Genomic DNA, 57,671 nt, shown 5'->3' on the forward strand with positions numbered 1-57,671 from the left:
CACAGTGAACACGGTGGACGAGCATCTGGACATGCTGATGGTCTGTCACCATCTGGATCCCAATATCGCCGAGGATGTCGCCTTTGCAGAGTCACGAATCCGCCGCGAGACCATTGCCGCCGAAGATATCCTTCATGACCTCGGCGCCTTCTCCATGATCGCCTCGGACTCCCAGGCCATGGGGCGCGTCGGCGAGGTCATCACCCGAACCTGGCAAACTGCACATAAGATGAAGGTTCAGCGAGGCAGCCTGGAGGGAGACCCAAAACAGCACGACAATCTGCGCGCGAGAAGATATATCGCAAAATACACCATCAACCCGGCCCTGGCTCATGGCATTGCCCATGAAGTGGGCTCAGTGGCGGTGGGGAAACTGGCCGATCTGGTGCTCTGGAAACCTGCGTTCTTTGGTGTTAAACCGAGCCTGATTATTAAGGGCGGTATGATATCTGCGGCGCCTATGGGAGACCCCAATGCCTCGATACCCACCCCGCAACCGGTCCACTACCGAAACATGTTCGGTGCCTTGGGCCCTGCCTGCCAGGCAACTCGCATGACCTTCATTTCACAGGCGGCAAAAGAGGCAGGCGTAGATCAGCAGTTGCAACTGAAATCGATGATCGGCACAGTCAGCCAGTGCCGCTCAGTCAACAAATCAGAGATGATTCTGAATGACTATCAACCGGAGATCGAGGTCGACCCGCAAACCTACCAGGTCAAAGCTGACGGCACTCTGTTGACCTGCGAACCGGCGGAATCACTACCATTGGCACAAAAATATTTTCTGTTCTGAATATCAGGGTGCGGCCCTGTCGCACCATGCAGATCTGAAATATTCAACCACTAGAGTGATATGCAGCTATCCTGACCAAACCAACAGCCAATGATCAAACTGACCAAAAAAATAGCCCATGGGGAGAAGATTGAAACCACCCTTACCCTGCCCCTACACAACCGAATCAAAAGCAGACTCAGGGTAAAACTCGATGACGGTCGGGATGCCGGTCTCTTCCTGCCCCGGGGCACAACCCTCAAGGAGGGGGAGTTGCTGACCTCTGAATCTGGCGTTGTGATCCGTATCAAAGCGGCGCAGGAGACCCTCTCCATAGTAGAGTGCACTGACCCCCATCTATTGTCGCGTGCCTGTTACCACCTGGGAAACCGTCATGTCTCCATGCAGATCGAGCCGGGGCGTATCAGCTATCCACATGACCATGTTCTGGATGAGATGCTGGCGGGTTTGGGACTTGAGGTTGTAGTCGCAGAAGCCCCCTTCGAACCGGAACCCGGCGCCTACGGTGGAAGCGCCGAACAGGGGCGTCACCACCACGGCCATAGCCATGACCACAGTCACTGATAACAGACTTGCCAAATTGCGCCTGTTACACCTGGTCAGCCCCACACTGCCCCTGGGAAGCTTCGCCTACTCCCAAGGTCTGGAGTGGGCAGTAGAGGATGGCTGGGTAACGAATGAAGAGACGCTGCGTCAATGGATCGAAAACCTGCTACTGACCAGCCAGACCCATCTCGATATACCGCTACTGAGCAGACTCTACCAGGCTTGCGCCACACCAGATCAGGATAGTTTCGCCTACTGGAGTCGCTATCTGATTGCCAGCCGTGAGACCCGTGAGCTGCGTGAAGAGGAGCGCAACCGGGCCAGAGCATTAACGGCTCTGCTACCGGAATGGGGCATCCCCCTCGCGGATGCGTGGCTACCACACTTAAAGAGCAACCAGATTTCTGGCTATGCCTATGTGGCCAATGCCTGGGGAATCGAATTGACTGAGGCTGCTGAAGGATATCTTTGGAGCTGGCTGGAGAATATGACGCTGTCCGGGGTAAAGATCATCCCCCTTGGACAGATGGCAGGACAGAGAATTCTACATCAACTGATTAAACTGATCCCATCACAGGTGCAGATTGGACTCTCAGTGAATGATGAAGATATCGGTCTCTCTGCTCCGGCTCAGACAATTGCCAGCTGTCTGCATGAAACCCAATACACCCGAATTTACAGATCTTGAGAGAACAACAGATGAGCCAAACCTCCCCCCTGAGAGTCGGCGTCGGCGGCCCCGTCGGTTCAGGTAAAACAGCCCTGCTTGATGCCTTGTGTAAAGCGATGCGTGATAACTATCAACTGGCAGTGGTGACCAATGATATCTACACCCAGGAAGATGCAAAATTTCTAATGCGTAGCCAGGCCCTGGATGAGAGTCGCATCATTGGCGTTGAGACGGGGGGTTGCCCCCACACTGCGATCCGGGAGGACGCCTCGATGAACCTCGCAGCTGTGGAGGATCTATGTGAGCGTCATACTGACCTCGACCTGGTGTTTATCGAAAGCGGCGGAGACAATCTCAGTGCCACCTTCAGCCCAGAACTTGCGGATCTGACAATCTATGTACTCGATGTGGCCGAAGGTGAAAAGATGCCACGCAAAGGCGGTCCGGGCATTACCCGCTCAGACCTTCTTATTATCAATAAAATTGATCTTGCACCTTATGTCGGTGCATCCCTGGAAGTGATGAAAGAGGACACCTTACGCATGCGTAAAGAACGTCCATTCGTCTTTACCAACATGAAAACAGGGGAAGGGCTGCAAGATATTATCGACTTCATAGAACATCAAGGCATGCTCAATACTTAGTTGGCAATCATTTTCCTGCAAGCACATAACGAATCCCTTCCAGAATTACAATTGAGGATGTTTGATGGGGAAATATAAACCGCAACTCACCCTTCGGTGTAATCAGATAGGTTGTTGCGGAGTGGTTGACCGCATAACCAAATGCAGACCCCTCAAGTTTAACTTCTGAGTATTGCACGCCATAGCGCTTAGCCACCTTTGCAATCTCAGTCTCACTGCCGGTTACACCCAGCAGATTGGGGTGGAAGTAGCTGACATAGTCGTCAAGAACCTGAAAACTGTCCCGCTTGGGATCGACACTGACAAACACCCCCTGGACAGATTTCAACTCATCTACACTGAGTTCATTCAATGCCTGGGATAATATCGAGAGAGAGGTCGGACAGACATCAGGACATTTGGTATAGCCAAAGTAGATCAATACCACCTTGCCTCTCAATTGCTTCAATGAGAATTCACCCTGACTCGATTGCAGGGTGAAATCACCGCCCAATTGATCGCCACTAAGTTCAAGCACCTCATCTTGTTGAGTTATTTCACTTGATAGGGTTGAAGAAACAGAGATGTACAGAGCGAATAAGATCAGGAAGTTTCGGAACATATTGCCTCATTGGCTATGTTTTTGTTGAATATCAATTACTTAATAACACTTCTATCAAAACACCAATGCAAAAAAACCTTAATTAAATTTGCTTTAATATTTTCTGCATCAAGTCATAGTACGATATTACCCATCGCGCAAGAGAGCCCATTACTATCATTCCTGATGCAGATCATTTTGAGGTGGCGTTCAAATTCATAATATTAATATTATTAAAATAGGGGTTTAATTCCTTATACAACATACAACCCCAAAAAATTAGCTACTATATATCCTACCAAAGTACATAGTCATTGCAGGGATGCCCATGACATCACTTGAAAATAATGAAGAGGCCTGCTTTGCGTAAGCTACACTCAGTCCAACTATTGATACTCGCCCTGCTTCCCTTCGCCAGCCAAGCACTGGAGCTCTCCTGGGTAGGTTGCGGCATAACCCGCAACGCCTTTATGTCTGATCTTGCCGCTGCTTATCAGCAGGAATCCGGTGTCAATATCACTATCGCCGGGGGGGGTGCCACCAAAGGAATCCGCGCCATAACGAGCAAGCAGGCGGATATCGGCGGGGCATGCCGTTTTACCTTGAATAAGAGCCGTGAGGAGGCTGGCGCCACTATGGTTCCTGTTGCCTGGGACGCACTGGTGGTTGTGGTGCATAAATCCAATCCCATCGAATCGATCAGCCTGCCGCAACTACGCAGTCTCTATCAGGGCAAGATCAAAAACTGGTCGCAACTGGGAGGTAAAAATCAGCCATTGGAACTGCTGATCCGTGAAGGAAACATCTCAGGAGTAGGTTACACCCTGCGCAAACACCTGTTCGAAAACCCCAAAGCCGTGTTCAAGAGTAAGCATCTCTTCCCCTCTTCAGGCCCTCTGGAGAAGACCGTGGAAGTGAATCCCAATGCCATTGCAGTCACCGGTATCGCAAGTGCCCACAAACGGGATCTCAAGATTATCAAGCTGGAGGGTAGGAATCCAAGCTTTGAGAATATCCGTACCGGTAACTATCTGCTCTATCGACCACTCTATCTCGTACTCAGCAAGAATGCCCCCAACAGCAAGGAGTCTGACCGCTTCATTCAGTTTGCCCTGGGCCCTCAGGGCCGGGAGATTATCCGTAATAATCAGGTAGTACCTTACTTCGATGGCATGCTGCTGCTGCAAAAGAGATTTGATGATTGGAAGCGCTTTATCCGAGAATCCCTGGCGAAAAAGTAAGCCAACGACAGGCTACTATCCTCAATACCGTTAAACAGAAGTGCGATGGTGTTGGTTCACACCCTACACTGGTTGGAGAAACGTTGTCGGATAGACAACATAACCAACCTGAAATTTCCATAGCACTAACCGTTAGTTACTGTAATTACAGACCATTTCAATTTTACCTTTGATTGGCACCAAGATTGCTATTTGGCATAAATTACTTTTTTTATGGAGTTAAATCATGCCACTGCAGCAATTCAATGAAGACGGTCTGCTTTTCAATACAAACTTCCTCGACCAGACCTCCACCTCAGGGCTCTATGCCTATCGTGGCGAACTGGTATTGGTCAAGGGTGAAGTCGCCGACGATAAAGGCCATACCAAGCCACCTGTTGATGTGATGCGTGGCGCCATCCTTCTGGGCGATGAAAAAATTAAATTATTGATTGGCGCAATCGACGATGTTGCTTCACTGAATACCCTGGTCGAAAAATACAAAGCAGACTTTTCTCCAGAGATGAAGGCACTGCTCTATGTGGTCAATATCGAAGACCCTGCTCAGGTTGAGATTGAGGGTATTACCTTTGTGCTGATCCCCATGACTCAGGGTGTACCCTGGAATGAAACCATTGATGAATTGGGCCTTGAAAAGAGTGATTTCAAAGGTCAATCCTCAGCGGACAAGCTGGTCACCCTGCTGGATGAGATGCAGAGCTACAAACCTAAGTATTCGCTAACCCCTTTCGATGATGTGCTGGCAAAGGCTACAGATGTTAAACGAGAGGGTTGGGGGGCAATCTGAACCCATCTCGACTTGCCAGGGAAGGCGAGTAACCTGATCATTTCAAGACACAGATTCAATAAACCACTACACCTTGAATCCTGAATTTGTCTTTTCGCTCTTTTTACTCGAGAATCCTTATTCACCACTGTGCCCAATCGCCACAGATGCCAAACAGAGCCGTCAACTGAATAGATTCCGTGCCAAACCGTAGACTCTCCATCGCCCCTATGCTCGACTGGACCGATAGGTACTGTCGCTTTTTCCTGCGACTGATATCCCGTCATGTTCTCCTATACACAGAGATGGTGACTACCGGTGCAATTTTACATGGCCATCGCGCACGATTTCTTGATTTCGATCCCAGCGAACACCCGGTGGCCCTGCAACTCGGCGGCAGTGAACCGGACGCACTGGCCCAATCTGCAAAATTGGGAGAGGAGTGGGGCTATGACGAGATCAATCTGAATGTGGGCTGCCCCTCAGACAAAGTACAATCAGGCCGCTTTGGCGCCTGCCTGATGCTGACCCCGGAGCTGGTTGCGGATTGCGTCAAGGCAATGTGTGATCGTGTTGCTATTGATGTCACGGTAAAACATCGTATTGGTGTCGATGATCATGACAGCTATCAAGCGCTCTGTGATTTTGTTGGTAAGGTCTCTGAAGCAGGCTGTAAAACCTTTATCGTGCATGCCCGCAAAGCCTGGCTTCAGGGCTTGAGTCCCAAGGAGAACAGGGAGATCCCTCCTCTCTCTTATGAGACGGTTCATCGACTCAAGCAGGATTTTCTCAATCTTGAAATCATTATCAATGGTGGTATCACCTCTCTTGAGCAGGTGCAGCACAATCTCAACCATGTTGATGGTGTGATGATCGGTAGAGAGGCTTATCAGAACCCCTGGATTCTGGCCCAGGCCGATGCGTTGGTTTTTGGTTCTGAAGGAGATCTGCAGAGCCGCCACCAGATCATCGAAGCTTTGATCCCTTTTGTCGATAGAGAGCTTTCTGCAGGCACCCCGATCAACCGTATCACCCGCCATATATTGGGCCTGTTCCAGGGTCTGCCTGGAGCAAGAAAGTGGCGCAGAATGTTGAGTGAAGAGGCCCACAAACCGGGCAGTGACAGTGACTTGATTTATCGTGCTGCAGCCCAGATTTCCGAGCAATAGAACGGTAATAAAGCCAAGGACTCTCTGAATAATCCCGCCATTAAGGAGCCTGGTGCGGCAGGGCCGCACCCTACGACAGAAGCTGGTTTTTCTGTTAGATCCGACTAAGAATCAACCCGCCAAACCGGCTCAATCCTTTTTACCAGCTGCCACCCGAAGGCGCAGCGCATTCAACTTAATAAACCCTTCCGCATCCTGCTGATTGTAGGCACCCTCATCATCTTCGAAAGTGGCAATCGACTCGTCGAAGAGGCTGTTTGTATCGGACTTGCGTCCAACGATATTGACGTTGCCTTTATAGAGCTTCAGGCGCACTACACCGTTCACAACAGACTGAGTTTTATCGATGGCCGCCTGTAACATCTCCCGCTCAGGAGCAAACCAGTAACCGTTGTAGATCAGTTTTGCATATCGAGGCATCAACTCATCCTTCATATGCGCCGCTTCACGATCCAGAGTCAAAGACTCCATAGCCCGATGGGCTTTGAGCAGAATGGTGCCACCAGGGGTCTCATAGCAACCACGGGACTTCATACCCACGTAGCGATTTTCGACGATATCAGCCCGGCCAATTCCATTCGCACCACCCAGTTTATTGAGTTTCAGCAGTAGTGCGGCTGGGGAGAGTTTCTCACCATCGATAGAGACCGGATCACCATTTTCAAAACCGATTTCGATGGTGGTTGCCTGATTCGGTGCATCCTCTGGAGAGACCGACCAACGCCACATCTCATTCCCAGGTTCTGTCCAGGGATCTTCCAGGTCGTAACCTTCATAGGAGATGTGCAGTAGATTGGCATCCATCGAGTAGGGGGATTTTTTACCCTCACGTTTCATTTCGATGGAGATGCCATGCTCCTCAGCATAGGCCAGCAGCTTTTCACGTGAGTTCAGATCCCACTCACGCCAGGGGGCGATAATCTTGATATCCGGTCTTAGGGCATAAGCACCCAGTTCAAAACGAACCTGGTCATTACCCTTGCCGGTGGCCCCATGGGAAATAGCATCAGCACCAGTCTCATTGGCGATTTCAATCAACCGTTTAGCGATAAGTGGACGGGCAATGGATGTACCGAGAAGATATTCACCCTCATAGATGGCATTGGCTCGAAACATAGGGAAGACGTAGTCGCGCACGAACTCTTCGGTCAGATCTTCAATATAGATCTCTTTGATGCCTGCCGCTTCGGCCTTGGCACGCACCGGCTCCACCTCTTCACCCTGACCGATATCTGCAGTGAAAGTCACCACTTCACACTGATACTCATCCTGCAGCCATTTAACGATAATCGAGGTATCTAGACCGCCGGAGTAGGCCAGCACTACTTTTTTTACACCCTCTTTGGACATCCGCAACTCTCCCACATAAGAAGCCTGGAAAACCGACCATTATAGACGATATTGCGGCAGATGATATGATCTTGAGGGGTTCAATTCCATAGCTATTTAAAACCCCGGTAGCGGATTGAAAGCCCTCCTCAGGGCAGAGCCATAAAAACTGTCCGCCACCAAGCTCCCCGCCATTTTGCAGCGCTAGAAAACCAAGCCGTCATTGTTGCACCACCGATCTGGGAGAAAGTTTCAGAGTATGAGTCAAGGCCTGATGCGCCTCAGCCAGGTCACCACGGCTCTCCAATATCATCGCAAGCCACTCATAGGCTTTCACAAAATGGTGGTTCTTCTGCTTGGGCATAATCACCTTGATAGTAGGCAACCTTACCTAAGACAAACCTTGCCCAGTGAAAATCAAGTATTGCAAGCAGATCACTATAGATAGAGAAGAAAACCATTGATTCAGATCAATTAGCGTGAGAATCTCTATCCCTATGGGGAATACTCATTCCTACACCAGAATAGGTACTAACCAGGCCATAGATATTGATATCTATGGCCTGGTTAGTAAGTATTTCACAAGCATATATTCACCCCACACCACTAGGTAGCGATAGATTTGGCCAGACAAATTGACTCATTGACAGGCGTACGGGGCATTGCAGCCATGTGGGTGGTTCTACTTCATGGCATCTCATATGTAAGCGCCTCAGCGGTTATGCCTGGGTATGTCGAACGTGTTATCACTAAAGGCTGGTTAGGCGTCGATCTCTTTTTTATACTCAGTGGATTTGTCATCTCCTACGTTCACCAGAGTGACTTTGTTCATTTACACAGAAGTGAGATCAGCCGCTTTCTAAAACTGAGAATAGCGAGAATATATCCGGCACACTTCATCGCTACCATTGTGTTGATACCCGTCTTTTTAGGTGCGACCCTGTTTTCAGTCTACACCTTTCCTGAAGGTGCAGAATCTCAGTACACACTCAGCAAGTTTTTCTACAGTCTGTTTTTGATCAACGGCTGGGGATTTCCCAACAGTATCGGCTGGAATGTCCCTTCATGGTCAGTTGGCTCGGAGTGGTTTGCCTATCTCTGTTTCCCTTTTATTGCATTTATATACAACAAAATAAGGAACCCCTGGCTGCATTTGTTGATGATAATAACCATCTTCAGCACCATGGTGATATTGGCTGCATACCTAAACGACATGCAGAAATATATGTTGGATGAACATCTCTCATTAACCCGAATAGCTTCAGAATTTTTGATCGGATGTTCACTCTACAACATCCATGCAAAATTGAAGGATAGCCCGCTTTTCGACCTGACAGCCATCGCTGCTGCCTCCATGGCAATTATCTTCGCCAGTCTGGACCTATCCTCTTTTTATGATTTCTTGATTATCATCGCTTTTGCGACACTGCTACTCTCTTTAAGTCGCTCAGTTGGCATTGCTGCGAAGATATTCTCAACCCAGCCGCTGATTTATCTGGGTAAGATCTCCTACTCAATCTATCTGGCTCATGCAACAACCTTGATGGTGTTCAATCAAATCTTTAAGCGAATTGTTCCTCCTGATATGGGAGACGTCCTCTATTTGATCCTGTTCTATGCCATCTATATTGCCTGCTCCATCATTGCTGGCCACCTGCTCTATTCATTGATCGAGAAACCAGCGCGAAACTACCTGAGAAACAGATGGGCTGTATGAGGTTTATGCAGAGTGACTATTGTGTGCCAGCCTGAAGGGCTGATCTTAACAGTACCGGCTGAGGGTTACCGAATTTTCCGAGCGGCCCACTAGTCTCTGCCGAATTGAGTGAGTTCTCGACAAAAAACTGCGGCAGAGTCTCGAGACTCCAGCACATAAAGCCGCTCTGCCCAATCATAGACCTGCCAATATTTAACATTTGCATCTGCCTGGTGAATGCTGGAGTACCAACCCAATTCACCCGCTTCAACATTTAAGCGGGCAGCAGTACAGTTTTGCTTTGCAGCGGAGGCACTTAGGAATTCATCAAGACCTTCAACATCCTCGACCTGCTCACCGAGCACAAAAAATGGCAACATCTTCATCAGCTCATCCGCACTATAGTCCAGCGGCTCTCCCTGTAAGGCACTTTCAACCTGTTGCGACCAGTAACTTGCAGTTTTAGGTTCACTGATTGGATATCCCAATTCGAACGGCACTTTATCCGGAACGATAAAAACTGAGGTGGTATATACCTGGGCTTTTCCAAAGACATCAGGGTAAGTCAGTTCAGCCATGTAGGCGGTATACCCCTCATCAGGAATGGGTACAGATATCCGATACGAGCCATCCTGGCTCACTTCCAGCAGAGTAGAGTGCCACGCCTCGTCACCAACTGTTGGAAAGCGAAAGTCTCTCCCATGGGGATTATTTGCTTGCCAAAGTCTGACTTCGAGTGGCGTCAGATCACTACGCACAACCAAACTCCCCGACTCATCATGCTCCCAATCTATCTGTGGCCGTGCAAAGCCATTAACTATCATCTGATACCATGCAGTAAGTCCCTCCATCATCTCTTCTTCATGACCCAGGAAGGAGTGATTTGTATTAGGAATAATACGTTGAAGGGTTTCGCCCGGAATTTTATCAATATAGGCTTCCGATGCATCCGGCAGAAAAAATTCATCACCAGTCACATTCAGAATCAAATGAGGCATATTAAGTGTGTGGCGATAACTCACTGGATCGATCAAGCTTCTGAGAAACTTCCCCTCTGGTGACCTGATCTCCTGCAGAATCTGCTTATTGGAATAGTTCGCCAATGCTTCTGAATAGAAACCGTAGCTATTGAAATGGTGTTCGAGCTGCTGATCAAGATAGAGGATATTGTAACCACCGGGAATTACGCCACTGACCCGTGGATCAATGGCTGCAGTCAACCAGGCAATGGCACCCCGTTTGGAGAATCCAGTGACGATAAACTGTTCGATTTCAAAACCCAGTTTATCTTCAACTATTTTTTGTGTGGTATCCATCCCTCTTACCACCGCCTTTGTCATAGGCAGATAGGCGGACCAGGTAGGATCTCCAGTCTCCATGACTTTTCGCCATGAATAAGAGACCAGTGCATCCTCTTGCACCGCTTCATCCAGATCAGTAAATGTCAAAGGTTGCGCTGGAACTTGCTGCAGTATTGCCTGAATGCTACCGCTCTGAATGGCTAACGTCCGGTATTCACCGAATGATTCAATGTCAGGTACACCACTATCACTATTACCACTATGGACAACTATATTTGCCATACTGGTGGTTATTTGATCAGGCACGATCAAGGTAAGCCAATGATTCCACAAGACTGGAGATACTTCCTCAGCACTGCGCCATTTTTGGGAATCAAGATTAATAGTGTAGACGTCAAACCCATCCTCTGACCGTTGACTCACCAAGCGGTAGTTATAGGCAGAGTCATATGCATAGACATAATCCTTAAGTGGGTTATATCTCTCGGCATGGGACGGATTGATAACAAAAAGAGACAACCCAGCAAACAGGGTGAATGATTGGGCAATCCATTTCATAACCAACTTCCTACATCAATTAGCCAGACCCTTTTATAAACAGGCGCAGCAGCTCACTCCAGAAATTTGCCGCGATTAAAATGGAGCAACTTTCCGAGGGTTCAGTAACGCTTTATGGGAGAGGTCAAGGCTTGGCAGTTCCATGCCGAATACTTCACTCCTTGCGCACATAAAAAAATACCACAGGCCGAGACAGGTGACAACCCTGGGGGAGAAGCTCAAATAATCACAAGCAAATCTGTCTGCGAAAGATAAGAGTAGATAGGGTAAAAAGGTAGAAAATTAAAGTCAGGTAGAATAAGCGACCCATCCTAATCAACCCGGTGTATAAAAAAGAGCGCCGGGTAACTATTAACCCGACGACTAAGTATGTCGTCTCAGGGTTAATAGTAAGGTTGGGCCGCCAATTTATGCGGCTTCTGAATCAGTTTTTCGATTTATCGACAATCTTCTTAATCCAGGGCATCATGCCACGCAAACGCTCACCCACCTGTTCGATCGCATGCTCTTCATTAAGTCTGCGATAAGCAGTCATCGATGGATAACCCAGTGCACCTTCGGAAACAAACTGCTTGGCATATTCACCACTCTGGATGTTCGACAACGCTTGTTTCATCGCCTTGCGACTCTCATCATTGATCACCTTCGGGCCAGTGACATACTCACCATATTCAGCATTATTTGAAATGGAGTAGTTCATATTGGCGATGCCGCCTTCGTACATCAGATCAACAATCAGTTTCAGCTCATGCAGACATTCGAAGTAGGCCATCTCTGGCGCATAACCTGCCTCAGTCAAGGTTTCAAAACCGGCTTTAACCAACTCAACAGCACCACCACAGAGTACCGCCTGCTCACCGAACAGATCGGTTTCGGTCTCATCCTTGAAAGTGGTTTCAATGATGCCGGTACGGCCACCACCGATGGCAGATGCATAGGATAGTGCCGTATCCATAGCACTACCTGTTGCATCCTGATAGACAGCAACGAGATCCGGAATACCACCACCTTTGACATATTCACTGCGTACAGTATGACCAGGTGCTTTTGGCGCGATCATGATCACATCCAGATCTTCCCGTGGCACAACCTGGTTATAGTGAATTGCAAAACCATGAGCAAAGGCCAATGCAGCTGACTCTTTAATATTCGGTTCGATCTGGTTGCGATAGAGATCGGCCTGAAATTCATCAGGTGCCAGAATCATTACCACATCCGCAGCCTTTACCGCCTCTTCGATCGATTTTACTGTAAGCCCGGCATTACCAGCCTTGATCGCCGAAGGGGAGCCTTCACGCAGACCAACGATGACATTGACACCGGAGTCCTGCAGATTGTTGGCATGGGCATGCCCCTGAGAACCGTAGCCGATGATGGAGACTGTTTTTCCCTTAATGATATTGAGATCGCAGTCTTTGTCGTAATAAACATTGATAGCCATGTTGTTTCCTTCGGAAAATTTTTAAATTGATAGTGTTAGATAGTTTACAGATCAGTTATAACCGCCATCTGCAGACGCCTGTCGGGCGAAGTTATAACCGATCATTTTACCGTTTAGGTCTGGTCAAAATCAGTAAAGCTAAAGACTTAACCCTTTTGATCCCCGTCCGATTCCAGAGGGGCCGGTACGAATCACTTCGATGATCAGCTCTTCATCCACCGCTTCGATAAAGGCATTCAGCTTGCTTGCGGCACCTGTCAGTTCAACCGTATAGCTGGTGTCTGTCACATCGATAATCTTACCGCGAAAGATGTCGACCAAGCGTTTGATCTCCTCCCGCTGGGTGCGCTCCGCCCGCAATTTGATCAACATCATCTCCCTTTCGATGTGACCACCTTCTGTCAGATCGACCAGCTTCACCACATCGATCAGTTTATTGAGCTGTTTGGTTATCTGCTCGATAATTTCATCGCTGCCACTGGTCACCAGCGTCATGCGTGACAGGCTCGTGTCTTCTGTCGGTGCGACAGTAAGGGATTCAATATTATATCCCCTCGCAGTAAAAAGGTTGGCCACCCGTGCTAGCGCACCGGACTCGTTCTCCATCAGAATAGATATGATATGCCTCATCAGACCAACTCACTCCCAGGTGACAGATACATCTCATGATGCCCTTTGCCCGCCGCAATCATTGGATAGACATTTTCTGCAGGATCAACCACCACATCCAGAAAAACCAGCCGGTCTTTATGAGAAAAGGCCTCTTTCATTGCGCCTTCAAGGTCTTCGGGCTTCTCAACACGCATGCCGATATGACCGTAGGATTCAGTCAGTTTGACGAAATCAGGGGTAACACTCATACCAGACTGGGAGTAGCGGCTGTCGTAGAAAAACTCCTGCCACTGGCGAACCATACCCATGTAACCGTTATTCAGCAGTATGATCTTGATCGGCAGATCGTACTGTAGACAGGTCGCCAGCTCCTGTATGCACATTTGGATACTCGACTCACCTGTGACAACCGCGACTTCAGCTTTAGGATGAGCCATCTGTACACCTATTGCCGCAGGCAGACCAAATCCCATAGTCCCAAGACCACCGGAGTTGATCCAACGCCGAGGTTTGTCAAAACGATAAAATTGAGCAGCGAACATCTGATGCTGACCAACGTCTGAAGTCACGAAGGCCTCACCTTTGGTCACCTTATGCAATATTTCAACCGCCTGTTGCGGTTTGATCATGCCACTCTTTTTATCGTATTTCATGCAATCCATGGCGCGCCATTTTTCAATCTGAGTCCACCACTTCTTCAAGGCCTGCTGCTTCGGTTTTTTATCACTTTCAGTGACTACCTTGAGCATGTCCCTCAAGACCTGCTTGACCGGCCCAACGATTGGCACATCGACACGCACATTCTTGGATATCGACGAAGGATCGATGTCGATATGGATAATGGTTGCATCGGGACAGAACTGTTTAACATGACCGGTAACCCGGTCATCAAAGCGGGCGCCAACAGCGATCAACACATCGGTTTCGTGCATCGCCATATTTGCTTCATAGGTACCATGCATTCCCAACATACCCAGAAAATTCTTACCACTCCCCGGATAGGCACCCAACCCCATCAGGGTCTGTGTTATTGGAAAATCGAGTTTTTCCACCAGATCAGTCAGTGGTTTCGCTGCATCATCCAGAACGACACCGCCTCCGGTATAAAAAACCGGACGCTCCGCCTCCATCATGATTTTTATCGCCTTCTTGATCTGGCCCAGATGTCCCTTAATAACCGGGTTGTATGAGCGCATCTTGATCTTATTGGGATAGCTATAAGGAATCTTGATGCCAGGATCGGTTATATCCTTGGGGATATCGACAACAACAGGCCCAGGACGACCGGTGGTGGCGATATAGAACGCTTTTTTAATCGTCTCAGCCAGATCTTCCAGGCGCTTGACCAGAAAATTGTGTTTCACACAGGGGCGGGTGATTCCCACAGTATCCACTTCCTGAAAGGCATCACTACCTATCACTGGGGTGGGTACCTGCCCGGTGAGGACAACCATCGGAATCGAATCCATGAAAGCGGTGGCAACCCCGGTCACCACATTGGTGGCGCCAGGCCCCGACGTCACCAGAACCACACCTGGTTTTCCGGTAGCACGGGCATAACCGTCTGCTGCATGTCCTGCTGCCTGCTCATGGCGCACCAGGATATGCTTCAGCTCTTTTTGTTGGAAAAGCGCATCATAAATATGTAGAACGGCACCACCCGGGTAACCGAATACATGCTCTACGCCCTCATCTTTCAAGCATTGAACGATGATCTCGCCACCGCTTAGTTCCACGTGAAGCCTCCCATAGCGCCGATTTTCTTGTTCGCGCGCAAAAACTATATCGAAACAGTGCAAAATACTAATACTACTCTAACAGGTCAAGCAGATATCCCCCTCTACTATTGTTATTTCAGCTCTGCTTACTTGCCATTCGGTTCCCATGCTTCATAATATCCATCTAAAGAATCACCGAATCAGACAGGGAACCCGCAGTGCTATCAAGATTTTTTCTCATGCTTCTGCTATTGATCTCAACCACGGTATTTGCAGAAACCTACCGCTGGGTAAACGAAGACGGCGTCGTAACCTATTCTCAAACTCCACCACCTGAAGCTCAATCAGAAGTGGTCAAAACCTACAGCGCACCCTCGAGCGATGCGGGCTCTGCCAAGCAAAAACTGCAAAAATTGCGTCAAGACCTTGCAGACAGAGAGGAGGATAGAAATCTGAAGAAGTCGGAGCAACTGGAAAACAAAAAAAACAGCAAGATCCAAAAAGAGAACTGTAAAGCAGCTCGGAGTAATTTGCAGCAACTGAACGCGCTGGGCAATCGACTCTACAAGGTCGGAGATGAATATCTGCGTCTCACCGAAGAGCAAAAAAAGGAGAGGATGCAGAAAGCCAAAGAGCAGATTAAAGAGTATTGTAAATAAGCCCATGCCCCTACTCAGAATCACCACTAATCAAACCATAGAGGAAGATAAGCTCTCCGAGTTACTCAAGCTCGCCTCTGCAACCGTAGCTGATATGCTTGGAAAACCTGAGACTTATGTCATGGTCGACTTCGTATTCAATCCAAATATGTTGTTCGCCGGCACCACTGCCAGCCTGGCTTATCTGGAACTGAAAAGCATCGGACTCCCCAACGATCGTACCGGGGATTTCTCAAATATCCTCTGTAAGCTGATGCTGCAGCAACTGCATATTCCGGAAGATCGAGTCTATATAGAGTTCAGTGCGGCAGAGCGCCATCTCTGGGGATGGAACGCCTCAACCTTCTAAATCACGAACACCTGGATCGGTTCCACCTGCCCCCATAACTGCACCTAAAACAACATCAACCAGCCCAGTGGCGCTGTTATCTGTTTTCCCGTTTTGGAACCCGTAAACCAGGGTATGGCTTGGTCACTAGCAGACGATGACAGTTTCGAAACATTGGGACAACCCGCCCAATTTCAACCAAATATTATTGATTTTTATCAATAACAACAAACACTTACAATTCACATTGTTTTTGCGATGCATCAATGACCCGAGGCGTACTTGAACCCTATAGTCGCCACTGAACGGTATTCATCTTCTCTCTCCGCGGACTCTTGAAGACCGTTCACGCTGACTGGGCCGAGTGTCTGATTTACCGAATATCCGTCCGGCAAATCACCTGATTTAAACGGCATAAAGCCCAGTTGGCAACTCAATCAAAATCTTTATGCAGTGATAATGCTTATCATTCAAACAGTTAGGATACTGGCCTAAAGATTGCTGAAACTGAGCCACATTCAATAAGCAGGAGGCATCGCATGCTGGATCCGACGATGATTGAGCTGTCACGCTGGCAGTTCGCACTCACGGCGCTTTATCACTTTCTATTTGTACCCTTAACCCTCGGAATGACCTGGATACTGGTAATCATGGAATCGGTATATGTCATGACCGGTAAAGAGATCTACCGTGACATGACTAAATTCTGGGGAAAACTTTTCGGCATCAATTTCGCCCTGGGTGTCACCACCGGTCTGACCATGGAGTTCCAGTTTGGAACCAACTGGTCTTACTACTCCCACTATGTTGGCGATGTCTTTGGCGCCCCCCTCGCCATTGAAGGATTAATGGCCTTTTTTCTGGAATCGACCTTCATCGGCCTCTTCTTTCTGGGCTGGGAGCGTCTTAGTAAAAGACAACACCTGGGGGTCACTTTCCTGACTGCGATAGGCACCAACCTCTCTGCTCTGTGGATATTGGTAGCCAACGGCTGGATGCAGAATCCTATCGGCGCAGAGTTCAGCTATCAGACCATGCGCATGGAGATGACCAGCTTTGCTGAGCTGGTACTCAACCCGGTGGCACAGGTCAAATTCATCCACACAGTGGCAGCAGGCTATGTAACAGGTGCCATGTTCGTGATGGGCATCTCAGCTTATTACCTGCTTAAAGGCAGAGATCTTGAGTTTGCCAAACGCTCATTCACGGTGGCGGTCGGATTTGGACTCGCTTCGGTACTCTCAGTAATCGTTCTCGGTGATGAATCGGGATATGAACTTGGCGATGTACAGAGGAGCAAGTTGGCTGCCATAGAAGGTGAATGGGAGACCCACGAACCCCCGGCCGGTTTCAACCTGATTGGTTTCCCCGACCAGGAGGCACAGCAGACTCATGGCGCAATTAAAGTGCCCTGGGCACTTGGCCTGATCGCAACCCGTTCTGTTGATGAGGAGGTGATCGGCCTGAAAGATATCATGCATGACAACGAAGCCCGCATCCGCTCTGGCATGAGGGCCTATAACTATCTGCAACGTCTACGCAATGGAGATACCAGCGAAGCAAATATTGCCCTCTTCGAAGAGTACAAAGCAGACCTGGGTTATGGGCTCCTGCTAAAAGCGTTCACGCCTAATGTAGTCGATGCGACAGATGAGCAGATTAAGGAGGCGGTAAAGATGAGCATTCCTTCTGTAGCCCCTCTGTTCTGGACCTTCCGCATCATGGTTGCAATAGGCTTTACCTTACTGTTCATCATCGCTGCAGGTTTCTACTACAACGCACGTCGGGAAATTGAGCAGAAACGCTGGTTGTTACGCTTAACCCTGTGGAGTATTCCTCTGCCATGGATTGCAGTGGAGACAGGTTGGTTCGTCGCAGAGTTCGGTCGACAGCCCTGGGCTATCGGAGAGGTACTGCCCACCTTTCTCGCAACCTCAACTCTCACTGTGAACGATTTGATATTCAGTATGGTCGGCTTCATCGGTTTCTACACCTTTCTCCTTGTAATCGAAATGTGGCTGATGTTCCGCTTTGCCCGCCTCGGCCCCAGTTCACTGCACACCGGCCGTTATCACTTTGAATCCGGCGTCAACGTCACACAGTAATAGAGGAGTTAGCGAGATGTTAATCGATTATGAAACACTGAAACTCATCTGGTGGCTCTTTGTCGGAGTGCTGCTGATCGGTTTTGCCATTACCGACGGTATGGATATGGGGGTCGGTAATCTTCTCCCTTTCGTCGGTAAAACAGATGATGAAAGACGCCTGATGATCAATACGGTCGGCCCCCACTGGGATGGTAATCAAGTATGGCTGATCACTGCTGGCGGTGCGATTTTTGCTGCCTGGCCCGTAGTCTATGCAGCAGCCTTTTCTGGCTTTTACGTTGCCATGTTACTGGTATTGTTCGCCCTCTTCTTCCGCCCTGTAGGCTTTGACTACCGCAGTAAACTGGGAGACGCACGGTGGCGTAAAGCCTGGGATTGGGGGTTATTCATCGGAGGTGCTGTCCCCTCTCTGGTGTTTGGGGTTGCTTTTGGCAATCTACTGCTCGGTGTTCCTTTCCATCTGGATGAGCTGATGCGTGCTTACTATACCGGTGGATTTTTTGAACTCTTGAATCCCTTCGCACTGTTGGCAGGTATCGTCAGCTTCTCCTTGCTGACCATGCATGGTGGCATTTGGATTCAAATGCGCACCAGCGGAGAAATAACTGAACGAGTCAAAGGCTGGATTCTTTGGACAGGTATTGCAGCAATGACTGCTTTTGCCCTGGCAGGTATCTGGTTGATTATGGGTATTGAAGGGCTGGCCATAGTATCTCAACCACCACTGGATGCCTTACCTGACCCACTGGCGAAAACTGTAGAGTTATCTCCTGGCGCATGGTTGAAGAATTATGGCGACTATCCGATTACCATGATTTTTCCTGCACTCGGTTTTCTGGGTGTCATTATGACTATCATCATGTCTCGAAGTGACCGTCCAGGCTGGGGCTTTTTTAGCAGCTCCCTGGCAATAAGTGGCGTAATCATGACCGCAGGGATATCACTCTTTCCCTTCGTAATGCCTTCCAGCACCCATCCGGGCAGCAGCTTGACAGTATGGGACGCCCCATCGAGTCATCTGACGCTTACAGTTATGTTTTGGGCGGTATTGATCTTCCTGCCCATCGTCATCAGCTACACCATCTGGAACTATCGAAAGATGTGGGGGCGACTCTCTATTGAGGAGATGCGAGCACGTACTTCAGCCTATTAATTTTTTACATCGTTCAAAAACCTGAGGAGAAAATCTTATGTGGTACTTCACTTGGATTCTGGGTGTGCTGTTGGCACTCTCATTGGGAATTATCAATGCCATGTGGTACGAGGCTCAGTATCCTGAACCCCGACCGGGGAGATTAAGCCCCTAATTAAGCACCTGACCGGAACTGGTTCAGGGAAAAAACCAGACCGGGCCGAGCTGTTTATGTGTCGCGGTCGTAACCGTCATCACGGAACTAAAGATGCATAAACAAAACTTACTGGCCGTAAAGACCAGTATCAGGGTCTCCGCGTGGGCCCTGATACTGCTACTATCCCCCTTCTCACAAGCAAGTGACGATCACGCTACACCACACAACGTTGATAGCAATATGAATTTCCGTATTGTTGAGGATACTGGCCCCAGTATTCGCGACGATGGGGAATCAACTGCAGACCATACAAAATTCGAGGTTCTTCAAAAGGATTTCACTAGCGGCCCTGAAGTGACTGAAGCCTGTCTCTCATGTCATACAGAAGCGGGCCGACATTTCATGAAGTCGATTCATTGGACCTGGGAGTATGAGCATCCGGAAACCGGCCAGAAACTGGGTAAGAAGACCCTCATCAATACCTTCTGCACCAACTCCAAGGGTAATGAGGGCATGTGCGCTCAGTGTCATGCCGGCTATGGCTGGAAGGATGACACCTTCGACTTTACAAAACAGGAGAACATCGACTGTCTGATCTGTCACGATCGCACTGGAACCTACTACAAGACACCAAACTCCAGCGGTAACAAAGCCTGTTCGATCATGTTCGAAGGCAAGCAACCGATTCAATGGAGCAAGGTTGCACAGAGCGTCGGCAAACCAGGCCGTGAAAACTGCGGCTCCTGCCACTTCTACGGCGGTGGTGGTGATGGGGTAAAACATGGCGACCTCGACTCATCTCTGAAAAAACCGAGCAAGGAGCTGGATGTACACATGGATGCTGAAGGCCTGAACTTCGCATGTACTACCTGCCACGTCACCCGCCAGCATCTATGGGCTGGCAGCCGCTACAATGTGATTGCCCACGACACTGAAGGTTTAGGGCTACCGGGTGAACGCCGGGATGTCGCAACCTGTGAATCCTGCCACAGCGAAACCCCCCATGATTACAGTGACCTGGTAGGCGCAAAACTGAATGGCCATACCGACAAAATCGCCTGTCAAACCTGTCATATTCCAACCATTGCCCGGGGTGGAATAGGCACATTGACTGACTGGGATTGGCGCACAGCAGGCAAGACCAAAGATGGTGAGGGCTTTAAAGAGAAGAACTATACCCAGGGTAACGGCGCCCATCGTGCTACCTATAAATCGATCAAAGGTAACTTTGAGTATGGCGAAAACCTGACACCCTACTACGACTGGTTCGATGGTCAAATGGTATACACAACCATTGAGACCAAGTTCGATCCTGAAAAGGGCCCTGTTGAGATCAACGGCTTTAAGGGATCACACGATGATGGTAAATCCCGCATCTGGCCCTTTAAACGAATGCATACCACCCAGCCTTACGATAAAGGCAACAACACCATGGTCTACATGCATCTGTGGGGGGATGATGACGATGCCTATTGGGGTAACTACGATTTTGGTCGTGCTATCAAAGTGGGTATGGAGAAAAACAACATCCCTTACAGTGGAGAGTTTGGATTTGTTGAGACCTACTCCTTCTGGCCAATCACCCATATGGTTGCGCCCAAGGATGACGCCATGGGTTGTTCTGACTGTCACAGCAAAGGGGGTCGACTGGAGGGATTGAACGGCTTCTACATGCCTGGTCGAGACAATTTTTTCTGGCTCGATATTTTAGGTTATCTCGCACTGGGAGGTGCATTGCTTGGTGTTCTGCTGCACGGACTGTTGCGCAAGATATTCAGCAAAAAACAACAGCAGAGGAGTGCATAATGGCCAGTCAAACTCACAACCCAAACCAGAACACCAAGATCAAGACCCGTGGCGAAAAACACTATGTAATGATCTATAGCCGTTACGAGCGTTTTTGGCACTGGTCTCAAGCCTTTCTGATTTTCACACTTTTCTACACCGGACTGGGGCTGCATGGCACCCATGACATGCTCGACTTCAAAACAGCAGTCGTGATACATACCTATGGGGCGATTGCCTTGATCCTGTTATGGATCTTCACCACCTTCTGGAATTTCACAACAGGTCAGTGGCGTCAATATCTTTTCAAAGAGGGCGTTCTCAAAGTAATACGTTTTTACGCTTATGGCATATTGGTGGGTGAACCCCATCCCTACAAGAAGGGCCTGCAGCGTAAGCAAAATGCCCTTCAATCTCTTGCTTACATGGCATTCATGGTTCTCATCGGCCCCGCTCTATGGGCATCCGGTATCGTCTACATGTTTTATGATCTGTGGAGTACCTACAGTTGGTCAGGACAAGGCTTGACCCTGATTGCCTTTGTCCATACCGCTGCTGCATTTCTCATGGGCACCTTCGTGATCATTCATATCTACATGACCACTACAGGTAAAACACCAACCCACTATATCAAGACCATGGTAACCGGTTACGACAATATTGAGTTGACCGAAGCAGAAGCTGCCTATATCGAAGAGACCCATGCGATTGCCATGAAAGATAACAAGTAGATTTAAAACATTTACAAACAATCGGGAGTTCATAAAAACTCAGGATGAGTTTTGCTGCAAGTGGTTTGCGGCTCACTACAGACAATCTGTTCAGCACTATTGCTTGTAGTGAGCCGAAGCCTGGCTGAGACCATATCGAACTCAAAACAGAATAGAGACTGCAAAGCGTCATGAAACAGGGCACAGACTGGCTTAAGAGGCAAAAAAGCCTTGCTGGAAATGCGCTGATATTGGCAACCGTACTAGGCACTGCTTCTGGCTGGCTGGTGATCATCCAGGCCTGGCTGCTGTCGATAGTGGTTTCAGGGGTCATCATTGAAGCTCATCCCCTGCAAGAGCTGATGCCCTGGCTGTGGGGAATGTTGCTTGTTTTCATTTTCAGAGTGATCCTGATTTGGGCTTCTGAACAGAGTGCCTTCCTGGCCGCCAGTCGGGTCAAACTCACTCTGAGACAAACTCTGCTCGATCAATTAAGACGACTCGGCCCTGCTTATCTGGCCAACCAACGCAGTGGTGAGTTAACCAATACTTTGACCGATGGCATCGAAGCGTTGGAGGCCTACTACGCCCGCTTCATACCTGCCATCTCATTAATGGCTCTGGTACCCCTTTCAATTCTGGTATTTGTGTTTCCTATCGATTGGGTTTCTGCACTTGTGATGCTGGGTACAGCACCATTGATCCCGCTGTTTATGATTTTAATCGGACATGGTGCAGAGCGCAGGAACCAGCAACAGTGGCGAAAGCTCGCAAAAATGAGCGGCCACTTCCTCGACACCATTCAGGGACTGACCAGTTTAAAGCTTTTCAATGCCAGTCGTCGTGAAGCTGAAGTGATCGGCAAAATTTCCGATGAATATCGTCACTCCACCCTGGCTGTACTGCGGATTGCCTTTCTCTCCTCATTCGCCCTCGAGTTCTTCTCCACCATAAGCATTGCCATAGTCGCTGTACTGGTCGGTTTCCGACTCTACTGGGGAGAGCTGGATTTTGTCTATGGTCTCTTCATACTCTTGCTAGCGCCTGAGTTTTATCTACCTTTGCGTAATATGGGACAACACTACCATGCAAGAATGGATGCTATCGGTGCCGTAGAGGGCATGATGCAGATTTTGCAGGCAGAACCGGAAGCCATCAGAGAGGCAGGTGGATCAAAATATTTAGACACTCCAATAGGGCTGACTTTCGAGGATATTGGTTATAGTTACGGGGATGGTCGTCTGGCACTGAACAGGATTGACCTCAGCCTGCATCCAGGAGAGCAAGTTGCTTTGGTCGGCCCGAGCGGTGCAGGCAAAACTACTCTGCTCAACCTGATCCTGGGATTCAATCAACCCACCCGGGGACGAATCATGGTCAATCATCAACCCTTGGATCAGATTGACCTGGCTGCATGGCGTCAGAAGCTCATCTGGTTACCACAAAGATCACATCTGTTTCACGGTTCCGTGCTCGATAATATCCGTCTTGCACAGGCCGATGCGGAGATAGAGCAGGTCAGGCATGCGGCATCACTGGCCCGCGCAGACGATTTCATTACCACCCTGCCTGATGGCTATCAGACCATCATCGGAGAGGGGGGACATGGGTTATCAGGAGGTGAAATACAGCGCATTGCACTGGCAAGAGCTTTCCTTAAAGACGCACCCTTGGTAATCCTCGACGAAGCAACAGCAAGTCTTGACCTGGAGAGCGAGCAGTTGATCCAGGAAGCGATAAACCAGCTTGCTGAAAATCGAACTCTGCTGATCATCGCCCACAGGTTGAAAACAGTTGAGCGCATGTCCCGCATCCTGGTTATGGATGAAGGTTATTTGGTAGAGCAAGGTAATCATCAATCCCTGATTGAACAACAAGGTGTCTACCACGGCTTGGTTATGGCCTCTCAAGGCAGACCGATATGAAGCCGGTATGGCGTCTATTGTTATTGATGAGACCGGTAATGGGCTGGATGATCCTTGGCGGTCTGCTCTCCTTTGCCACCCTGATCGCAAATGTCACTCTGATGGCAACCTCAGGGTGGTTTATTGCTGCTATGGCGCTAGCTGGGGTTCATGGTATTACCATGAACTATTTCACTCCCGCTGCAATTATCCGCTTCAGTGCCATTGTGCGAACAATGGGGCGTTATGCAGAACGATTGGTTACCCATAGCGCAACACTGCATATCCTCTCGCAATTGCGTGTCTGGTTCTATCAGCAGATAGAGCCTTTAGCGCCAGCAGGGTTGGAATCATTTCGTAGTGGTGACCTGCTGAGTCGAATCCGTGCTGACATCGATACCCTGAATCAGTTCTACCTGAGATTGCTTCTCCCTGTGGCTGTGGCACTGACTTCGACTCTGGTATTCCTGCTATTTCTGGCGCTGTTCGACCCTCTACTGGTGATCATAGAGGCGACTCTGCTGATAATCGCCGGTGTTGTACTACCCCTGTTAAGCAATCGTCTCTCATCGTTCAGTAGCCAGCGTATCAATCAGCTCAACAGCAAATTGAGAATGCAGTTGGTTGATGATCTACAAGGTATGGGAGAACTCCTGGTCGACGGTGCAGATAAAAGACACACCCTCTATCTGGCAGAGTTGAGTGAAGAGCTGGCCCTGCATCAAAAACGTATCAGCCAGATCAATGGACTCAGCCAGGGTATGGTGGGTCTATGCGCCAACCTGGCGATGTGGCTGATTCTGATCTATGCCATTCCCATGGTGCAACAGGCTGAGTTACCGCCAGCACAACTGGCCATGCTAGCACTATTTACCCTCGCCAGTTTTGAAGCGGTTGCCCCGCTGCCCCTCGCCTTTCAATCTCTCGGCGAGCAACTGGCTGCTGCCAGGCGGATTTTCAATCTGGTCGATCGCCAGCCTATGGTCCAGGAACCGATTCAAGAGATGCCACTCACCACAGACCTGACCTTAAATCTGTTCAATATCAGCTACCACTATCCTCAACATCAAGCTGGTATCGATGACATCTCTCTACTACTCTCACCCGGTAAAAAGATTGCCCTGCTTGGTGCGAGCGGTTGCGGTAAAAGCACCTTGGTACAGCTTCTGTTGAAATTCAGAAGCCCGGACAAAGGCCGTCTCTCTCTTGGGGGTATCAGATACGAGCAATTGAGTGGCGAAACTGTTCGCTCACACATTTCTGTCTCTGCACAACAGACCCACCTGTTCAACACGACCATCCGCAACAACCTGTTACTAGCTCAACCTGATGCAGACCTGCAGCAGCTTAAAGCCGTCTGTCAGCTTGCCATGATTCACGACTTTATCGAGGCTCAACCGGAAGGTTACGAAACCATGGTAGGAGAATTAGGCGTGAGACTTTCACTTGGTCAGGCACGCCGTTTGACAGTTGCCCGGGCGCTACTGAAACCGGCGCCACTGTTGATACTTGATGAACCTACGGAAGGGCTTGATAACCTGACCGCACAACAGATGAGAGACAACATCATTCAACAATGCCCTGAGCGCGGCATACTTTGGATCACCCATAACCTCTCCGGTCTGGAAGCGATGGATGAGATTCTCATTATGCAGAAGGGACACATTGTCGAACGGGGTAAGCCAGCAGACTTAGTCACCAAGGGTGGTCTGTACATGCGAATGCAGGATCATCATCGATCACTATCATTAATTCAAAAACCTTGAGCCACTAAATATGCTGGATCGAGCAGATATAAACTTTCCTGTTTACTCTCTAAAGTCAGCAACTGTGATAGTCAACTAACCCTAGTCTGTTAGATCTGGCTTTTGTGGTGGGGCATGGCCCCACCCTACCTGTTTGGATACGGTGTAGGGTGGGGCTATGCCCCACCAAGTGCTACTGACGATTATTTACTATCGCATGAACACATCTTCCTTATCAGGGCTTCTGCTAAAAAAGAAAGTCATCTCCGTGCATATCAAGTCCGTAGCCTGGATGGAGTGCAACGGAATCCGGGAGAACGGAGCACCAATCGTCCCGGATTCCGTTGCACTCCATCCAGGCTACCTTGCTTTAATTCTTTAAATATTTTATTGCTTAGAAAACATCTGGATATCTTCTCTGAATCAGCGCAGGAAGAATTAATAGAATTATTGGCGAGAACCAATACCAGTACTCTTCATATAACTGCGTTAAAACTACTAACCATCTTATGCTCTCCAGTCTTCCATTCGCTTCTAGTTGAGGAAAACCAAAGATACTTCATACAGAATGGCTACATTTTGTAGAAAAATTACAGTTCAATGCATCAGCGGGGAGTGCTATCTACTGTTTAAGCACAGTACAATCACCATTTTCGTTACCTCAGCTACACGTTTCAAATCCCACATTTCCACCACATCATTAAATATCCTTCGTGACCCATCCGCCAATGCGGGATAGAATCATGCTTTTTATACTAAGGCTGATCTCTACTCATGCGTACTTCCCAGTTCCCACTCCACACCGTCAAGGAGACCCCGGCTGATGCCGAGATTGCCAGTCATCAACTGATGTTGAGAGCTGGTCTGATTCGAAAACTGGCCTCGGGCCTCTATACCTGGTTGCCCCTGGGACTCAAGGTTTTGCGCAAAGTTGAACAGATTGTGCGTGACGAGATGAACCAGGCGGGTGCACTGGAGGTGTTGATGCCTACGGTTCAGCCTTCGGAACTATGGCAGGAGTCAGGTCGTTGGGAGCAGTACGGGCCGGAACTGCTGCGGCTTCGTGACCGTCACCAGCGGGAGTTCTGCTACGGCCCGACTCACGAAGAGATCATCACTGATCTGGCACGGAATGAGTTACGCAGTTATAAACAGCTTCCGGTCAATTTCTATCAGATACAGACAAAATTCCGTGATGAGGTCAGACCCCGTTTTGGTGTCATGCGTGCACGGGAATTTCTCATGAAGGATGCCTACTCCTTCCATCTGAACCAAGACTCTCTACAGGATACCTATCTGCGGATGCATGAGACCTACTCACGCATCTTTTCCCGGTGTGGATTGGATTTCCGCCCTGTGGCAGCCGACACGGGAAGCATCGGCGGCAGCGCTTCTCATGAATTTCATGTGTTGGCTGCATCAGGCGAGGATGCAATTGCCTTTTCAAATGGTAGCGACTATGCCGCCAATATCGAACTCGCAGAAGCTATCTCTCCCGAGCAGAAACGTACTGCTGCGACTAAGGAGATGACCCTGGTTGATACCCCAAACGCAAAAACAATCCAGGAGTTGGTGGAGCAGTTTGAACAGCCTATTGAGCAGACAGTTAAGACTCTGGTAGTAAAAGCTTCGGAAGATTCTGACACACCACTGATCGCGCTTCTGCTGCGAGGTGACCATGATCTCAACGAGATCAAAGCTGAAAAGTTACCCGAGGTAGCCACTCCTTTCTGCTTTGCCACAGAAGAGGAGATTCGCGCTACTATCGGTGCAGGCCCTGGCTCTTTGGGCCCTGTAAACCTCCCTATACCTTATATTGCTGACCGTAGCGTGGCGCAGATGAGTGACTTCAGCGCTGGTGCGAACCAGGAGGGCAAACATCTTTTTGCCATCAATTGGGGCAGGGATCTGGATGAGCCAGAGATCGTTGCCGATCTGCGTAATGTTCAGGAGGGAGACCCCAGCCCCGACGGCAAAGGAACCCTAACCATTGCCCGGGGTATCGAAGTAGGTCACATCTTCCAGTTGGGCAAGAAGTACAGCGAAGCACTGAATGCAACAGTATTGGACGAAAACGGCAAGGCTGTCGTAATGACCATGGGTTGTTATGGTATCGGTGTCACACGGGTTGTAGCTGCCGCTATTGAGCAGCATCATGATGACCGTGGCATCATCTGGCCAGACGCCCTGGCCCCCTTTCAAGTGGCCATCTGTCCGATGAAAATGAACAAATCCGAACGGGTCAGAGAAGCGGTGGAAAAACTCTATGCCGATCTGACTGCAGCAGGCATTGAGGTCTTGCTGGATGACCGGGATGTCAGACCCGGTTTCATGTTTGCCGATATGGAGCTGATCGGCATCCCCCATCGCATCGTTGTTGGTGATAAATCCCTCGATAAGGATCAGGTTGAATATCGTGCTCGCAGCGAGTCGGAAAACCAGTTCATACCGATCTCCGAAATCGTTGATCGGATTAGCGTACAACTTGCGTAGACCTTACTGGCGGGTCTCTGCAGAGACCTGCCAGTGAAGAACGCTTACTAATAAAGTCCATGAATTAAACAGCAAATATCATCACTTGATTTGACACACCCCCATCAGTGCTAGGACACTACGGGGTTTTTCCGCCCCAGTTGGGTGGACAGCAAGCTAAGAGGCATGAGCGTAATGACCAAGCAGAGTTCTTTTACCCGCGACGAGCTATTACTTTGCGGCAGTGGTGAAATGTTTGGCCCGGGCAATGCACAACTGCCCACCCCTAACATGCTGATGATGGACCGCGTCAAAAAGATTGCGGATGAGGGGGGCGCTTTCGGCAAGGGAGAGATCCTCGCTGAACTGGATATCAATCCGGATCTATGGTTTTTCGATTGCCACTTTCCTGGAGACCCCGTGATGCCCGGCTGCCTGGGTCTGGATGCCATGTGGCAGCTGGTGGGATTCTTTCTGGCCTGGATTGGTAACCCTGGACATGGTCGCGCCCTTGGCGTGGGTGAAGTCAAATTCACCGGTCAAGTACTGCCAACAGCAAAAACCGTCACCTATCACATCGATGTTAAACGGGTAATCACCCGCAAACTGGTACTGGGTGTTGCCGACGGCGTCATGAAAGTTGATGGCCGGGAGATCTACACAGCCAAAGACCTCAGGGTTGGCCTGTTTACCTCCACTGACAATTTCTAAGGGAAGAGTAACCCGCTATCCGTTACACCAGAATCAAAAAGCCGGGAGAGGCAGATTATGAAAAGTCTCTGGAATCAAGCTGAAGCCGGTTTATGCCAAAATGAATTAGCCCTTAGAGTCTATAGCTCCCGCTTGCTCGGCTCTGACCCAGCTCTGGTTCTACATGGTGGCGGCAATACCTCCGTGAAGATTCTCGAACAGGATCTCTTCGGTGAAGATGAAGAGATACTCTATGTAAAAGGGAGTGGATGGGATCTTGCGACCATTGAAGAGCCTGGTTACACCCCGGTCCGAATGAAACATCTCCTGCGCTTGGCGGAACTTGACTCCCTGAGTGACAGTGAGATGGTCAACCAGCTGAAGACTCACCAGACCAGAGCCAGCGCACCCACGCCTTCGGTAGAGGCAATCCTGCATGCCCTGCTGCCCTACAAGTATGTCGACCATACCCACGCCGACGCGATCATTACCCTGACGAATACACCTCAGGGTGAACAGCGGATACGGGAACTCTACAAACATCGTGTGGTAGTGATTCCCTATGTGATGCCTGGATTCGATCTGGCGCGCACCGTAGCACAACACTTTCCCAAACAGGCCCACGCCGAGACACTGGGCATGGTGTTGTTGAACCACGGTCTCTTTACCTTTGGTGATGATGCCCAGCAATCTTATCAACGCATGATTCAACTGGTGGATGAGGCTGAACAGTATCTCAAGCAAAACAGCGCCTGGGAGATCAGCGAACAGAGTCAAGAGCGGGATGTGGCCCCCCTGACCCTGGCCAGTTTACGCAAAGAGATATCTGATGTAGCCGGTTGCCCAATGGTTGTGCAGAGTAACCGCAGCCCATTCGAACTCGCATTCTGTCAACGCCAGGATCTGCAAGAGATTGCGCTACAGGGCCCGGCCACACCCGACCATGTACTTCGCACTAAACAGAAACCGATGATTGGCACTGAAGTCATTGAATATGTCGGCGAGTATCAACGCTATTTCGAAATGCACGCCCTCAATGCTCGTACCCCGGTCGAGATGTTGGACCCCGCTCCCAGGGTGGTGCTCGATCCAGATCTTGGCATGCTCAGCATTGGAAAAAGCGGGCGACAGGCGAACATCGTCGCAGATATCTACCGCCACACCATGGGTATAATTCAGCGCGCAGAGATGCTGGATCAGTGGCAGGCGCTCTCCAGCCAGGAGATCTTTGATGTCGAGTATTGGGAGTTGGAGCAGGCCAAACTGAGAAAAAATGGAAATAGCCCAGCGTTTCAGGGCGAGGTAGCTCTGATTACCGGAGCAGCTTCCGGTATCGGCAAAGCCAGCGTCAATTCAATGTTGCAACGGGGCGCTGCTGTTGTCGGTCTCGACCGTAACCCGGCAATCACCCAGCAATTCCCCGATCAGGACTATTTAGGTATTCAGTGTGATGTTACAGATACACTGGCCTTGAAACAGGCGCTGTTTGAAACCTGCTTACGCTTTGGCGGTTTGGACATTTTAGTGCTCAATGCCGGCATTTTTCCCTCGGGCTGTACCGTAGCCTCTCTTGATGATGCTGTCTGGCGACAGGTGATGCAGGTTAACCTTGATGCCAATCTGGCTCTATTGCGAGAGTCTCACCCCTATCTGAAATTAGCGGCCAGAGGGGGCCGGGTGGTGGTCATCGGCTCTAAAAACGTGCCCGCCCCTGGTCAGGGTGCGGCCGCCTACTCCGCATCCAAGGCAGCACTCAATCAGTTGGCACGAATCGTTGCACTGGAGTGGTCAAACGACAACATTCGCATCAACAGCCTGCACCCTGATGCGGTTTTCGATACGGGCATCTGGACAACCCAAGTGCTGGAAACCCGGGCCAGGCATTACGACCTCTCAGTGGAGGAGTATAAGAAACGCAATCTTTTGCGGTGTGAAATCACCAGTCATGATGTTGCGGAACTGACAGCAGAACTGTGTGACCAGCGTTTCAGTAAAACCACTGGTGCACAGATACCCATCGACGGCGGAAACGACAGGGTCATCTGAACAGCAGTAGTGATCAGACTACCGCCAACCCGATTTTAGGAACGCCTTCCACCAGAGTTACACCACGCAGCTTGCTTGCCCTGATCGATTCACCAAGTAGCTCTACCGCCTGTGGGCGGGGAAAACTTTTGCGCCAGGCCATGGCAATACAGCGTTTTGGCGACTCCTGCGCCAATGGACGGGTCGTCAGTTGATCCCAAGGGAGATACTCCCCACCAATGGCAGAATCGGGAAGAATGGAAATACCGATGCCGCTGGCTACCATATAGCGAATGGTCTCAAGAGACCCCCCTTCCAGACTCTTTTGAAGAGTTCCTTCACTGTTTGCGGTCTTTAAACACCTCGGACAGATCATTTTCACCTGCTCTCGGAAACAGTGCCCTTCACCCAATAGCAACACATCTTCCTTTTCCAGCTGTTCAGTAGTAATTGCCTCACAGGCTGCCAGTGGGTGATTTACCCGCATCAGAACGGATAGAGACTCTTCGTATAGAGGCCTTGTGGCAATTCCCGGTTCATCATAAGGCAGGGAGACAATCACCACGTCCAACTCCCCCTGCTTCAATTGCTCAGTCAGATTCGCTGTGAAATTCTCTTTGATTATCAGACTCATACCACTAGCCCGAGCACTCAATGTCGGAATCAGATAGGGAAAAAGATAGGGGCCTACAGTATAGATAGCCCCGACATTCAAGGGGCCTACCAGCTGATCCACACTCTGGCTGGCAAGTTGACGAATTGTCCCTGCCTCTTCCAGCACCCTTTGCGCCTGAGCCACTATACGCTCACCCGCCGATGTCAGACTGACCTCTCCCTGGCCCCGCTCAAACAGACCTACCCCAAGCTCCTCTTCAAGCTTTTTCACCGCAACACTCAGTGTTGGCTGGCTGACATAGCAGGCTTCGGCGGCATGGCCAAAGTGTCGTTTTTGGGCTACAGCAACGATGTATCTAAGTTCATTCAGTGTCATGATATATATTGTAGACGAGGCTATAGAAAAAATTAATAGATGTAAAAATGTTAACGCTTCAGCAAAAATGGAAGCTGATTATGGAATAATTCCTAAGTTTAGGACATTGAAGCAAAAAATCGGTTTTTGCTTTGGCCATTCCTGTTCTAATATTATGACAATATAACGATGATCCTGCTGGGGCCTGGAGATTCAAATTGCTCGTCAGCTTTAAAAACAGAAAGATGAACCGCTCTATGAGTAGCCATCCCGACCACAAGCCAGAAATTTTCAGGCAGCTGCCTGATGATGGATTAAAGGTACTGCAAATCACGGATAGCCATCTCTATGCGGACCCGTCACGCTGTCTATTGGGTATCAACACCCTAGAGACATTCGATCAGGTATTGGGTCAGGCGCTACAGGAAGCTGGCAGACCGGATATCATATTGGCCACGGGTGACCTGGTGCATGATGCCTCTGACAGTGGCTATAAGCGCCTGCTCGGTAGATTAAAACTGACTGAAATCCCAACCTACTGTCTGCCCGGCAATCATGATCAGCCGGCAAAAATGAAGCAGATACTCAACCAGGAGAACGTACACTGCATATCCAGTGTACAGGCTAAAGAGTGGTCTTTGATATTCCTTGATTCCACCATTCCGGGCAGTGATGGCGGTGCCATCAGTGAATCTGAGCTGGTATTACTGAAACAGTTACTGGAGTCACATCCGGAGAGACACACCCTGATCAGCATGCATCACCACCCACTGCCTGTAGGCAGCCGCTGGATGGATACGATGGTACTGGAGAGATCGAAACCCTTTTTCGATCTGATACTGAGCAACCCCCAGGTAAAAGGCGTACTCTGCGGACATATCCACCAGACCTTCGAGGCCACTCATAAGGGTCTTAAAATCCTCGGCAGCCCCTCCACCTGTGTACAATTTTCCGCCGGTGAGGACGATTTTGCCATCGACGCAACGCCGCCAGGCTATCGCTGGTTGAGTCTGCAACCGAATGGTGAAATCCTAAGCGGTATCAGTGCTCTTCCTGAGATCCCTTCAGGACTTGATCTGGCTTCCATCGGCTACTGAATAATCAGTCAAGTTTGACAGCAACCGGCTCTGCCACCTTCATGGCCTGTTTAGTGTGCTTGATTCTTAGCGCAACCACTTCTACCCCGGATTTCTCGACCACCCTACGCAAGGTTTTACCATATTCCGGATCAATCTTATCTGCTGGCGAGAAGTAGTTACCTTCAGGACGATTGAGGGCATATATCATCACCCCTCTGCTACCAGACCCTGATAACTCAGCCAGCTGCTCCAGGTGCTTACGTCCACGCAGGGTTACTGCATCAGGAAAACCAAGACCCTCGCCTTGCCACAGGGTTACGTTTTTAACTTCAATCCAGACATCAGCTTTGCCATCTCCAGGCAGCATAAAGTCAAACCTGGATCGCTCTCCATGACTCTCGTAGGGCACCTCCCTTTTGACCACCTGGTAGTCTGCAACAGATTTAATAAGCCCCGCCTTGAGCGCCTCTTCCACCACAGGATTGGTTCGTCCAGTGTGGACACCAACCCAACCCTGCCCCATATCAACCCGCTCCAGAGTCCATGGGAGCTTCCTGCGTGGATTATCATTAAAGCTGATTTGTACCGGAGCCCCAGGCTCCCAGCACCCGGACATACTCCCCGTATTCGGGCAGTGCACAGTCAGAATCTCTCCATCAGACAGCTCAACATCTGCTAAAAAGCGCTTGTAGCGTTTGATGATATGACCATTTGTTAATGGCGGAAGCCTCATCGGGCACTCTCCTGGTAAGCAAAGACAAAGTGCTGTCCTGGGTTTATCACAATACGGCTTAGTGTATTATCTCCGTAATAGAGAGTTGCGGTATAAAATTTCGACAACAAATAAATACCCGCAAGAGTAGAAAACGACCACCCCATCAGAGGTATCACATAATGACACGCTTGAAATGGCTTACGGTTTTTACCCTATTAGTATTGGGTGCTTCGGAATTATCAGCCGAAGACCAGCAGACTGGTAGACACTTCAATGTCAATCCGAACAACATGATGGGTGGCATGATGAATCCCATGCGCAACATGTTTGGTGGTTACGACAGGGATCGGGGTGGTTATAACAATTACAACAACACCCCCTACTATGGACCTCAGGCATATCCAGGCTATCCTCAGGGGCAACCATATCCAGGTGGATATGCACAACCACCTGCGAGCTATAACACACCTGCTGCCCAGTATCCTGCCAACCCAGGGTACCAACAACCCGTTCAACAGCCATTGCCAACTCCAAGCTATAGAGAGCAGGCCTCCCCAAGATATCAACCAGCGCCGGCAACGGGGTCGACAAAGCAATACGGATCTGCGCCACAAGAGCAATTCCGCTTTCGCCCCATTGAGCAACAAGCCGCAGCGCAGAATTCCGCACAAACTCTCAACACGCCCTACCAACAGGCCCCAACATCCGCACCCCAGACACCATCGGCATACTACAACAGCCCCACCTCTCCACAAGGTATTCAACAGCCACCTGCTTACCAGAGCAGTTCAGAGGGTGCCTCGGCCAGCTACACCCCATATAACGAAGCAACCGAACAGCTTGAACCGACGATGAAGTTCAGGCCACTCGATCAACCGGGATACTCTCAATAGGCGCGACAGCAACTGCCAGGTATAGATTGCTTGGGTGGTTTTTAAATAATAAATCAGTCCCGGCTACATGGGTTGGGGCTCGCTGAACCAAACGTTATAGCGAAAACCAAATTGGGATAGCCCAGAGTGTCACTCAGCCAATGGAAAAATCACTGAATAACTGTTGATCAATGACCTCGCAGGAGACCCCAGAGACTCGCGCATCCGCCGGACCTTTGCGGAGCCAATTCCTGAGTTCGTCAATCGCCTCCACTGCACCACAGGCGACTACCTCGACTCGACCATCACTCAGGTTTTTGGCGTAGCCTTTGATGCCTAGACCCTGAGCAACATGTCTTGCTGAAGCACGGTAAAAAACCCCTTGAACCTGCCCACCAACATAACAGCGTACACAGACAGGTACGGTTTCACTCCGATCATTCATCCGCAATCCTCAATACTGCCTTCTCCCCTGCTCTGATCAATGTTGACTCAGGGACTTGAAAAGTCGCCTCCAATGGGTAGCGCGCACCATTTGCATCTTCTGAAACAGGCTCTAAACCGAGCCGGGATATCTCTCCTTTCAACCAGCTCCCCCTCACGCCAATCTGCACGGCAGTACCACTCTTCAGCTTATCAGCGCCTCGGGCATCTATATCAGTCACTGCTTTCATCCGGGTGGTATCGCAAAAAAGGAGCAATGGTACCGCCTTATCCCGATTCACAACTGCTTGTCCTGGCTGGACATATACTCTCTCTACAACACCATCGAATGGCGCTGTGATCTTACTGTACTCACGTTGCAAGCGTATCTTCATCAACTGCGCATCCGCCTCCCGGTAAGCAGCATCCGACATGGCTGCCTCTATCTCTGCCTGCTTACGTTCATGATCTGATAACAGGGTGCGGTCATATAACTCAAGTGCACGATCCAACTCTCTTTTTGCTTCAGCATTTTGCTGAACCGTGGCTTCGAAACGAGACTCTGCCGCAGCGAGTTCACTTTTATAGGCTCGTTGGTCGAGCTCTATTAAAATGGTTCCCCGGCTGACAGCCTCTCCCTCATTCCCATTCACACGACTTACCATGCCGTCCACAAAGGTACTCAACTCAACCCGTTGATACCAATCTGTCACTGCCTCAAAATCCTGAGCCATCGACTGCCCACTGATCAGTAAACAGAAAATCATCAGCACCCTCATCACTATCCCCCTTTTCTATTTAATATTATCAACCGCGCTACTCGGTTCTATTTTGTACTCGGACGAAACCACATGAAGTTCGTGATAGTGGCTCATCGTACTTTCTATTGACCCGGCGACCAAATAGTTTACTTTCAGCCATGGTGATTCTGCCTGCAGCGAGGCATGAAAAGGCCTAGGGCCTGTTAACACTAATCGAATAGGCCCTAAGGCACCGCTGCACTCTCCTCTTGATCCAGCAATCCACCAGTCAAGGCCTTGAGATGAGCCAATACCAACTGGATTTGATAGCTATTCTTGGCACTCTGATACTGAATTGCTGCGATCTGGGTCATGGAATCACCCAGATCTGAGGAGAGATCCAAGTCATACAGTGTTCGACTTCGATCCAGATAGAGATCTCGAAAATCACCTGTTACACCAATCTCTTCAGACTCTATACGCAATTGGTCGAGTTCCATCCAATAATCGAGAATCTGCTGCCTGAGAACAAGCTCATAGGAAGCCAATTCAGCCTGCTTCTGTTGTATCAAAGCGCGCTGCTTTGCCTTTACCGCATCGACCCGACTACCTTGATAGAGTGGCAGTTCAAACACCAGAGCTGCTGTCAGAGGGTTGCGTCCCCCAAGCTCCCGCTCATAGGTAGCCGCCTCAAGTTGAGCGCTAATTACTGGATTCGCTTCTGATTCACTTGCCTGTAACTGTTTTTGTGCCGCTTGCAGCTCAGCCCTCAGTTTCCTGAGTCCAGGATTACCCGTGATGGCACGTGCCACTAACTCCTCCACTCCAGCCATCTTAGCCAATGGCTCAAAGCTTGGTATTTCCAAGTCAGCAGGGAGATCGAGTGGACGGTTCAGGCTGTTTGCCAACTGGGAGCGGGTAATGCGCTGGCGATTCTGGCTGACTCTCAGCTTGCGTCGGGATTGCTGATAGAGGCTCTCCAGTTCCAGCATATCTACGTCAGACACTTTACCCATTTCATTCTTGGTGCGGGCACGATCGAAACGAATGTAGTCAATCGAGAGGGCCTCATTATCTCTGGCATTCTCTAAATCTGCCAAAAGAACATTAAAGAATCGGGCCATCACATCCAATCTGCGTTGTTGACGAACCTCTACAAGCTGCCAACGACGGGACTCCAAGTTAGCGTCTGCCGCCTCAAGTGCATGAGAGGTACGACCAAAATCATAGAGTTGCTTGCTTATCCTGAGTCTGGCCAGACTGTCATTATGGGTCTGATATATGGCAATTTCTGAAGGCTCAATAGCGCGTAACTCCGCACTCACATCGATGCGTAAATCATCTCCTGCATCAGCCTCTAGTTTTTCTGCTTCTGACTGGGCCAAGGCGGCATCTGCCAAAACCCGTTCAGGATGCCCATCATCAGCCAGACTCAGGGCATATTCCAGAGAGAGCGGGGTTGGCAGCGGTTCCAGTGCAACAATATCCAATGGTATGAAAAAGAAGATCAGCAGCAGGCGACCCCGGGAGATTATATTTATAATGCTCGTCACTGCGTCCTAAGTTCCTTTTTTTTAGCCCGTTTATAACGCGAAAAATTTGTCGATTTATAGTGCTCATCCACCACAAATTCACCGAGCCACATAAACTCTTCGGCGCTATTGGCGGCTCCTGTAAAACGGGTAATTAAATTACCATCCAGATCGAAAAAGCCGAAAACAGGGGTTGCGCGCACCTTGAACTGCTTAAAGGCGAAATCCTTCTCCTTCATGAGTTGCCCTTTGAAATCGGCAATCTCCACATCCCCCTCAATATCTACGGTATATATCTGGAAATGTGCTTTGAAATAGTCCTGAACCTCCACTTGATTGAGCACTCTGCTCTTCATCCGATGACAAAAGGGACACTCATCCATTTCAAACATGATCAAAACCCCTTTTTTCCCCTCTTCCCTGGCCACTGTCAGTTCCTCACTGAAATCACCCAGTGACTGATCAAAAAAATAGTTCACAGGATCACGTGTAGCAGAGTTTGCATCGCCAAAAAAGAGGCTGGCCAGGATCAGGAAGAGTATGGATTTTTTCATTATTGCCTCCTCACTCGGTCTCTTCCTTTGTATTGCTCTCTTCATTTATGAAAGACTCAAGGTCTTCCAAGGTAACAGGGCCCACCTGACGGGCAACAAGCTCACCCTCAGGGTTGACCAGAAAAGAGGTTGGTAGTCCAGGTACCCGACCCAATTCGGTTCGAGCCGCTGGCTTTGTCAATAAAATTGGATAACTCAGAAACTGCTCATCAACAAAACTCTTGAGGCGAGGTGGATCAATTCGCTCCATCGCAATACCTAATACCACAGCATCCTTGTCTTTGTGATTGGAATGGAACACTTCCAGCTCAGGTAACTCTTCCCGGCACGGTGGACACCAAGTGGCCCAGTAGTTGACCAACACCCATTTTCCCCGATAGTCAGAAAGACGATAGTTCTTGCCATCAAGCCCTGGAAGCTCGAAATCCACCGCTTCAGCCATTGCCGGGAGAACAAACAGCCACAATCCACAGAAAAAGAGGATACGGCTTAGGGGACTGTTGCACTGCATAAATATCTCCGTTGAATCGATAATCTTCTGGATGGCCGAAGTTTCAGACCTCCATTCTCAGGCTAAATTCCGATAAGTGCAATTAGGGCCTGCTAACACTAATCGAATCGGCCCTAAGGAAAACCTTAATTAGGAATTTCCTATTTGTGGTCAAACTCGCTGGTCATGACTGAAAATCGCCTTGGAGAGGGGAGATAGACTCTCATGAAACCTCAATATTAACCCATTAAAATATAGTAATATTCCATACTTGGTAATTCTTCTGTATCGTGCATGAGTCTAGCATTTGTACGCTAAGTCAGTTTCTACCACACAACCAACAGATCTTACTCAATTTAGGCATTGAATGATTGGGTTAATATCACCGCTTAAGCTAACCTAATAAATGGTATAGTTTGTTTATGGACGCCAAAATATAAAGAAACGGACTGAACAGAAAATATCTATGTTTGACTTTTTTACCAACAAAGCACCCACCAACAAACAACCTCTGTTCTTTGTGCCACAAGCTGATCCTTTCGAGAATCCCCTGGTCGAGACTGATCCTCAGCAACTGGGTCTGTGGGCTACTGCCCTGCCCTTTGCCAACCCCCAGCAACTCGCCGAAAACGTAATTACCAGTCTTGGGCGTCTGAACCGTTTTCCGGGTCAGGTCAAGAAACGTGAAGATTTGATGCAGATCTATGTCACACCAGCCATGCGTCTTCTTCATGGTCTGGAACAAAGAAAGCATCAAGGTCCGATCAGCGATATTCGTCGTGTGATGCTGGAGATGGGCTATGGCTATTGCCATATTGCAAATGAGTGCATTGCCTGCAAGCCAAATAAGAAGGTAATTGCCCGACTCGGCCATGCACTCTATTACGCGACTAAATATTTCATTCTCGATTATCTTCTTGCCTGCGAAGAGTTTGACTGCCGTTCAGTCTCTTCCTACCGCCAATTGTCTCGTTTGATGACATTTGCCTGCGAGCAAAATCTCCAGTTTGTTGAGATGGAGGATAGTGATCAGCCCGAACCGCATCAGGCCACTATCGCCCACCAATTCAACCGCTATATGTTACTGCTGCTTCTTGACCCCTGCCACTTGCAAGAGGGCGAGCCGTGGCTATGCTTCGACTTTTTGAACTCAATCGCCAGTGAAGCCCGTATATCCACACCCACAGCAGATGATGAGACAACCGGGCGCTACATTATCGATCGCCTGGGGGAAGTGCCACCCTATCTTTTTCATGAAGAGTGTCTCGAAAATCTGACACTATCCCGCTTCTCTCTGTTTGACCTCAGCCCTGTCAGCAAGAGCTTACATCAACAGTTACGCAGCCTGGAGCAATCAGAACAGAGCAAACCGAGTAGTCTGAATCAGTTGACGACCAGGGAAGTAAAAAATCTCTTCGCGAGAATGTTGAAAACCTGGCATATACGTCTAAAACGCGATAGTGAACGTCACAACACTTCAGGACAGGTGATGATGTGGGTAGGCGTGCAAAAAGTACACAATTATCTAACAAACCAGAGCGGCTCTGTTGAAAGTGACGAACAAGAGATCACCATGACTCAGTCAGTGGGAATAGCTGGCGCCTCAAGCTCTGTCGCTGATGAGCAAATTCTTGCTTTGCGCAGTAATCAAAGCCGATCGGGAGTCGCTTTATGTATCCCACGTCAGATTTTCACCGGCCAGCTTATTGGTGAATTGATACTGATATCAAACCATGAGAAACGCCACGGCAGCGACTGGAAACTGGGTGTAGTCAAGCGCGCTATGAACAGCGCGAATAACCAGCTTGAAATAGGTGTACAATTTGTTCTTGGTAAAATTGCCCCCATCACAATTCGTCTTGCTCAACCCCAGACAGAAGAGTCACCCAACCCGGATCATGCGGGTATATTTATCGACCAAGGGCACAACAATCGCAGTTCACTGATTGTACCTAAGCACTTTTTTGTGATTGGGCAGGAGTACAGGATTGAAGAGATGATTCCTTCACCCAGCATCAGTCCACTACAACAACTGGAAACAACAGCCCATTTCGAGCGCTTTCGGGTCAAAAGTGTTTAAGCGGTTCCTGTTCACCACTCTCTACTACCGGTTCGTTCAGCAGCTCTTCAAGTGACCTGTCCATGGTCTGAACTATCGTTAAATTCACCCCCTCTATTAGATCCCTGAGGGCATCAGGCATACCCACCATTTGCCCACTCTCTGGCAATACATAAGCCGATGAGTGGTATAGATCACTCAGCTTCACCTGCCTAAGATCTCGTGCCAATGCCCACCCTTTTTCATCCGCTTTTAGTACCAGGTGGGCACTGTATAGTTTATTCAATGTTTCATCGATCTGCTCTTCCGTGGCAGCAGGAATCTGCATCAGCAGCTGACGAGTGGTCATTGAAACACCTTGATGCTGGGAGCTCCTAAGCTGAGCTAGCAGTCGCAGCGCCAGAAGAAATACCCCTCCCCGCTGATGGTAGTGGGCCCTCCAATCTTGCCGATAGATACCCAGACAGTAGGTAAACTCAGCCCCTAGCATGGTTACCAGCCAGGAGAGATAGATCCAGATCAGAAAGATAGGCACAACAGCCAATGCGCCATAGATCGCTTCATAGGTTGGAAAGGTGGTTACATAGAGGGCAAAACCCCGTTTCGATAACTCAAACAGCAAAGCCGCAAGCAGACCACCCAGTAGTGCATGGCGCATAGGTACTGAACGATTCGGCACCAGTGCATACAACATACTGAATGCTAAGGCTGAAATTGCTACAGGCATGATACTTAGCAACTTGGAACGTACCATTACTACCGCCTGTGCCTGCTCGATCAGAGGAATCGACACCAGGTAGGAAGTCACGCCCACACTCACCACGATCAGTATGGGACCAAGAGAGAGAATCGCCCAATAAACTGTAAATTTTGCCAATGGTGATCGGCTTTTCCTAACATGCCAGATGGTATTGAATGCCTTATCGATATTGCTCATTAACAGTAAAGCGACCAGAATCAGAAACACAAACCCCACCCCGGTAAGCTGCGCCGCTTTTTGGCTGAAATTCTTCAGATGTTGCTGCACGGCTTCACCCGCTGCCGGTACAAAGTTCTGAAATAGAAAATCCTCAATCTGTTCTGACATCCGTTCAGAAGCCGGGAAGACTGAGAACAGGGCCAGTACCACAGTCATCAGCGGCACCAGGGAGAGTAGTGTGGTGTAGGTCAAGGCAGCAACATGCTGTACCCCACCATCAGCCACGAAATGGTGTATCAGCAATCCGAAAAACGAACGTAGATGCTGTAAATATGACAACAACCTATGATTAAGACCCTGCAGATTCATCACCGGTTTCCCTTCTGAGTGTAACTTGGTGTCAAGATGTCTATCCTAGTGTGGAGCAGTCAATCTCATATGGATACAATGTCCATCAACCATTAAGAGGTATAACTTACAATGAGCATTGAGATCTATCATAACCCACGCTGCAGCAAATCCAGGCAGACCCTGCAGCTACTGCAAGAACAAGGGTTAGAACCCGATATTGTCGAGTATCTGAAAACCCCACCGGACAAGAAAACCCTGGAAAAGATCCTCAACATGCTCGGCCTGGAACCTCGTGATTTGATGCGTAAAAAGGAGTCAGAATATAAGGAAAATCATCTCGATGATGCAAGCCTGACCCGAAAACAGCTGATCGATGCGATGATTGCTCACCCAAAGTTGATTGAACGGCCGATCGTGATAAAAGATGGCAAGGCAGCAATCGGCCGACCGCCTGAAAAGGTACTGGAACTGATTTAAAGTGCGATACCCTCTAACCCGGAAGTAAACCAATGGCAGAAATCCTGATTTTATACTATAGCCGTCACGGTGCCACAGCTGAAATGGCCCGTATTATAGCCCGTGGCGTGGAAGAGGTAGCTGGTGCTCAGGCAAAACTCCGGACTGTACCAGAGGTATCAACAGTGTGTGAGGCGACTAAAGAGACTATCCCTGAAAGTGGTGCACCCTACATAACAGAATCTGATTTTCGCGATTGTGACGGATTGATTCTCGGCAGCCCGACCCGCTTCGGCAATATGGCTGCCTCGATGAAGTATTGCCTCGATTCGACCAGTCCGCTGTGGATGAATGGCGCAATGATTGGAAAACCTGCCTCAGTGTTTACCTCCACCTCCAGCCTTCATGGTGGCCAGGAGAGCACATTGTTATCGATGATGCTGCCATTGCTGCACCATGGCATGATACTGGTCGGCATTCCTTACAGTGAGACAGCCCTGCTGCATACCCAGAGTGGTGGCACACCCTATGGGGCCAGCCATTTGGCCGGAAAAGAGAGCAAACTTCCCATCACTGAAGAGGAGAAGCGCATCTGCATCACCCAGGGTAAACGTATGGCCGAAACTGCCTTGCAACTACAAAGCTAACCCCTGTCAAACGACTATGCCCACACAACTCCCTCTTGGCTTGAGCATTAGACCCAGAGTCGATTTCAGGCACTTCGTCATAGGCCGAAATGGCGAGGCAGTCTCGCGTTTGCGCACCGAAACCGACCCCTATATCTATCTTTGGGGTGATTCAGGTTGCGGTAAAAGCCACCTGCTCCAAGCGGCCTGCCAGCAATCCCAAGCGAATGGTCAACAACCTGCCTATCTCCCATTCAAGTCTGAGCATGGCCTGCAGCCAGCCATGCTGGAAGGACTTGAGAGCTTCTCCCTGGTCTGCCTCGACGATCTACAGGTGCTTGCAGGAGACAGAGCGTGGGAAGTGGCGATATTCAACCTCTTTAATCAGTTGAGAGAGCATCATGCTCATTTGATCATTGCTTGTGACCGCCCTCCAGGACAACTGGCCTTACAACTACCTGACCTGGCCTCCCGGCTGACCTGGGGCCCTTGTTATCACCTGTTTCCATTGAATGATGAAGAGCGCCTGGAACTTCTGCTCAGCAGTGCGGAATCTCGAGGCATGTCGATGAGTGTCGATACCGCGAGATTCCTACTTCAGAGAACCCCCCGGGACATCCACTTCCTGACGATACTTATCGACCGTCTGGATCAAGCCTCTCTTGCGGCTCAGCGTAAACTGACGATACCCTTTGTCCGGGAGGCCCTGAAACTATGAGGCAATAAGCTGATCAAACCCTGAAACTCCGCAATTAATTACACTGACATCAACAGGTACCCAAATGATAACTACGCAGCAAATCATTGAAAAAAAGTTGCAGGAAAACTTCTCTCCACTCCATTTGGAAGTGATCGATGAGAGCCACAACCATAGCGTTCCCAAAGGTGCTGAATCGCATTTTAAAGTTGTCCTGGTCAGTGAAGCCTTCGATGGGGAAAAACTGATTCAGCGTCACCGCCGTGTAAACAAAGTGCTTGCTGAAGAGTTGAGTGAAGGGGGTGTGCATGCACTGGCACTACATACCCTAACACCTGAAGATTGGTTCAATCATGGCGGTACAGTGCCCAACTCACCAGAGTGCCTTGGCGGATCAAAAAAGGGATAAGGAGCAATGTTCCACTGGCTATCGAGACTCATTACTAAACCGATAAAAAGATCTCCAGCCAGACAAGATCAAGTCGACAAAGAGAGTGGCAGCCTCACACTCTACATTTTTCCGTTTTGCCCCTACTGCACCAAAGTAAGCAGAGTCATTCACAAACTGAATCTGAAAATTGAACAGCGTGATGCTGTAAACGCAACAGCTTATGCTAACGAGCTACGCCAGGGGGGAGGAAAAATGCAGACCCCATGCCTGAGAATCCAACATCAGGATAAGAGCGAATGGCTCTATGAATCCGACGATATTATTCTCTATCTCCGACAACATTTTGCGACTGCAGAAGACCTTACTGAAGACTACTACGCCTAACCAGAACTTCATGCAGTCACAAAATGTTAAAACATCATAAAGATGTTTTCCGGCGAATGCCTTCGCCGGAAACAGTACAGATCAGGCTTTTACTTGATGCCCAATGCGGCAAAACCCATACCCCATAACCTGACAGTTCAACTTCAGAAAGAGAGTCACTGTCTTGACCTGGATCCAGATAAAAGGTGCCAGTATCAGAAAATAGAGCGGTGACATCGGCGTAACCAGACCATTTTTCACAAGACCGAAGGTAATAAAAAAGAGGCCGAAGACAAAAAATGCCACACCGGGACAAACCAGCGCAAAACTGCTTGCATCCCGCTTATCACCGCGAAGATAGTCGTCAAAATATCCTAACTGTTTCATCACCTTATACCCCAGTAAACCTACCATGATCTCAAGTGACAAAATGACCGAGGTAAAGACGAAAAGAGCAGGGTGAGAAAGAGGCGCATCAAGACCGTGATGCAGCCCCATAATAATTCGGATCGTACTGATACCAATCAGGGTAAGAATCGGCAACAGAATCCAAAGGGTATAACTCGACTTCCTGGCAATGCCATGACGCAGCATCGATTTCGTTCCCAACACCAATTTCACAACTGCCAACAAAATAGACAAAGAGAGAAAAAAGATGGAACCGAAAATACCGATTACATTAATCGCCTGGGTGTGACTCATTGCACCAGGGCCGGCAAGACCGGTTGCAATCATCGCAAAAGCAAAGATCGCCATTAGCTGGCTCAGATTATTGTTGCTGTCAAAATCGAAATCCCCTTTGATCAACAGACGCACAAAATAGCTGCCATAGAGCCGCAGAGCATAGATACCAATAGCGATAAAGGCAGCCAGAGCGAAGGGGAAAATCCACTCAATCACCTGCCATAACCCAGGTATGAAAAGTGAGCCGAGAACAAACACTACATTCATACTCATACTGATAGTCAATGGTATCGCCATCAGCGAAACTTCACTGTTACCTTTGCGTAGTGCTTCATAGGCTGAAGTGCGCCGAAAACGCCTGAATGCAATCAGGCTTTTTGCCAACAGATGAAAATGGGCAAATGCAAATCCGACTACAGCCAGCAGATCCAAGGCCAGCAACAGTGCAGCCAAAGGATTCGCCCCCATCAGCACACCCTGAATAGCATCAAATGCGACCATCGGTGTCTGCGGATGAGGCAGCATGAACATCGGATAGAGAAAAAAGGAGATAGTTAATCCCCCCGCACCAAGTGCGGAGAGAAAATAGTTTGGATTAAAAGAAGACTCGTTACTGCTGAGCATGTGACAACCCCTTTCAGGCTGGTTGATTAAAGGACAGGGGATGCTAGCAAAATTAATATATTAATATATGATAATACTCAATCTCTTCAGATCCAAAGGGGTACTTTTAGAAACAGGGCGAAATCAACCCCCACTTTCAGCAAAGTAGTCCTTGGTCAATTTAAACACCACAGGACTGAGCATCAGCAACGCAACAAGATTTGGAATCGCCATAAGCGCATTCAGTGTATCTGCAATTAGCCAGACAAAGTTGAGTTGATCCTGAGCCATAGCGCCGACTGGAATCATGATGATCCAAAGCACACGAAACGGGGTAATGGCTTTGATACCAAACAGGTACTCAACACAACGTTCGCTGTAGACACTCCAACCCAAAATTGTGGTGAAGGCAAAAACAGCCAATCCGATACTGACGATCATGCCACCATAGCCGGGTAGTGCCATTTCAAAGGCACTGGAAGAGAGCGCTGCACCGGTTTCACCACTCGTCCAGACCCCAGTGACCACTATCGCCAGGCCGGTAACGGAACATACGATCAAGGTATCGATAAAGGTTCCCAACATGGCGACGGTACCCTGACGTACTGGATTGTCAGTTGCTGCAGCGGCGTGGGCAATAGGCGCACTGCCAAGACCCGCCTCATTGGAAAAGACCCCCCGGGCCACACCAAATCGAATCGCCGCCCATACTGCCGCACCGGCAAATCCACCTGTTGCCGCTGTCGGTGTAAAAGCATACTTCACTATCTCCGCTATCGCTGCAGGGATCTCTGTGATGTTGAGAAGCAGAATCACGCCACCGCCCAACAAATAGGCAATTGCCATAATTGGAACCAGCTTACCGGCAACTTCAGCAATCCGCCGGATACCCCCGATCAACACAAGCGCAGCCAAAACAGCCATCACAACACCGGTAACAACTGGCGCAATAAGAAGATCCTCATTTTTCAATAGTGCCTGGGCTACCGAATTGGCCTGCACTGTATTACCGATTCCAAAACCGGCCAGTGCACCAAATATGGCAAACAGGGTACCCAACCATGTCCACTTGCTGCCAAGACCATTCTTGATGTAATACATCGGGCCACCCACGTGGTTACCATTTTCATCCACTTCCCGATAACGCACAGCCAGCACAGCCTCTGCATATTTTGTCGCCATACCGACCAACGCGGTACACCACATCCAGAACAGGGCCCCGGGACCACCCAGAGCAATGGCGGTTGCCACACCCGCAATATTGCCGGTTCCGATCGTCGCAGAAAGGGATGTCATAAGGGCGTTAAAAGGGCTGATTTCACCAGCACCCTGCTGCTTTCGTCCGGCCCAGAGCATTTTAAATCCATACTTGAGACGAGCCAGAGGCATCAGCTTCAAACCGAACATCAGGAACAGGCCTGTACCGAGGATCAGGATCAGCATCACCGGCCCCCAGACAATGCCGTTCAGACCTTCGATCAGTTTTTGTATTGAATCCACCCCATACCCCCTTATGTATTTTTTGTTGCATGGCAAACACTTACAGTAATTCCAAACGGAATTACCAAGCATATCGCGGGACTTTAAGCAGTACTTCTGATTCGTACTAACCAGAAGTACTATACACACTCCAAGATGACGGTAAAAACCGATCAGAGAGGATTATTTCTTGAGATTATCTGAGTTGAATACTAGTCTCATACTGATAACTACTACAAATAGCGGGGGATTAACCCATGTCTTTCTGTAAAAGCCTGAAAGGGTACTCCCGAAAAAATGAGTATTTTGCTGATTTTTTTTCCCTGCTGGCGGTAGCACTTCTGTTCGGTACCCTCTATCTGGTGATCAGTAACTATGCAGACCTCATCAGCTGGATGAAAACCGATGCGGTTATCCATGTGCCAATCGTAGTTGCGCTGCTGATACTCGACCTGTTTGTTATCTATCTCTGTCTCAACATCGGAGCTGCCCGCTTAGATGATGAGGATGAAGGCTGTTTCCATACATTCAAAGGCCGCCGATCGGGTAGTGGTTCTGTTGGCAACCTGTTCTCCAGCTGGCTACATCATATGGAACAAGTCGGCAGAAAACATCGCTGAAACCTGTCACAATTGGCGGATGAAAAAAAACTATCATCGCCTTTTTATCATCTCACTGTTTTGTGGCGCAGCACTCCTATTTGATAGTGGTTGCTCTTCACTCTCAACCAGCAGACTGGCTGCCAACCTGTCCAACGCCATGCTTAACCAGACGGACCCGGAAATCGTCCGCTATGGCGCTCCTGCCTATCTCTTATTAATCGATTCATTTATTGCTGAGAGTCCCGATGACCGTGATCTACTCTATGCCGGAGCTAAACTGTATGGGGCCTATGCGGGGGGGCTGGTCAGCGACCCGGAGCGCCGCAAAAATCTCACCCAAAAAGCCATGGACTATGCAACCCAGGCCTACTGCCAGGAGCAGCAAGCCATTTGTGAAAAAGCAGACCAGCCTTTTGAACAGTTTTCCGCAGCTCTGGAACAGGCAAAAGATCAGGAACTCAGCGGTCTCTACATCTATGGTTCCAGCTGGGCAGGATGGATTCAGGCTCACAGTGACGATTGGAATGCAGTTGCAGACCTGGCTAAAGCTGAAGCACTGCTGCTCCAGGTAGTCAACCAGGATCCTGGCTATGAGAAAGGCCGTGCACAGCTCTACTTAGCTGTGATTCGCAGCCAGATACCCCCAGCACTGGGTGGCAAACCTGAACTCGGAAAACAACATTTTGAGTCTGCCATCAACTATTCAGATAACCGGGATCTGATGGCCAAACTGGAATACGCTCGACACTATGCACGCCTGGTTTTTGATAAAACACTACACGATAGGCTACTGAATGAAGTGTTGCAGGCCGATCCAGTAACTGAGGGCTTTACCCTCAGCAACATCATTGCCCAACAGCAAGCTAAATTATTGATACAGGATGACTATTTTTAATATTAACCAAACCGCAACCACTTGTAACAACTGAGTTTTTATAATAGGTTAACGGGAACTAACCGACTTCTACCGGAAAACTGCCATTACCCCCCAAAATCGTATCAACCACCCGATTTGCTATCCGAGGGATAAATTGCTGGGTACTGAGCCCCGCCCATGTAATTTCCGTAGATATGCAATTTTTGCGTCCGATTGATTCAATCAAACGTATTAACTCTAGAGTAATTTGGATCACCTGGTGTGGTGTAACGTTCAGATGGCACACCACACAGGTCTACATACCACCATCGAGGATTAGATAACATGTTCCGTTTGTTGGCTGTTTTAGTCATGACACTTCTGCTTACGCCCGTGGGTTATGCGAAAACCACCTTGAAAATTGCCACTCTGGCACCAGACGGTACCAGTTGGATGAAGCAGATGCGCTCGGCTGCCAAGCAGATTCATGAAAAGACAGAAGGTCGGGTGAAGATCCGCTTCTACCCAGGTGGCGTCATGGGCAATGACAACAGCGTGTTACGAAAAATACGCGTCGGACAGTTGCAAGGTGGCGCAATAACTGGTGGTGGATTGAGCACAATTTACCCTGATGCCCAGATCTATACACTCCCCTTTCAATTTCGAAACCTGGAAGAAGTGGATGCCGTTCGCCAGGTCATGGACAAGCAGATTATTGATGGATTGAAAAAAGAGGGCTTCATAAGTTTCGGTCTCAGCGAGGGAGGCTTTGCATACTTACTTTCAAACTCTCCAGTCAAGACCACAGACAATATGAAGGGTTTGAAAATCTGGATCCCGGAAGGAGACCAGGTCAATGCAAAAATCTTTGGTCAACTGGGCATATCCCCCATTCCTCTGCCCCTGACAGATGTCCTCACCGGATTACAGACTGGGTTGATAGACACCATTGCCAGCGCACCAATAGGCGCCATCGCCTTACAATGGCACACCAGGGTGAATTACCTGACTCAGGTGCCTCTTGCCTATCTATATGCCACTCTTGTCATCAAAGAGAAGGCTTTCAGTAAACTCAGCGCTGCTGACCAGGAGTTGGTCAAACAGACTTTGAGTTCAACCTTTGTCAATCTGAACAGACAAAACCGTGCCGATAATATTGCCGCATTATCCGCACTCAAAAAGCAGGGGATAGAGTTCGTAAGCCCCTCTACACAACAGCAAGAGGCTTGGGAAATACATGCAAACTCAACCCTGAAGACGATGCAAAAAGATGGTATTGTCACCACCGAGCTGCTTGATGAGATGCAGAATCTGATCAATCTGCAACGGACTTCAAATAGTGTTCACTAGTGTACCTCGTCAAGGAGGGGCCATTCCCTGCGAGGCATGCCTTTTGGCTAACCCCTTCCAGACTCGCTGAATGGTACAGAATCTATGACGAGGTACACTAGGGATTATTTCTAACCATCTACAATTGAACACCAATTCGTGCGATAGTGGAGGCCTGTCCGGCAATCTATGTTCAAACAATCAGGTTAATGAACATTGAAGATGCCCCTATCCTTATGATATTTAACGGCAGTCCGTAAGCGAACACACGACGGCTGAGTGTATTAATATCTATGGCCTGGTTAGTACCCCAAACGATCAACACACAACACAGGTAAAGCAAGCCATGTCAGATAAGAATCTGTTTAAACCAGATATAGCTGATGGAGAAAACGAAACGCTGGAAACCTTGTTGCAACAGAAGAATATCACTATTGAACGCATCTTAAGCCCGCCCGACACCATCACCGAAATCACCCAACAGTCTCATGATGAATGGATAACCATCCTCCAGGGCAGTGCAAAACTCGAGATGAACGGCGCGCTCCTCAACCTGCATCGTGGTGATTGCGAACTGATTCCAGCCAATACCCCGCATCGTGTTTTAACCACCAGTCACCAACCCCATTGCATATGGCTTACAGTACATATCCGTTGAATCCATTCAGTGCCATAGGTAACTCTTAACAACTCATGGGCGATCATCTGCAGCAAAGTAATCCGTTTTTTAGATTACTATTCTCCCATCGAGTATAAACAAGAGATCGAACCCATATATATATATACTGTAATGATATACGGTTATAATTGATCCTCATGGCCATCACACTGCAATCCATTCGACGTAATATTCTCCTGTTCGAAGAACTGCTCACAGCACTCTTGCTGGGCGGCATGATTCTGTTGGCAGGTAGCCAGATTTTTTTACGAAACCTGTTTGATTCCGGACTGATCTGGGCAGACCCCAGCTTACGTATCATGGTACTTTGGGTCGCATTATTAGGGGCTATCGCTGCTACCCGTGAAAACAGGCACATTCGTATTGATCTACTCTCTAACTATCTTTCAAATCGCAACAAGGCGCGGCTTTCAGTCATACATAATCTCTTCAGCGCCTTAATCTGCGGAGTCATCGCCTGGCACTCTACACGTTTTGTCTACATAGAATGGCAGGATGGGGCGAAACTATTTTCAAGTCTACCCGCCTGGGTGGGTGAAATAATCATACCTATCGGCTTCAGCACCATGTGTTTGCGATTCGCCATCAACATCCCGCTTCAGTTCATGGACAAGAAACCGGCATGATTGTCACAATTGGACTGATACTACTGGCATTAAGCGGTGCGCCACTGTTTGCAGTAATTGGTGCAGGAGCGCTCTGGGGCTTCTACCAATCCGAGATTGATCTCTCTGTAGTGGCAATCGAATTTTTCAGATTGGCAGAAACCCCGGTATTACTGGCGATCCCTCTTTTCACCTTTTCAGGATATCTCCTGAGTGAAGGCAACGCACCTCGTCGCCTGGTCAGGTTGACCCAGGCCCTGCTCGGTTGGATGCCAGGTGGCATGGCCTTTGTTGCACTTATTGCATGCGCACTGTTTACTGCATTTACCGGAGCCTCCGGGGTAACAATCGTAGCGCTTGGCGCCTTACTCTACCCCGCACTAAAAGAAGCCGGCTATCGAAAAAACTTCAGTCTTGGATTAGTAACAACTTCAGGCAGTCTGGGTCTTCTGTTCGCACCGGCACTACCCTTGATACTTTATGCGGTAGTTGCACAACAGCTGGGTATTGGCGGCTCTATTACAGTTGATGATATGTTTTTAGCGGGCATTCTTCCTGGTCTGTTGATGTTGTTCATACTGATGGCCTGGGGACTCTTTTCCGGCCGTCATTTACAACTCATCCCTTTCTCTTACAGCGAAGCGAAATCTGCTTTAAGGGATGCTATTTGGGAACTGCCGCTTCCGGTCATACTACTGGGTGGCATCTACAGTGGATACTTTGCCATCTCAGAAGCCGCTGCAGTCACTGCGGTCTATGTATTGTTCGTGGAACTCTTCATACATAGAGAAATACCTTTTAAACAGCTCCCCCGTATCATGCATGAAGCTATGCTATTGGTCGGAGGCATACTGGTCATCCTCGGTCTCTCTCTGGCCTCCACCAACTACATGATCGATAGTGATGTACCGGGAATGTTATTCAGCTGGTTGCACGAGCGTGTAGATGACCCACTCACCTTCCTTATATTGCTGAATATCTTTCTCTTGATACTCGGCACCATGCTGGATATCTTCTCTGCATTGGTGCTGATGGTGCCACTGCTGCTGCCAGTTGCTATAGAGTATGGTATTGACCCAGTACATTTGGGCATTATTTTTCTGGCCAATATGCAGATTGGCTATTTCACACCACCAGTGGGAATGAACCTGTTCATCGCCAGCTACCGCTTTGGTAAGCCGATCACTGAAATATACCGCGCCACCCTTCCCTGGTTTCTACTCCTGTTTGGCGCGGTATTGATCATCACCTACTGGCCTTCACTCTCTCTTGCCCTGTTGAACCGAAACTGAGCAGAGAGTTTTCCACCCAGTTCAAACAGCAACAACCCCAACAGAATCATTCCGGTTCCAAACCAGACACGTTCATCGATATGTTCTGAATTAAGCCAGTGGCCAGCCAACAGCGCCATTACCGGAGTCACCAGTGTAATTAAGGCCACTTTGGTGGTCTCTACATATCGCAGGATATAAAAATAGAGTGCAAACCCAAGCACAGAACCGATAACCCCAAGATAGATAATCGATAACAAGGTTCTGTCGCTGATCTCCTGAGGCCAGCTCTCCCCCTGCAGGAACCAGCTCAGAAGAAATAGTGGTACCGCCACCAGCAAACCACCCGTGGTTACCACCAAGCCATGCAACTGAGCATCTATCCGTTTCACCCAAACTGCACTTGCAGAGTGGGTTGTGACTGATATCAACATACCAGCCAGACCAAACACAAAATCAACACCAGCTTCCATACCGACAGTGAAAATTGTCACTAAGCCAACCAGAGAGACCAACACTGCAATCAGTCTTGACGAGTTCAAACCTTGTTCCTTCAACCATATACGGGCCATCAATCCTGTAAAGATCGGCGATAAACCAAATATCACAGAGATCCATCCGGAAGGTATAAACTGAGCAGACCAATAGACAGAAGTCATCGCCACAAATATACCCAAACCAGCCGCCAGATAGGTGCGTCGAGCCTGTTTATGCCAAACCAGACTCAGTCCAAACAGACGCAAAACCAACAACGCCACAATCACACCGATTAACATACGCCCAGTGACGCCAAACAGATATCCCACATCTTGACCACTCCATTGAATGGCCAAAGGTGTAGTTCCCCAGATCAGCAACACCCCAACATAGGCGGCTGGTACAGACATGATATTTCCCTCCATAACGAAAAAGGCCGCAGATGTTTCCATCTGCGGCCTTTTAAAAAATCCTGGTATAAAAACTGTCGTTTAACCTGATCTTCGAACCACAGATGGTACGCCTGCTGCCCAGAGGAACAGTCGGCGCATGGTCACCATCTTGTTGGTCGGTTTGATCTGAATCATGAACTCAGCATTGCATGGATAGAAGCTTCGGGTCAAGGGGAGTTATAAATTCTCTGTAAATGGTCTGTGCTAGTGTGGTGCGTCATACTAATTGACGATTCTGAAAAGGGTATATGGAAAATAGTGATGACTGCTACAATCCACCACTCTGACAGGTTAGACCGGATATTCTCATGACCGATGATCTTGCACAGCTGTTCCCACCCAATGCCATTATCGTCAAGGCTGAAGCGTCGATGTGGAACACCCCTTTGTGCAAAGAAGAGGAGGCCTTAATCGAAGGCGCGGTTGAGAAACGGCAAAAGGAGTTTCGTGCCGGACGTCATTCAGCTCATCAGGCGCTGGAGCAATTGAATGCGCCATGGCTTCCACTACTTCGGGAGAAGAGCCGACAACCGATATGGCCTCCAGGTTACCTGGGTAGTATCAGCCACTGTCGTGATGCCTGTGTAGCTGTTTGTGCAAAATCAGAGGATATGTTTGGCCTCGGAGTCGACGTAGAACCTTTAGAGCCACTACCAAAAGGGGTCGATCAGTATATTCATACCGCAGAAGATAGCCTAACCATGAAATCTGTCGAGATACTGCCGGAGAGGCTGATTTTCAGCGCCAAGGAGAGTATCTACAAATGTTACCACCCGATGCTTGGCCAGCACTTGGGATTTCAGTCAGTCTCTCTTGAAATCGACACCGAGAATAAGCGCTTTAAATTTATACCCACGAAATCGTGTGCTATCCCGTTCCCCAGAGAATTTGAATTCCATGGCCGCTATCTGGTTGACTCAAGCCACCTCTACACTGGATGCTTTTTATCAGCTGTGTAACCCTTAATCTACCCGACCAGCACCGACACAGCAGTTGCATTCCAGCGATCACCGCCAAGTGTAGGCCTTCCACTGCCATTCCAAAGATCTGCAGTCTGTTCTGGTGAGATGGCGTTGATTTTCAATTCGGCGGCTTCCCGGGTTAGCGCATCGACATAGCGATCCCTACCTGCAATATCGATAAGATCGTAGTAGCTGAAATCCTTACCGAATTCACTGGTAATAATATCAATCGTATCGTCAAGAAGATGTGTTTCAATCAGCTCTAAGACGCGCATCTCCACGGCACTCTTCTCTGCCATGACACGCTGATACTCTTCCCAAATAAGCTCTCCGCGACGAAAAAGATCCTCATTCCAGTTTTCAATAGCGTGTCGAACCGGTTGTGTTGCCAGATGAGGGAAATCACGTGACAACTTCTTCAGTTGTGCCACAGCGTCCCTAGCAGCATCTAAAAACTCAAAATTTTCTGAATCACTCATATCAACCCGACGTATAACTGCTTTTTTAAATTAACGGCACAGCAGTTAAATCCTTTATTCCTCCTATTTAGCCGCTCGAACAATCCCTCTACTGGCGAACCCAATCACCACCCCGTATACTTGCCGATCGATCAAATCTATGACACCCAGACAATGTATACGGTTACCAAAGAGATCCATTTTTGCTACGGCCATAGGCTATTGAATCACAAGGGAAAATGCCGTCATCTACATGGCCATAATGCCACTGCAGTGATTCACCTGGAATCGAAACAGCTCGATGAGCTTGGGATGGTCTGTGATTTTTCGGAGATTGGTGACTACGTCAAGCGGTGGATCAATCAACATCTGGATCACAACATGTTGTTGCACTCTGAGGATCCGGTATTACCTCTGTTACAGGAAGCGGGTGAACCAGTCTATGTCATGCCGGTAAACCCGACTGCGGAAAATATCGCACGTTTGATCTTTGACTATGTTGAAGCCGGCGGCTTTCCCGTAGTTGAAGTCTCTCTCCATGAAACAGACAGCGCCTTAGCGAGCTACCGAAAAGCCTAAGCAACACCTCAGCATCTGTTGCGAGCCGATCTCCTCCTCACACAACCTGTGCGGGGGATATCCGCTCCGCCTGATTGGCGAAGCGGGTTAGAGTCCCCTTATCTAAAGTCAGTTGAGTTCGTTGTAACCACGCTCGTCATGCAGAACAATATCGAGTCCCTCGATCTCCTCTTCCTTGTTGACTCTCAGGCCAACCAGCATATCTACCAGCTTGAGGATGCCGAAGGTTACCACCGCAGTAAATACAATCGTCGCCAACACACCGACTAATTGAACCCAGAGCTGAGCGCCCATGGACTCTATGCCATCTGCAAAGCCATAACCTGAAAAAACACCCAAGGAGGTTGAACAGAAAACCCCGGCAAGCAGAGTTCCCAAAATGCCGCCGACACCATGAACCGGAAAAACATCGAGAGAGTCGTCGATTTTCAAGATCTGTTTAAGATAATTGGTTGCGGAAAAACAGATGATGCCCGCCAAAAGACCGATCACCAGCGCACCGGCAGGACCAACAAAACCCGAAGCAGGGGTAATGGTACCTAAGCCTGCAACCATGCCGGTTACTGCACCAAGAGCACTGGGTTTTCCAAATTTGATCCATTCACGAACCAGCCAGGTCATCGCCCCGGTAGCTGCAGAAATATGGGTCACCAGCATAGCCATGGATGCGCTCCCATCGGCAGCGAGTGCACTACCGCCGTTGAAGCCAAACCAACCAACCCACAACATCCCTGCACCGGTGATTGTCATGGTCATGTTGTGGGGCATCATAGATGCGGTGCCAAATCCCCTTCTGGGGCCCATGACCAAAGCCGCCACCAATGCTGCGACACCTGCAGTGATATGAACTACAGTCCCGCCGGCAAAGTCATACAACCCCATACTACCCAACCAGCCACCGCCCCATACCCAATGGGTTATCGGCACGTAGACTAAAAACAACCAGATCGCACTGAACAGCAGCATCGCGGAAAACTTCATACGCTCGGCAAATCCACCAACGATCAGCGCCGGGGTGATGATCGCAAATGTCATCTGAAACAGCATAAACAGTGATTCAGGGATATCCCCTGACAAGGTATCCTTGCCAACACCTGACATCAGCACCCGGCTCAGGTCCCCTATCCAGGCATTTCCCTCACCAAAAGCAAGACTGTAACCAGCGATAAGCCATAAAATTGATACCATGCCGGCAATGGCAAAACATTGCATCAACACGGAAAGAACGTTCTTTGTCCTTACCAGACCGCCATAAAACATGGCCAATCCTGGTAGGGTCATAAATAAAACCAAAGCCGTGGATGTCATAATCCAAGCTGTATTCGCACTATTCATAGTTACCCCTTTGAGTCATTATTCCCCCTCAGAATTACCGAAAACCACAAATTTTATGATTTATTACAAAAAAACGCTTTAATCTAATGTTATCATTAGGTTAGGCTCACAAACAGTCGAATTCCGGCTAAAGTATATGGGTCGATAGCCGCTAAACCCACTGAGTGCTGGCGAATGAACAATATCATACCCTATATGGTCAAAAACACTTGACCATATAAGTAAATATTAATATAGTGTCTCGTGTAGTGAAGTTTTTTTGCTAATCTCGGCTCGCAAACGGACAATTGGATGAAAAACCAGACATCAACACAACCTACCACTGATCGGGTCATCCCTTTCAGGATCGGTAATGTTGAGCAGCTACCCATCCTAGCGCAGGATGAATCCTGCAAAATTATCAAACAGTACTTTGACTATCTTGAGGAAACTCTTACTCAAGAGGATGGTGTGGTTGATATCGAGCAGTTGCGTGAAATGCTCAACGAGGTCTCAGGATTTATCCGCTCCAACAAAAGCCAGATCAGAGCAGATGGTTATGGCCGCATGCTCAAGCGCCTGAATAAGATCTATTCTCACGGCTTACGCCTTGAGGACAACAAAGCCTTCACCAGTACTGCGGTCAACTTCGCCGATATTCTTAATTCCGTCAGTCAGAACTTTACCAGCTACGACTACAGTGAATCTGTCGGCCTGCTTCTCCACTACATGCATAAGATGTTCAACTATCGTGAAGAGGGCTGGCTGGAGGTTTTCGAACACCTGCTCTCAATGCCCGACAATATCCAGATTATGCAGTTGCTTAAAACCCAGCATCTCCAGGAGATTCAAAACTGGGTCGAAGAGGGGGTGGATAACCTGTTTGCTTTGCTGGATGAGCAATTGGAAGTCATCGACAACATCGACGCCGAGATACTTCAATTGGATCAGGAGTTATTGCAACGACGTAAATCGCTTACAGTCAGAACTACAGATCCAACCACGAATGTGGTAATTCCACTTTCGAGAATTCGTGAAAAGCATCTGATTCAAGAGCTGTTTGATAAGAGAAATCAGTTGATGATTGAACGTGTTGCAAAATTGGAGCTGACGGAACTACTTGATGAAAACATTCAGGAGTTCACTGACCGCCTCACTGAGATCAGGCGCAGTGCCTTGATCCACCTTGCGTGGGATAACCCCGCCAAACAGTAAAACAGAAACTGAGCTTTATAAACAAAAGGCCTGACTAGTTCAGGCCTTTTGTTTTTTGAGGAAAGAGAAAAAACCCAGCCCTACTACTCA

Annotated in this window: 57 protein-coding genes (1 of these 57 only partly in view); 37 read left to right on the forward strand and 20 right to left on the reverse strand. The window is 48.9% G+C overall.

The window, feature by feature from the left end:
• The 4 genes from ureC to ureG all read left to right on the forward strand — a co-directional run.
• A protein-coding gene (ureC, locus tag AC4IFB_RS14050) for an urease subunit alpha (protein ID WP_490780490.1) crosses the window boundary here: on the forward strand, positions 1 to 793 show its end. It extends 911 nt beyond the left edge of the window; the window shows 793 of its 1,704 coding nt (coding positions 912–1,704); its start codon lies beyond the left edge, outside the window; the stop codon is at positions 791 to 793.
• 90 nt (positions 794 to 883) lie between these two features.
• Positions 884 to 1,357 carry an urease accessory protein UreE gene (gene ureE / locus AC4IFB_RS14055; protein WP_490776530.1) on the forward strand — a complete coding sequence of 158 codons (474 nt, stop codon included), beginning with the start codon at positions 884 to 886 and terminating at the stop codon, positions 1,355 to 1,357.
• Positions 1,341 to 2,027 carry an urease accessory protein UreF gene (locus tag AC4IFB_RS14060; RefSeq protein WP_490780491.1) on the forward strand — a complete coding sequence of 229 codons (687 nt, stop codon included), beginning with the start codon at positions 1,341 to 1,343 and terminating at the stop codon, positions 2,025 to 2,027. Before ureE ends, AC4IFB_RS14060 begins: the two co-directional genes overlap by 17 nt.
• Positions 2,028 to 2,038: 11 nt before the next feature.
• Positions 2,039 to 2,653 (forward strand): urease accessory protein UreG, encoded by a 615-nt coding sequence (ureG, locus tag AC4IFB_RS14065; protein WP_490776532.1) that lies wholly within the window; start codon positions 2,039 to 2,041, stop codon positions 2,651 to 2,653.
• A gap of 7 nt (positions 2,654 to 2,660) precedes the next feature.
• Here the strand turns inward: ureG and AC4IFB_RS14070 are convergent, their stop codons facing one another.
• The gene (locus tag AC4IFB_RS14070; protein ID WP_490776533.1) at positions 2,661 to 3,254 is read right to left on the reverse strand and encodes an SCO family protein; all 594 of its coding nucleotides are present in this window, start codon (positions 3,252 to 3,254) and stop codon (positions 2,661 to 2,663) included.
• Positions 3,255 to 3,595: 341 nt separating this feature from the next.
• On the opposite strand from AC4IFB_RS14070, the gene AC4IFB_RS14075 reads away from it, so the two are divergent.
• The 3 genes from AC4IFB_RS14075 to dusA all read left to right on the forward strand — a co-directional run bounded on the left by AC4IFB_RS14075 (position 3,596) and on the right by dusA (position 6,409).
• The gene (locus AC4IFB_RS14075; protein WP_490776534.1) at positions 3,596 to 4,474 is read left to right on the forward strand and encodes a phosphate ABC transporter substrate-binding protein; all 879 of its coding nucleotides are present in this window, start codon (positions 3,596 to 3,598) and stop codon (positions 4,472 to 4,474) included.
• Positions 4,475 to 4,700: 226 nt separating this feature from the next.
• The gene (locus tag AC4IFB_RS14080; protein WP_490776535.1) at positions 4,701 to 5,261 is read left to right on the forward strand and encodes a hypothetical protein; all 561 of its coding nucleotides are present in this window, start codon (positions 4,701 to 4,703) and stop codon (positions 5,259 to 5,261) included.
• A 179-nt stretch (positions 5,262 to 5,440) separates the two neighbouring features.
• Positions 5,441 to 6,409: a tRNA dihydrouridine(20/20a) synthase DusA gene (gene dusA, locus AC4IFB_RS14085; RefSeq protein ID WP_490780492.1), complete on the forward strand. Its 969-nt coding sequence runs from the start codon at positions 5,441 to 5,443 to the stop codon at positions 6,407 to 6,409.
• Between the two features lie 129 nt (positions 6,410 to 6,538).
• Here the strand turns inward: dusA and AC4IFB_RS14090 are convergent, their stop codons facing one another.
• On the reverse strand, positions 6,539 to 7,759 hold the full coding sequence (locus AC4IFB_RS14090) for an argininosuccinate synthase (RefSeq protein ID WP_490776537.1): 1,221 nt from the start codon (positions 7,757 to 7,759) through the stop codon (positions 6,539 to 6,541).
• Between the two features lie 199 nt (positions 7,760 to 7,958).
• Positions 7,959 to 8,102, reverse strand: a complete 144-nt coding sequence (locus tag AC4IFB_RS14095) for a tetratricopeptide repeat protein (protein WP_490776538.1) — start codon at positions 8,100 to 8,102, stop codon at positions 7,959 to 7,961.
• Positions 8,103 to 8,360: 258 nt separating this feature from the next.
• Here AC4IFB_RS14095 and AC4IFB_RS14100 point away from each other — a divergent pair, with 258 nt between their 5' ends.
• Positions 8,361 to 9,455 (forward strand): acyltransferase family protein, encoded by a 1,095-nt coding sequence (locus tag AC4IFB_RS14100; protein ID WP_490776539.1) that lies wholly within the window; start codon positions 8,361 to 8,363, stop codon positions 9,453 to 9,455.
• A gap of 89 nt (positions 9,456 to 9,544) precedes the next feature.
• Here AC4IFB_RS14100 and AC4IFB_RS14105 read toward each other — a convergent pair whose 3' ends face one another.
• From AC4IFB_RS14105 to AC4IFB_RS14120, 4 genes are all read right to left on the reverse strand, one after another.
• The gene (locus tag AC4IFB_RS14105; protein ID WP_490780493.1) at positions 9,545 to 11,293 is read right to left on the reverse strand and encodes a PhoPQ-activated protein PqaA family protein; all 1,749 of its coding nucleotides are present in this window, start codon (positions 11,291 to 11,293) and stop codon (positions 9,545 to 9,547) included.
• 424 nt (positions 11,294 to 11,717) lie between these two features.
• Positions 11,718 to 12,728, reverse strand: a complete 1,011-nt coding sequence (gene ilvC / locus AC4IFB_RS14110) for a ketol-acid reductoisomerase (protein ID WP_490776553.1) — start codon at positions 12,726 to 12,728, stop codon at positions 11,718 to 11,720.
• Positions 12,729 to 12,872: 144 nt separating this feature from the next.
• On the reverse strand, positions 12,873 to 13,364 hold the full coding sequence (gene ilvN, locus AC4IFB_RS14115) for an acetolactate synthase small subunit (RefSeq protein WP_490776541.1): 492 nt from the start codon (positions 13,362 to 13,364) through the stop codon (positions 12,873 to 12,875).
• Complete coding sequence (locus AC4IFB_RS14120) at positions 13,364 to 15,082, reverse strand: acetolactate synthase 3 large subunit (RefSeq protein ID WP_490780494.1); 1,719 nt, start codon at positions 15,080 to 15,082, stop codon at positions 13,364 to 13,366. The genes ilvN and AC4IFB_RS14120 overlap by 1 nt, the downstream gene beginning before the upstream one ends.
• A 221-nt stretch (positions 15,083 to 15,303) precedes the next feature.
• Here AC4IFB_RS14120 and AC4IFB_RS14125 point away from each other — a divergent pair, with 221 nt between their 5' ends.
• The 12 genes from AC4IFB_RS14125 (at position 15,304) to AC4IFB_RS14180 (ending at position 30,800) form a co-directional block, all read left to right on the forward strand.
• Positions 15,304 to 15,723: a DUF4124 domain-containing protein gene (locus tag AC4IFB_RS14125; protein ID WP_490780495.1), complete on the forward strand. Its 420-nt coding sequence runs from the start codon at positions 15,304 to 15,306 to the stop codon at positions 15,721 to 15,723.
• 4 nt (positions 15,724 to 15,727) lie between these two features.
• The gene (locus tag AC4IFB_RS14130; RefSeq protein WP_490780496.1) at positions 15,728 to 16,072 is read left to right on the forward strand and encodes a phenylpyruvate tautomerase MIF-related protein; all 345 of its coding nucleotides are present in this window, start codon (positions 15,728 to 15,730) and stop codon (positions 16,070 to 16,072) included.
• A 518-nt stretch (positions 16,073 to 16,590) separates the two neighbouring features.
• Positions 16,591 to 18,156 (forward strand): cytochrome ubiquinol oxidase subunit I, encoded by a 1,566-nt coding sequence (locus AC4IFB_RS14135; protein ID WP_490780497.1) that lies wholly within the window; start codon positions 16,591 to 16,593, stop codon positions 18,154 to 18,156.
• A 16-nt stretch (positions 18,157 to 18,172) separates the two neighbouring features.
• On the forward strand, positions 18,173 to 19,312 hold the full coding sequence (cydB, locus tag AC4IFB_RS14140) for a cytochrome d ubiquinol oxidase subunit II (protein ID WP_490776546.1): 1,140 nt from the start codon (positions 18,173 to 18,175) through the stop codon (positions 19,310 to 19,312).
• A gap of 37 nt (positions 19,313 to 19,349) precedes the next feature.
• The gene (cydX, locus tag AC4IFB_RS14145; protein ID WP_490776547.1) at positions 19,350 to 19,466 is read left to right on the forward strand and encodes a cytochrome bd-I oxidase subunit CydX; all 117 of its coding nucleotides are present in this window, start codon (positions 19,350 to 19,352) and stop codon (positions 19,464 to 19,466) included.
• Positions 19,467 to 19,559: 93 nt separating this feature from the next.
• Positions 19,560 to 21,254, forward strand: coding sequence for a tetrathionate reductase family octaheme c-type cytochrome (locus AC4IFB_RS14150; protein ID WP_490780498.1), 1,695 nt, complete (start codon positions 19,560 to 19,562; stop codon positions 21,252 to 21,254).
• The gene (locus AC4IFB_RS14155) at positions 21,254 to 21,964 is read left to right on the forward strand and encodes a cytochrome b/b6 domain-containing protein (RefSeq protein WP_490776549.1); all 711 of its coding nucleotides are present in this window, start codon (positions 21,254 to 21,256) and stop codon (positions 21,962 to 21,964) included. The genes AC4IFB_RS14150 and AC4IFB_RS14155 overlap by 1 nt, the downstream gene beginning before the upstream one ends.
• A 170-nt stretch (positions 21,965 to 22,134) precedes the next feature.
• Positions 22,135 to 23,868, forward strand: a complete 1,734-nt coding sequence (gene cydD / locus AC4IFB_RS14160) for a thiol reductant ABC exporter subunit CydD (protein WP_490780499.1) — start codon at positions 22,135 to 22,137, stop codon at positions 23,866 to 23,868.
• Positions 23,865 to 25,613 (forward strand): thiol reductant ABC exporter subunit CydC, encoded by a 1,749-nt coding sequence (gene cydC / locus AC4IFB_RS14165; protein ID WP_490780500.1) that lies wholly within the window; start codon positions 23,865 to 23,867, stop codon positions 25,611 to 25,613. Before cydD ends, cydC begins: the two co-directional genes overlap by 4 nt.
• Positions 25,614 to 26,366: 753 nt before the next feature.
• Entirely contained in the window at positions 26,367 to 28,085 is a 1,719-nt protein-coding gene (locus tag AC4IFB_RS14170) for a proline--tRNA ligase (protein WP_490777510.1), read from the forward strand.
• Positions 28,086 to 28,259: 174 nt separating this feature from the next.
• Positions 28,260 to 28,775 carry a 3-hydroxyacyl-[acyl-carrier-protein] dehydratase FabA gene (fabA, locus tag AC4IFB_RS14175; protein WP_490777511.1) on the forward strand — a complete coding sequence of 172 codons (516 nt, stop codon included), beginning with the start codon at positions 28,260 to 28,262 and terminating at the stop codon, positions 28,773 to 28,775.
• Between the two features lie 57 nt (positions 28,776 to 28,832).
• Entirely contained in the window at positions 28,833 to 30,800 is a 1,968-nt protein-coding gene (locus AC4IFB_RS14180) for a bifunctional aldolase/short-chain dehydrogenase (protein WP_490780501.1), read from the forward strand.
• A 13-nt stretch (positions 30,801 to 30,813) separates the two neighbouring features.
• Here AC4IFB_RS14180 and AC4IFB_RS14185 read toward each other — a convergent pair whose 3' ends face one another.
• The gene (locus AC4IFB_RS14185) at positions 30,814 to 31,770 is read right to left on the reverse strand and encodes a hydrogen peroxide-inducible genes activator (protein WP_490780502.1); all 957 of its coding nucleotides are present in this window, start codon (positions 31,768 to 31,770) and stop codon (positions 30,814 to 30,816) included.
• Between the two features lie 236 nt (positions 31,771 to 32,006).
• Between AC4IFB_RS14185 and cpdA the strand changes: the two genes are divergently transcribed.
• On the forward strand, positions 32,007 to 32,846 hold the full coding sequence (gene cpdA, locus AC4IFB_RS14190) for a 3',5'-cyclic-AMP phosphodiesterase (protein ID WP_490780503.1): 840 nt from the start codon (positions 32,007 to 32,009) through the stop codon (positions 32,844 to 32,846).
• A 4-nt stretch (positions 32,847 to 32,850) separates the two neighbouring features.
• Here cpdA and sfsA read toward each other — a convergent pair whose 3' ends face one another.
• Positions 32,851 to 33,561 (reverse strand): DNA/RNA nuclease SfsA, encoded by a 711-nt coding sequence (gene sfsA, locus AC4IFB_RS14195; RefSeq protein WP_490780504.1) that lies wholly within the window; start codon positions 33,559 to 33,561, stop codon positions 32,851 to 32,853.
• A 161-nt stretch (positions 33,562 to 33,722) separates the two neighbouring features.
• Between sfsA and AC4IFB_RS14200 the strand changes: the two genes are divergently transcribed.
• A complete protein-coding gene (locus AC4IFB_RS14200) occupies positions 33,723 to 34,436 on the forward strand; it encodes a hypothetical protein (protein WP_490780505.1) in 714 nt (237 codons plus the stop codon).
• A gap of 133 nt (positions 34,437 to 34,569) precedes the next feature.
• Here AC4IFB_RS14200 and AC4IFB_RS14205 read toward each other — a convergent pair whose 3' ends face one another.
• From AC4IFB_RS14205 to AC4IFB_RS14225, 5 genes are all read right to left on the reverse strand, one after another.
• A complete protein-coding gene (locus tag AC4IFB_RS14205) occupies positions 34,570 to 34,860 on the reverse strand; it encodes an acylphosphatase (protein WP_490777517.1) in 291 nt (96 codons plus the stop codon).
• Positions 34,853 to 35,605, reverse strand: a complete 753-nt coding sequence (locus tag AC4IFB_RS14210) for an efflux RND transporter periplasmic adaptor subunit (protein ID WP_490780506.1) — start codon at positions 35,603 to 35,605, stop codon at positions 34,853 to 34,855. Before AC4IFB_RS14210 ends, AC4IFB_RS14205 begins: the two co-directional genes overlap by 8 nt.
• Before the next feature lie 218 nt (positions 35,606 to 35,823).
• Complete coding sequence (locus AC4IFB_RS14215) at positions 35,824 to 37,131, reverse strand: TolC family protein (protein ID WP_490780507.1); 1,308 nt, start codon at positions 37,129 to 37,131, stop codon at positions 35,824 to 35,826.
• Positions 37,128 to 37,667, reverse strand: a complete 540-nt coding sequence (locus tag AC4IFB_RS14220; RefSeq protein WP_490777571.1) for a thioredoxin family protein — start codon at positions 37,665 to 37,667, stop codon at positions 37,128 to 37,130. Before AC4IFB_RS14220 ends, AC4IFB_RS14215 begins: the two co-directional genes overlap by 4 nt.
• 7 nt (positions 37,668 to 37,674) lie before the next feature.
• Positions 37,675 to 38,175 carry a peroxiredoxin family protein gene (locus tag AC4IFB_RS14225; protein WP_490777520.1) on the reverse strand — a complete coding sequence of 167 codons (501 nt, stop codon included), beginning with the start codon at positions 38,173 to 38,175 and terminating at the stop codon, positions 37,675 to 37,677.
• Positions 38,176 to 38,620: 445 nt separating this feature from the next.
• Between AC4IFB_RS14225 and AC4IFB_RS14230 the strand changes: the two genes are divergently transcribed.
• A complete protein-coding gene (locus tag AC4IFB_RS14230; RefSeq protein WP_490780508.1) occupies positions 38,621 to 40,234 on the forward strand; it encodes a cyclic-di-GMP receptor FimW-related protein in 1,614 nt (537 codons plus the stop codon).
• Here the strand turns inward: AC4IFB_RS14230 and AC4IFB_RS14235 are convergent.
• Complete coding sequence (locus tag AC4IFB_RS14235) at positions 40,221 to 41,501, reverse strand: virulence factor BrkB family protein (RefSeq protein ID WP_490780509.1); 1,281 nt, start codon at positions 41,499 to 41,501, stop codon at positions 40,221 to 40,223. The two genes, AC4IFB_RS14230 and AC4IFB_RS14235, sit on opposite strands and share 14 nt — an antisense overlap.
• A gap of 111 nt (positions 41,502 to 41,612) precedes the next feature.
• On the opposite strand from AC4IFB_RS14235, the gene arsC reads away from it, so the two are divergent.
• The 5 genes from arsC (at position 41,613) to AC4IFB_RS14260 (ending at position 44,037) form a co-directional block, all read left to right on the forward strand.
• Positions 41,613 to 41,960: an arsenate reductase (glutaredoxin) gene (gene arsC / locus AC4IFB_RS14240; RefSeq protein WP_490777523.1), complete on the forward strand. Its 348-nt coding sequence runs from the start codon at positions 41,613 to 41,615 to the stop codon at positions 41,958 to 41,960.
• Positions 41,961 to 41,992: 32 nt separating this feature from the next.
• Positions 41,993 to 42,586, forward strand: a complete 594-nt coding sequence (wrbA, locus tag AC4IFB_RS14245; protein ID WP_490777524.1) for an NAD(P)H:quinone oxidoreductase — start codon at positions 41,993 to 41,995, stop codon at positions 42,584 to 42,586.
• A gap of 16 nt (positions 42,587 to 42,602) precedes the next feature.
• Entirely contained in the window at positions 42,603 to 43,283 is a 681-nt protein-coding gene (hda, locus tag AC4IFB_RS14250; RefSeq protein ID WP_490780510.1) for a DnaA regulatory inactivator Hda, read from the forward strand.
• A 67-nt stretch (positions 43,284 to 43,350) separates the two neighbouring features.
• Positions 43,351 to 43,671 carry a BolA family protein gene (locus AC4IFB_RS14255; protein WP_490777572.1) on the forward strand — a complete coding sequence of 107 codons (321 nt, stop codon included), beginning with the start codon at positions 43,351 to 43,353 and terminating at the stop codon, positions 43,669 to 43,671.
• A gap of 6 nt (positions 43,672 to 43,677) precedes the next feature.
• Positions 43,678 to 44,037, forward strand: a complete 360-nt coding sequence (locus AC4IFB_RS14260; RefSeq protein ID WP_490780511.1) for a glutaredoxin family protein — start codon at positions 43,678 to 43,680, stop codon at positions 44,035 to 44,037.
• A gap of 81 nt (positions 44,038 to 44,118) precedes the next feature.
• Here the strand turns inward: AC4IFB_RS14260 and AC4IFB_RS14265 are convergent, their stop codons facing one another.
• Together AC4IFB_RS14265 and AC4IFB_RS14270 are read right to left on the reverse strand one after the other, a co-directional pair.
• Positions 44,119 to 45,324, reverse strand: coding sequence for a TsoY family (seleno)protein (locus tag AC4IFB_RS14265; protein WP_490780512.1), 1,206 nt, complete (start codon positions 45,322 to 45,324; stop codon positions 44,119 to 44,121).
• A gap of 123 nt (positions 45,325 to 45,447) precedes the next feature.
• Entirely contained in the window at positions 45,448 to 46,803 is a 1,356-nt protein-coding gene (locus AC4IFB_RS14270) for an alanine/glycine:cation symporter family protein (protein ID WP_490780513.1), read from the reverse strand.
• A gap of 236 nt (positions 46,804 to 47,039) precedes the next feature.
• On the opposite strand from AC4IFB_RS14270, the gene AC4IFB_RS14275 reads away from it, so the two are divergent.
• The 6 genes from AC4IFB_RS14275 to AC4IFB_RS14300 all read left to right on the forward strand — a co-directional run bounded on the left by AC4IFB_RS14275 (position 47,040) and on the right by AC4IFB_RS14300 (position 52,145).
• Positions 47,040 to 47,402 (forward strand): cell division protein BolA, encoded by a 363-nt coding sequence (locus AC4IFB_RS14275; protein WP_490777529.1) that lies wholly within the window; start codon positions 47,040 to 47,042, stop codon positions 47,400 to 47,402.
• Between the two features lie 19 nt (positions 47,403 to 47,421).
• Positions 47,422 to 48,279 (forward strand): TRAP transporter TatT component family protein, encoded by an 858-nt coding sequence (locus tag AC4IFB_RS14280; protein ID WP_490780514.1) that lies wholly within the window; start codon positions 47,422 to 47,424, stop codon positions 48,277 to 48,279.
• A 306-nt stretch (positions 48,280 to 48,585) separates the two neighbouring features.
• Positions 48,586 to 49,590, forward strand: a complete 1,005-nt coding sequence (locus AC4IFB_RS14285; protein WP_490777531.1) for a TRAP transporter substrate-binding protein — start codon at positions 48,586 to 48,588, stop codon at positions 49,588 to 49,590.
• A 325-nt stretch (positions 49,591 to 49,915) separates the two neighbouring features.
• Positions 49,916 to 50,227 carry a cupin domain-containing protein gene (locus AC4IFB_RS14290; RefSeq protein ID WP_490780515.1) on the forward strand — a complete coding sequence of 104 codons (312 nt, stop codon included), beginning with the start codon at positions 49,916 to 49,918 and terminating at the stop codon, positions 50,225 to 50,227.
• Positions 50,228 to 50,385: 158 nt separating this feature from the next.
• Positions 50,386 to 50,874 carry a TRAP transporter small permease gene (locus AC4IFB_RS14295; RefSeq protein ID WP_490777533.1) on the forward strand — a complete coding sequence of 163 codons (489 nt, stop codon included), beginning with the start codon at positions 50,386 to 50,388 and terminating at the stop codon, positions 50,872 to 50,874.
• Positions 50,871 to 52,145: a TRAP transporter large permease gene (locus AC4IFB_RS14300; RefSeq protein WP_490777534.1), complete on the forward strand. Its 1,275-nt coding sequence runs from the start codon at positions 50,871 to 50,873 to the stop codon at positions 52,143 to 52,145. The genes AC4IFB_RS14295 and AC4IFB_RS14300 overlap by 4 nt, the downstream gene beginning before the upstream one ends.
• Here the strand turns inward: AC4IFB_RS14300 and AC4IFB_RS14305 are convergent.
• Positions 52,103 to 53,011: a DMT family transporter gene (locus AC4IFB_RS14305; protein WP_490780516.1), complete on the reverse strand. Its 909-nt coding sequence runs from the start codon at positions 53,009 to 53,011 to the stop codon at positions 52,103 to 52,105. The genes AC4IFB_RS14300 and AC4IFB_RS14305 overlap by 43 nt on opposite strands.
• A 350-nt stretch (positions 53,012 to 53,361) precedes the next feature.
• Between AC4IFB_RS14305 and AC4IFB_RS14310 the strand changes: the two genes are divergently transcribed.
• Complete coding sequence (locus AC4IFB_RS14310; protein ID WP_490777536.1) at positions 53,362 to 54,012, forward strand: 4'-phosphopantetheinyl transferase family protein; 651 nt, start codon at positions 53,362 to 53,364, stop codon at positions 54,010 to 54,012.
• Between the two features lie 8 nt (positions 54,013 to 54,020).
• On the opposite strand, the gene AC4IFB_RS14315 is transcribed toward AC4IFB_RS14310, so the two are convergent.
• Complete coding sequence (locus AC4IFB_RS14315; RefSeq protein ID WP_490777537.1) at positions 54,021 to 54,494, reverse strand: hypothetical protein; 474 nt, start codon at positions 54,492 to 54,494, stop codon at positions 54,021 to 54,023.
• 153 nt (positions 54,495 to 54,647) lie between these two features.
• On the opposite strand from AC4IFB_RS14315, the gene AC4IFB_RS14320 reads away from it, so the two are divergent.
• Positions 54,648 to 55,052 (forward strand): 6-pyruvoyl trahydropterin synthase family protein, encoded by a 405-nt coding sequence (locus AC4IFB_RS14320; RefSeq protein WP_490777538.1) that lies wholly within the window; start codon positions 54,648 to 54,650, stop codon positions 55,050 to 55,052.
• A gap of 108 nt (positions 55,053 to 55,160) precedes the next feature.
• On the opposite strand, the gene AC4IFB_RS14325 is transcribed toward AC4IFB_RS14320, so the two are convergent.
• Entirely contained in the window at positions 55,161 to 56,387 is a 1,227-nt protein-coding gene (locus tag AC4IFB_RS14325; RefSeq protein ID WP_490777539.1) for an ammonium transporter, read from the reverse strand.
• Between the two features lie 291 nt (positions 56,388 to 56,678).
• On the opposite strand from AC4IFB_RS14325, the gene AC4IFB_RS14330 reads away from it, so the two are divergent.
• Positions 56,679 to 57,581: a hypothetical protein gene (locus tag AC4IFB_RS14330; RefSeq protein ID WP_490777540.1), complete on the forward strand. Its 903-nt coding sequence runs from the start codon at positions 56,679 to 56,681 to the stop codon at positions 57,579 to 57,581.
• Positions 57,582 to 57,671 lie beyond the last annotated feature (90 nt).

This window comes from Candidatus Thiodiazotropha sp. AKIB8 (assembly GCF_058244675.1).

Excerpts from the sequence above, each read along its gene's own strand:
- hda (WP_490780510.1), top strand. The coding sequence starts at position 42,603 with ATGCCCACACAACTCCCTCTTGGCTTGAGCATTAGACCCAGAGTCGAT.
- cydX (WP_490776547.1), top strand. The coding sequence starts at position 19,350 with ATGTGGTACTTCACTTGGATTCTGGGTGTGCTGTTGGCACTCTCATTG.
- AC4IFB_RS14325 (WP_490777539.1), bottom strand. The coding sequence starts at position 56,387 with ATGAATAGTGCGAATACAGCTTGGATTATGACATCCACGGCTTTGGTT.
- AC4IFB_RS14260 (WP_490780511.1), top strand. The coding sequence starts at position 43,678 with ATGTTCCACTGGCTATCGAGACTCATTACTAAACCGATAAAAAGATCT.
- AC4IFB_RS14135 (WP_490780497.1), top strand. The coding sequence starts at position 16,591 with ATGCTGGATCCGACGATGATTGAGCTGTCACGCTGGCAGTTCGCACTC.
- AC4IFB_RS14090 (WP_490776537.1), bottom strand. The coding sequence starts at position 7,759 with ATGTCCAAAGAGGGTGTAAAAAAAGTAGTGCTGGCCTACTCCGGCGGT.
- AC4IFB_RS14330 (WP_490777540.1), top strand. The coding sequence starts at position 56,679 with ATGAAAAACCAGACATCAACACAACCTACCACTGATCGGGTCATCCCT.
- cydB (WP_490776546.1), top strand. The coding sequence starts at position 18,173 with ATGTTAATCGATTATGAAACACTGAAACTCATCTGGTGGCTCTTTGTC.
- AC4IFB_RS14225 (WP_490777520.1), bottom strand. The coding sequence starts at position 38,175 with ATGCAGTGCAACAGTCCCCTAAGCCGTATCCTCTTTTTCTGTGGATTG.
- AC4IFB_RS14150 (WP_490780498.1), top strand. The coding sequence starts at position 19,560 with ATGCATAAACAAAACTTACTGGCCGTAAAGACCAGTATCAGGGTCTCC.
- AC4IFB_RS14095 (WP_490776538.1), bottom strand. The coding sequence starts at position 8,102 with ATGCCCAAGCAGAAGAACCACCATTTTGTGAAAGCCTATGAGTGGCTT.
- AC4IFB_RS14185 (WP_490780502.1), bottom strand. The coding sequence starts at position 31,770 with ATGACACTGAATGAACTTAGATACATCGTTGCTGTAGCCCAAAAACGA.
- AC4IFB_RS14070 (WP_490776533.1), bottom strand. The coding sequence starts at position 3,254 with ATGTTCCGAAACTTCCTGATCTTATTCGCTCTGTACATCTCTGTTTCT.
- AC4IFB_RS14060 (WP_490780491.1), top strand. The coding sequence starts at position 1,341 with ATGACCACAGTCACTGATAACAGACTTGCCAAATTGCGCCTGTTACAC.
- AC4IFB_RS14125 (WP_490780495.1), top strand. The coding sequence starts at position 15,304 with ATGCTTCTGCTATTGATCTCAACCACGGTATTTGCAGAAACCTACCGC.
- cydD (WP_490780499.1), top strand. The coding sequence starts at position 22,135 with ATGAAACAGGGCACAGACTGGCTTAAGAGGCAAAAAAGCCTTGCTGGA.
- AC4IFB_RS14305 (WP_490780516.1), bottom strand. The coding sequence starts at position 53,011 with ATGTCTGTACCAGCCGCCTATGTTGGGGTGTTGCTGATCTGGGGAACT.
- sfsA (WP_490780504.1), bottom strand. The coding sequence starts at position 33,561 with ATGAGGCTTCCGCCATTAACAAATGGTCATATCATCAAACGCTACAAG.
- AC4IFB_RS14310 (WP_490777536.1), top strand. The coding sequence starts at position 53,362 with ATGACCGATGATCTTGCACAGCTGTTCCCACCCAATGCCATTATCGTC.
- cydC (WP_490780500.1), top strand. The coding sequence starts at position 23,865 with ATGAAGCCGGTATGGCGTCTATTGTTATTGATGAGACCGGTAATGGGC.
- AC4IFB_RS14295 (WP_490777533.1), top strand. The coding sequence starts at position 50,386 with ATGGCCATCACACTGCAATCCATTCGACGTAATATTCTCCTGTTCGAA.
- AC4IFB_RS14180 (WP_490780501.1), top strand. The coding sequence starts at position 28,833 with ATGAAAAGTCTCTGGAATCAAGCTGAAGCCGGTTTATGCCAAAATGAA.
- AC4IFB_RS14235 (WP_490780509.1), bottom strand. The coding sequence starts at position 41,501 with ATGAATCTGCAGGGTCTTAATCATAGGTTGTTGTCATATTTACAGCAT.
- AC4IFB_RS14265 (WP_490780512.1), bottom strand. The coding sequence starts at position 45,324 with ATGCTCAGCAGTAACGAGTCTTCTTTTAATCCAAACTATTTTCTCTCC.
- AC4IFB_RS14080 (WP_490776535.1), top strand. The coding sequence starts at position 4,701 with ATGCCACTGCAGCAATTCAATGAAGACGGTCTGCTTTTCAATACAAAC.
- AC4IFB_RS14200 (WP_490780505.1), top strand. The coding sequence starts at position 33,723 with ATGACACGCTTGAAATGGCTTACGGTTTTTACCCTATTAGTATTGGGT.
- AC4IFB_RS14155 (WP_490776549.1), top strand. The coding sequence starts at position 21,254 with ATGGCCAGTCAAACTCACAACCCAAACCAGAACACCAAGATCAAGACC.
- AC4IFB_RS14210 (WP_490780506.1), bottom strand. The coding sequence starts at position 35,605 with ATGATTTTCTGTTTACTGATCAGTGGGCAGTCGATGGCTCAGGATTTT.
- AC4IFB_RS14290 (WP_490780515.1), top strand. The coding sequence starts at position 49,916 with ATGTCAGATAAGAATCTGTTTAAACCAGATATAGCTGATGGAGAAAAC.
- AC4IFB_RS14205 (WP_490777517.1), bottom strand. The coding sequence starts at position 34,860 with ATGAATGATCGGAGTGAAACCGTACCTGTCTGTGTACGCTGTTATGTT.
- AC4IFB_RS14230 (WP_490780508.1), top strand. The coding sequence starts at position 38,621 with ATGTTTGACTTTTTTACCAACAAAGCACCCACCAACAAACAACCTCTG.
- ureG (WP_490776532.1), top strand. The coding sequence starts at position 2,039 with ATGAGCCAAACCTCCCCCCTGAGAGTCGGCGTCGGCGGCCCCGTCGGT.
- wrbA (WP_490777524.1), top strand. The coding sequence starts at position 41,993 with ATGGCAGAAATCCTGATTTTATACTATAGCCGTCACGGTGCCACAGCT.
- AC4IFB_RS14300 (WP_490777534.1), top strand. The coding sequence starts at position 50,871 with ATGATTGTCACAATTGGACTGATACTACTGGCATTAAGCGGTGCGCCA.
- AC4IFB_RS14320 (WP_490777538.1), top strand. The coding sequence starts at position 54,648 with ATGTATACGGTTACCAAAGAGATCCATTTTTGCTACGGCCATAGGCTA.
- cpdA (WP_490780503.1), top strand. The coding sequence starts at position 32,007 with ATGAGTAGCCATCCCGACCACAAGCCAGAAATTTTCAGGCAGCTGCCT.
- arsC (WP_490777523.1), top strand. The coding sequence starts at position 41,613 with ATGAGCATTGAGATCTATCATAACCCACGCTGCAGCAAATCCAGGCAG.
- AC4IFB_RS14285 (WP_490777531.1), top strand. The coding sequence starts at position 48,586 with ATGTTCCGTTTGTTGGCTGTTTTAGTCATGACACTTCTGCTTACGCCC.
- ilvN (WP_490776541.1), bottom strand. The coding sequence starts at position 13,364 with ATGAGGCATATCATATCTATTCTGATGGAGAACGAGTCCGGTGCGCTA.
- AC4IFB_RS14130 (WP_490780496.1), top strand. The coding sequence starts at position 15,728 with ATGCCCCTACTCAGAATCACCACTAATCAAACCATAGAGGAAGATAAG.
- AC4IFB_RS14275 (WP_490777529.1), top strand. The coding sequence starts at position 47,040 with ATGTCTTTCTGTAAAAGCCTGAAAGGGTACTCCCGAAAAAATGAGTAT.
- fabA (WP_490777511.1), top strand. The coding sequence starts at position 28,260 with ATGACCAAGCAGAGTTCTTTTACCCGCGACGAGCTATTACTTTGCGGC.
- AC4IFB_RS14105 (WP_490780493.1), bottom strand. The coding sequence starts at position 11,293 with ATGAAATGGATTGCCCAATCATTCACCCTGTTTGCTGGGTTGTCTCTT.
- ureE (WP_490776530.1), top strand. The coding sequence starts at position 884 with ATGATCAAACTGACCAAAAAAATAGCCCATGGGGAGAAGATTGAAACC.
- AC4IFB_RS14280 (WP_490780514.1), top strand. The coding sequence starts at position 47,422 with ATGAAAAAAAACTATCATCGCCTTTTTATCATCTCACTGTTTTGTGGC.
- AC4IFB_RS14315 (WP_490777537.1), bottom strand. The coding sequence starts at position 54,494 with ATGAGTGATTCAGAAAATTTTGAGTTTTTAGATGCTGCTAGGGACGCT.
- AC4IFB_RS14170 (WP_490777510.1), top strand. The coding sequence starts at position 26,367 with ATGCGTACTTCCCAGTTCCCACTCCACACCGTCAAGGAGACCCCGGCT.